34 protein-coding genes and 1 pseudogene are annotated in these 46641 nt (G+C 75.0%); 20 read left to right on the top strand and 15 right to left on the bottom strand.

Features of this window, described 5'->3' with window-relative positions; genetic code table 11:
• Positions 1 to 49 precede the first annotated feature (49 nt).
• Positions 50 to 1699: a hypothetical protein gene (locus ACFCY7_RS21370; RefSeq protein WP_376487379.1), complete on the bottom strand. Its 1650-nt coding sequence runs from the start codon at positions 1697 to 1699 to the stop codon at positions 50 to 52.
• A gap of 37 nt (positions 1700 to 1736) precedes the next feature.
• On the bottom strand, positions 1737 to 1931 hold the full coding sequence (locus ACFCY7_RS21365) for a hypothetical protein (RefSeq protein WP_015032212.1): 195 nt from the start codon (positions 1929 to 1931) through the stop codon (positions 1737 to 1739).
• A gap of 344 nt (positions 1932 to 2275) precedes the next feature.
• Here ACFCY7_RS21365 and ACFCY7_RS21360 point away from each other — a divergent pair, with 344 nt between their 5' ends.
• The 6 genes and pseudogenes from ACFCY7_RS21360 to ACFCY7_RS21335 all read left to right on the top strand — a co-directional run bounded on the left by ACFCY7_RS21360 (position 2276) and on the right by ACFCY7_RS21335 (position 11709).
• Entirely contained in the window at positions 2276 to 2668 is a 393-nt protein-coding gene (locus tag ACFCY7_RS21360) for an ankyrin repeat domain-containing protein (protein WP_376487377.1), read from the top strand.
• Positions 2669 to 2923: 255 nt separating this feature from the next.
• Positions 2924 to 4339 carry a HEAT repeat domain-containing protein gene (locus ACFCY7_RS21355; RefSeq protein WP_376487375.1) on the top strand — a complete coding sequence of 472 codons (1416 nt, stop codon included), beginning with the start codon at positions 2924 to 2926 and terminating at the stop codon, positions 4337 to 4339.
• 236 nt (positions 4340 to 4575) lie between these two features.
• The gene (locus ACFCY7_RS21350) at positions 4576 to 5697 is read left to right on the top strand and encodes a glycosyltransferase family 4 protein (RefSeq protein ID WP_376487374.1); all 1122 of its coding nucleotides are present in this window, start codon (positions 4576 to 4578) and stop codon (positions 5695 to 5697) included.
• Positions 5694 to 6932: a glycosyltransferase gene (locus ACFCY7_RS21345; protein ID WP_376487373.1), complete on the top strand. Its 1239-nt coding sequence runs from the start codon at positions 5694 to 5696 to the stop codon at positions 6930 to 6932. The genes ACFCY7_RS21350 and ACFCY7_RS21345 overlap by 4 nt, the downstream gene beginning before the upstream one ends.
• A 389-nt stretch (positions 6933 to 7321) precedes the next feature.
• Positions 7322 to 8098: pseudogene (locus ACFCY7_RS21340) on the top strand (SGNH/GDSL hydrolase family protein); the annotation flags it as partial.
• A gap of 11 nt (positions 8099 to 8109) precedes the next feature.
• Positions 8110 to 11709 carry a hydantoinase B/oxoprolinase family protein gene (locus ACFCY7_RS21335; protein WP_376487371.1) on the top strand — a complete coding sequence of 1200 codons (3600 nt, stop codon included), beginning with the start codon at positions 8110 to 8112 and terminating at the stop codon, positions 11707 to 11709.
• Between the two features lie 43 nt (positions 11710 to 11752).
• On the opposite strand, the gene ACFCY7_RS21330 is transcribed toward ACFCY7_RS21335, so the two are convergent.
• Genes ACFCY7_RS21330 through ACFCY7_RS21320 form a run of 3 tightly spaced genes read right to left on the bottom strand, consistent with a single transcriptional unit; the run spans position 11753 to position 14063 of the window.
• On the bottom strand, positions 11753 to 12616 hold the full coding sequence (locus ACFCY7_RS21330) for a biotin-dependent carboxyltransferase family protein (RefSeq protein WP_376487370.1): 864 nt from the start codon (positions 12614 to 12616) through the stop codon (positions 11753 to 11755).
• Entirely contained in the window at positions 12613 to 13302 is a 690-nt protein-coding gene (gene pxpB / locus ACFCY7_RS21325; RefSeq protein ID WP_376487368.1) for a 5-oxoprolinase subunit PxpB, read from the bottom strand. The genes ACFCY7_RS21330 and pxpB overlap by 4 nt, the downstream gene beginning before the upstream one ends.
• The gene (locus ACFCY7_RS21320) at positions 13299 to 14063 is read right to left on the bottom strand and encodes a LamB/YcsF family protein (RefSeq protein WP_376487366.1); all 765 of its coding nucleotides are present in this window, start codon (positions 14061 to 14063) and stop codon (positions 13299 to 13301) included. Before ACFCY7_RS21320 ends, pxpB begins: the two co-directional genes overlap by 4 nt.
• Before the next feature lie 145 nt (positions 14064 to 14208).
• On the opposite strand from ACFCY7_RS21320, the gene ACFCY7_RS21315 reads away from it, so the two are divergent.
• The 5 genes from ACFCY7_RS21315 (at position 14209) to ACFCY7_RS21295 (ending at position 22979) form a co-directional block, all read left to right on the top strand.
• A complete protein-coding gene (locus tag ACFCY7_RS21315) occupies positions 14209 to 14928 on the top strand; it encodes a GntR family transcriptional regulator (RefSeq protein WP_376487364.1) in 720 nt (239 codons plus the stop codon).
• Between the two features lie 166 nt (positions 14929 to 15094).
• On the top strand, positions 15095 to 16639 hold the full coding sequence (locus tag ACFCY7_RS21310; RefSeq protein WP_376487362.1) for a hypothetical protein: 1545 nt from the start codon (positions 15095 to 15097) through the stop codon (positions 16637 to 16639).
• Entirely contained in the window at positions 16636 to 17304 is a 669-nt protein-coding gene (locus tag ACFCY7_RS21305) for a hypothetical protein (protein WP_376487361.1), read from the top strand. Before ACFCY7_RS21310 ends, ACFCY7_RS21305 begins: the two co-directional genes overlap by 4 nt.
• Positions 17301 to 18215: a hypothetical protein gene (locus tag ACFCY7_RS21300; protein ID WP_376487360.1), complete on the top strand. Its 915-nt coding sequence runs from the start codon at positions 17301 to 17303 to the stop codon at positions 18213 to 18215. The genes ACFCY7_RS21305 and ACFCY7_RS21300 overlap by 4 nt, the downstream gene beginning before the upstream one ends.
• 66 nt (positions 18216 to 18281) lie before the next feature.
• Positions 18282 to 22979 carry a hypothetical protein gene (locus ACFCY7_RS21295; RefSeq protein ID WP_376487358.1) on the top strand — a complete coding sequence of 1566 codons (4698 nt, stop codon included), beginning with the start codon at positions 18282 to 18284 and terminating at the stop codon, positions 22977 to 22979.
• A 114-nt stretch (positions 22980 to 23093) separates the two neighbouring features.
• Here the strand turns inward: ACFCY7_RS21295 and ACFCY7_RS21290 are convergent, their stop codons facing one another.
• Positions 23094 to 23462 (bottom strand): hypothetical protein, encoded by a 369-nt coding sequence (locus ACFCY7_RS21290; RefSeq protein ID WP_376487356.1) that lies wholly within the window; start codon positions 23460 to 23462, stop codon positions 23094 to 23096.
• Positions 23463 to 23899: 437 nt separating this feature from the next.
• Between ACFCY7_RS21290 and ACFCY7_RS21285 the strand changes: the two genes are divergently transcribed.
• Genes ACFCY7_RS21285 through ACFCY7_RS21270 form a run of 4 tightly spaced genes read left to right on the top strand, consistent with a single transcriptional unit; the run spans position 23900 to position 28256 of the window.
• The gene (locus ACFCY7_RS21285; protein WP_376487355.1) at positions 23900 to 26788 is read left to right on the top strand and encodes a nitrate- and nitrite sensing domain-containing protein; all 2889 of its coding nucleotides are present in this window, start codon (positions 23900 to 23902) and stop codon (positions 26786 to 26788) included.
• The gene (locus ACFCY7_RS21280; protein ID WP_367827815.1) at positions 26785 to 27234 is read left to right on the top strand and encodes a roadblock/LC7 domain-containing protein; all 450 of its coding nucleotides are present in this window, start codon (positions 26785 to 26787) and stop codon (positions 27232 to 27234) included. Before ACFCY7_RS21285 ends, ACFCY7_RS21280 begins: the two co-directional genes overlap by 4 nt.
• Before the next feature lie 10 nt (positions 27235 to 27244).
• Complete coding sequence (locus ACFCY7_RS21275) at positions 27245 to 27670, top strand: DUF742 domain-containing protein (protein ID WP_367827814.1); 426 nt, start codon at positions 27245 to 27247, stop codon at positions 27668 to 27670.
• Positions 27651 to 28256 carry an ATP/GTP-binding protein gene (locus ACFCY7_RS21270; protein ID WP_376487352.1) on the top strand — a complete coding sequence of 202 codons (606 nt, stop codon included), beginning with the start codon at positions 27651 to 27653 and terminating at the stop codon, positions 28254 to 28256. Before ACFCY7_RS21275 ends, ACFCY7_RS21270 begins: the two co-directional genes overlap by 20 nt.
• Before the next feature lie 144 nt (positions 28257 to 28400).
• Here the strand turns inward: ACFCY7_RS21270 and ACFCY7_RS21265 are convergent, their stop codons facing one another.
• From ACFCY7_RS21265 to ACFCY7_RS21255, 3 genes are all read right to left on the bottom strand, one after another.
• The gene (locus tag ACFCY7_RS21265) at positions 28401 to 29558 is read right to left on the bottom strand and encodes a lipid-transfer protein (RefSeq protein WP_376487381.1); all 1158 of its coding nucleotides are present in this window, start codon (positions 29556 to 29558) and stop codon (positions 28401 to 28403) included.
• Positions 29559 to 29584: 26 nt separating this feature from the next.
• Positions 29585 to 30055: a Zn-ribbon domain-containing OB-fold protein gene (locus tag ACFCY7_RS21260; RefSeq protein ID WP_376487351.1), complete on the bottom strand. Its 471-nt coding sequence runs from the start codon at positions 30053 to 30055 to the stop codon at positions 29585 to 29587.
• An 82-nt stretch (positions 30056 to 30137) separates the two neighbouring features.
• Complete coding sequence (locus tag ACFCY7_RS21255; protein ID WP_376487349.1) at positions 30138 to 30959, bottom strand: M15 family metallopeptidase; 822 nt, start codon at positions 30957 to 30959, stop codon at positions 30138 to 30140.
• On the opposite strand from ACFCY7_RS21255, the gene ACFCY7_RS21250 reads away from it, so the two are divergent.
• Positions 30958 to 31518, top strand: a complete 561-nt coding sequence (locus ACFCY7_RS21250) for an NUDIX domain-containing protein (RefSeq protein ID WP_376487348.1) — start codon at positions 30958 to 30960, stop codon at positions 31516 to 31518. The genes ACFCY7_RS21255 and ACFCY7_RS21250 overlap by 2 nt on opposite strands.
• Before the next feature lie 120 nt (positions 31519 to 31638).
• Here the strand turns inward: ACFCY7_RS21250 and ACFCY7_RS21245 are convergent, their stop codons facing one another.
• Positions 31639 to 34062 (bottom strand): glycoside hydrolase family 31 protein, encoded by a 2424-nt coding sequence (locus ACFCY7_RS21245; RefSeq protein WP_376487346.1) that lies wholly within the window; start codon positions 34060 to 34062, stop codon positions 31639 to 31641.
• 214 nt (positions 34063 to 34276) lie between these two features.
• On the opposite strand from ACFCY7_RS21245, the gene ACFCY7_RS21240 reads away from it, so the two are divergent.
• Positions 34277 to 36247, top strand: coding sequence for an acetoacetate--CoA ligase (locus ACFCY7_RS21240; RefSeq protein ID WP_376487344.1), 1971 nt, complete (start codon positions 34277 to 34279; stop codon positions 36245 to 36247).
• Between the two features lie 177 nt (positions 36248 to 36424).
• Here the strand turns inward: ACFCY7_RS21240 and ACFCY7_RS21235 are convergent, their stop codons facing one another.
• Together ACFCY7_RS21235 and ACFCY7_RS21230 are read right to left on the bottom strand one after the other, a co-directional pair.
• Positions 36425 to 37531: a CU044_5270 family protein gene (locus ACFCY7_RS21235; protein WP_376487342.1), complete on the bottom strand. Its 1107-nt coding sequence runs from the start codon at positions 37529 to 37531 to the stop codon at positions 36425 to 36427.
• Positions 37528 to 38430 carry an RNA polymerase sigma factor gene (locus ACFCY7_RS21230; protein WP_376487340.1) on the bottom strand — a complete coding sequence of 301 codons (903 nt, stop codon included), beginning with the start codon at positions 38428 to 38430 and terminating at the stop codon, positions 37528 to 37530. Before ACFCY7_RS21230 ends, ACFCY7_RS21235 begins: the two co-directional genes overlap by 4 nt.
• A 121-nt stretch (positions 38431 to 38551) precedes the next feature.
• On the opposite strand from ACFCY7_RS21230, the gene ACFCY7_RS21225 reads away from it, so the two are divergent.
• Positions 38552 to 40198 carry a serine protease gene (locus ACFCY7_RS21225; RefSeq protein ID WP_376487339.1) on the top strand — a complete coding sequence of 549 codons (1647 nt, stop codon included), beginning with the start codon at positions 38552 to 38554 and terminating at the stop codon, positions 40196 to 40198.
• A gap of 84 nt (positions 40199 to 40282) precedes the next feature.
• Here ACFCY7_RS21225 and ACFCY7_RS21220 read toward each other — a convergent pair whose 3' ends face one another.
• Positions 40283 to 41602, bottom strand: coding sequence for an aminotransferase class I/II-fold pyridoxal phosphate-dependent enzyme (locus ACFCY7_RS21220; RefSeq protein WP_376487338.1), 1320 nt, complete (start codon positions 41600 to 41602; stop codon positions 40283 to 40285).
• A gap of 45 nt (positions 41603 to 41647) precedes the next feature.
• Here ACFCY7_RS21220 and ACFCY7_RS21215 point away from each other — a divergent pair, with 45 nt between their 5' ends.
• Positions 41648 to 42934 carry an MFS transporter gene (locus tag ACFCY7_RS21215; protein WP_376487336.1) on the top strand — a complete coding sequence of 429 codons (1287 nt, stop codon included), beginning with the start codon at positions 41648 to 41650 and terminating at the stop codon, positions 42932 to 42934.
• A gap of 23 nt (positions 42935 to 42957) precedes the next feature.
• The gene (locus tag ACFCY7_RS21210) at positions 42958 to 43848 is read left to right on the top strand and encodes a hypothetical protein (RefSeq protein ID WP_376487335.1); all 891 of its coding nucleotides are present in this window, start codon (positions 42958 to 42960) and stop codon (positions 43846 to 43848) included.
• Positions 43849 to 43923: 75 nt separating this feature from the next.
• Here ACFCY7_RS21210 and ptsP read toward each other — a convergent pair whose 3' ends face one another.
• Both ptsP and ACFCY7_RS21200 read right to left on the bottom strand, forming a co-directional pair.
• Positions 43924 to 45594 (bottom strand): phosphoenolpyruvate--protein phosphotransferase, encoded by a 1671-nt coding sequence (ptsP, locus tag ACFCY7_RS21205; RefSeq protein ID WP_376487333.1) that lies wholly within the window; start codon positions 45592 to 45594, stop codon positions 43924 to 43926.
• A gap of 80 nt (positions 45595 to 45674) precedes the next feature.
• Positions 45675 to 46124, bottom strand: a complete 450-nt coding sequence (locus tag ACFCY7_RS21200) for a PTS glucose transporter subunit IIA (RefSeq protein ID WP_376487332.1) — start codon at positions 46122 to 46124, stop codon at positions 45675 to 45677.
• Positions 46125 to 46641: the final 517 nt, after the last annotated feature.

Genomic DNA, 46641 nt, shown 5'->3' with positions numbered 1-46641 from the left:
GTACGGACCTTGGGGTCCGTACCGGCCTCTCCTCCGTCGTGCGGGCCGCTCAGCCCTCGGCGGGGACGGGGGCGTGCAGCGGTGCCGGGCCCGGGTCCGGCTGGACCCGCGGCGCGGGGGCGGGATCGGCCGCGGCGAGCAGTGCCGGTTCCGGTTCGGGGGTGGTGCCGGGGACCGCCTCGACGACCGCGGCCGTGCGGCGCTCCGGGAGCAGGTCGAGGACCGCCTTGCGGTGCGCCTCACTGGTGGCGTCGTCGTACGGGTCGGGCGTCGCCGGCACCTGGAGGCGCAGGACCGGACCGGCGCCGAGGTGCGCGTAGCCCCGGCCGGGCGGGACCTCGGGCGTGGGCGTGGTGTGGGGCGCGGCGCCGAGGACCGCGGCGATCTGCTCCGGGGAGGCGGGGCCGAGGACGATCCGGGCCCTGGTGTGGGTCCGCACCGCCTCGCCCAGGGTCTCCGTGCAGTCGAACTGCTCGGCGACCACCACCGTGACCTGCGCCGCGCGCCCGTGCCGGAGCGGCACCTGGAGCAGCTCCTGCGGGTCGGGGCGGCCGTCGGCGGCGGCCAGGTGGCCGAGGACGCTCGGCCGGTCGAACAGGATCCACAGCGGTCGCCGGGTGTCCTCCGGCGCCGGGTGGCCCGCCTGCCGGGCCCGGTTGGCGGCGATCAGCCGCCGCTCGGTCTCGTGTGCCGCCCACTCCAGGCTGGCCAGGGAGCCGGCGAGGCCGCACTCGACGGCGAGGACCCCGTCGCGGCCGGTGAGGCAGGCGTACTCGCCGGTGCCGGCGCCCTCGATGATCAGCACGTCCCCGTGGGGGAGGGCCTGGAGCGCGATCGAGCGCAGCAGGGAGGTGGTGCCGCTGCCGGGCTGGCCCACCACGAGCAGGTGCGGCTCGGTGGAGCGGGGGCCGGTGCGCCAGACGACGGCGGGCGCGTCCTCCGTGCCGTCGGCGGCGACCACGGGCACGGTCCGCTGCACGGCGTCGGCGTCGGTGAAGCCGAGGACGGTCTCGCCGGGCACGGTGACGAACCGCTGGGCGGCGATGGTGGTCGGCAGGGCGGGCAGCACGCTCATGACGAGCAGGTTGCCCTCCTCGTCCCAGTCGAAGCGGTACTCGCGGCCGCGCCCCGACTTGGCGTGCAGCAGCTGCTCGATGCGGGCGCGTGCGGCGGGCTCGCCGTCGGTGAAGTACGGCGGGTAGGCGATCCGCAGCCGGCTGATCCGCCCGTCGTCGTCGAAGGCGTACTCCCCGAAGGCGCCGCTCCATTCGCCGCCGTGGGAGAAGAGCGGGGAGGGGTCGTCGGGGACGGAGAAGTACGGCACGAGGGCCTCGTACAGGCCCTTCAGCCGGGCGATCTCCGCGTCGTCGGGCCCGGTCTTGACGACCGGGCGTTCGCGCCCCTTCCACGCGGCCGCGCCCATGAGCGTCACGAGCGCGAGGAGCGGCCCGTACGGCATGAGGGCGACGACCAGGACGCAGGCCGCGACCAGGAGCAGCGTGGGACCACGCCGCTCCTTGGGGGTCGCGGCCCACTTGGCGCGCGCGGTCGCGGCCAGCTTCCGCAGACCACGGGAGACCGTGATCAGCGGATGGAGCACGTCGGTGGCGCTGTCGGCGGCCGTGCGCGCGATCTCTCGACTGCGAGCGATCTGTGCGCTGCCGCTGCTCAGAATGCGGGGGAGTGGTCGCCGGGCCACGAAGTGCTCCTGAAGTGGTGGAAGGGACGGAAGGGCGTCAGAACTTGATCCCGCCCAGGAGGCCGGCGAGGCTCTGCCCGCCCGCCGTGATGCTCGGTGCGATGGCGGTGCCCGCGAGGTAGAAGCCGAACAGCGCGCTGACGAGGGCGTGCGAGGCCTTCATCCCGTCCTTCTTGAAGAACAGGAAGCAGATGATGCCGAGCAGGACCACGCCTGAGATGGACAGGATCATTGGGTGTTCTCCTGGTTGAGGGGACAGTCACCATGAGTCCTTCCAAGTTCACAGCAAGTATCTATGTGACTAAAGGTGCATACGGGTGAAAAACTGTTGTTTTCACTTGACCGGCGGACGTCGCGAGCTTCCCCGGGTGGCGAAATGCCCGCGGTGCGTTAGAGCGCGTCCCGGCGATCCGGCCGGGGGCGGGCTGCGGTGATCTTTGCCGTGGACGGGCGCGGTCATGTCACCGAACGGGCAGTACCCTGTCGATTCACTCGTACGGCGGCGGTTGTCGTGCGCAGGTCGGAACAGTGGTCCACGCGGCCGCGTCAACACAGCAGGAGAGGCGGTCCCACCCGATGAGCGAGACTCCGGACCCCGAGGTCATCGAGCTGGCGTCCAAGGTCTTCGACCTCGCGCGCACGGGTGACGCCGCCGCTCTCGCCGCCTACGTGGACGCGGGCGTTCCGGCCAACCTCACCAACGACAAGGGCGACTCCCTCGTCATGCTCGCCGCCTACCACGGCCACGCCGCCGCGGTCTCCGCCCTCCTGGAGCGCGGCGCCGACGCCGACCGCGCCAACGACCGCGGCCAGACCCCGCTCGCCGGAGCCGTCTTCAAGGGCGAGGACGCGGTGATCCGAGCGCTCCTCGCCGGCGGGGCAAATCCGGAAGCCGGGACTCCGTCCGCCGTCGACACCGCCCGCATGTTCGGCAAGGCCGAACTCCTCGAGCTCTTCGGATCCCGGTGAACGGGTACTGAACCCCAGGTGAGAGCGGCATCGTAAATGTGGTCGCGGCGGCGAAATGGGTGGGTCATCATGACGTCGGGCCCGGCAAATCGGGCCACCGACGAGAGGCAGAGGAAGATGGTCACTGGCAAGCGCAGGACGACGGGCGGCCCGACATGTTGCCGCACGGCCTAGGCGTACAGAGATGTACCGCCTGACCCGGGTCATCCCGGTATCCCCCGGTCGTGTCGACAGCTTGATGTGAGGCGTCTTCCCATGTTCGATCCAGTCATAGCGCCGAGCGGCACCCTGCTCGGCCTGCTGCAGCGGGGCCGCGGCGACGGCACCCTGCACGCGCTCGCCGCGCCACGCGCCGAGGCCCTCGCGGCCCTCAACCACTGCGTTCTCGACGACCCCCGCCACGACTGGCAGGTCGAGAACCGCTCCCTGTACTACGCCCGCCTCTACCTGGACCTCCACGGAGGTCTCGACGAGATCCAGGCGCACCTCTTCGGCGCCGAGGACCACCTCGACACCGAGGAGTCCCGGACCGGGCTCGCGCTCGCCGTCCTCGGACACCTCGCCTCCTACGGACGCCAGGACGCCCTGCTCCTGCTCCGGCGCTACGCCGCGACCGGAACCAACTGGGCCTGGGCCCTGGACGAGCTGGCCCTGCGCGACGACGACACCGGACTCCGCGCGCTCGCCCTGCCCGTAATGGCCCGCTTCCCGGCCGGCCCGGAGGGCGACGCCGAACTGGCCGCCACCGTGCGCGACGCCTACGAGCCGCGCCCGTGGCGCCTGTGGGCCGAGGACCCGCGCGACGCCGTCGGCGCCCGCGTCAGGGCCGCCCGGGAACAGGGCTCCTTCGACCGCTGGCAGCGCCAGATGAGCCCGTCCGGACCCCGCCCCGGCTGGAGCGTCCGCGCCGTCCTCGACTGGGCACAGGAGGGATACGAGCGCGGTGCCGTCCTCGACGGCCCCGCCGCCCGCTGCCTCGCCGCCGTCGCCGGACCCGAGGACCGGCCGGAACTCCTCGCCGCCGCCCGCGACGGCGCCGTGGGAGCGAGGGGCGCCGCCCTGCACCACCTCGCCGCGTCACGGGACCCCGCCGTCCTCGACCTCGTCGAGGCCGCCGCCGACGGAGACTCCTCCGCCGTCGCCGAGGCCGCCGTCGCCGCCTACCGGCGCATGTGCGGAGAGGACGCCGTCGCCCGCGCCCGCGCGTGGGTCCGGCGCACCGACGCCCTCGGCGTCGCCGCCGCCGAGGTCCTCGCCTGCCGCGGCACCGCCCAGGACGCCACCCTCGTCCTCGGCGCGCTGCGCGGCACCGTACGCTCCGCGGGGCCCGACGCCCCCGAGCTCGCCGTCCTCGTCGACGGGGCCGGCCGCCTCGGGATCGCCTGCGCGGCCCCCGTGCTGCGCCACGTCTACCGCGAGACCGCCTCCTCCCAGCTGCGCGGCCGCACGGCCCGCGCCCTCGCCGCCACCGACCCCACCTTCGCGACCGGCTTCGCCGTCGAATGCCTCTGGGACTGCGAGGAGACCACCCGCGAGGTCGCGGCCCTGCACGCCGAGACCGGTGACGTCCGCGTCGCCGAGCGATTGCGCCGCCTCGCCGCGGACCCGGCCGAGGAGGCCGAGGTGCAGACCGCGGTGCGCAACCGGATAGGGCCCGACCTCCAGGTCTGACCCGGCCCGGTCAGCGACAGGTCCGACCCACCCCTCCCGGCCCGACCTGCGCGACCCCGACACCCGCCACCCGGCCCCGGGGCGGCGCGGCCCGCGGCGGAGAACCCGCCGCCCGAGGCCCCGCCCCGGGCGGCCGGCGGCCCCTTCCGGCCCCGGCGGGAAACGCTCACGGGACGTTCCCTCCCCGTCCAGATCGACGTCGGCGGGTACACGCCAAGTGCGACGACAACACCCGTATGCGTGTCGTCATCGTCACCGAATCCTTCCCTCCCGACGTCAACGGTGTGGCGCACTGCGCCCTGCAGACCGCGCGCCACCTCGCCCGGCGGGGCCACGCCCCGCTCGTCATCGCCCCCGCCGTCGCCGACCCGGCGGCGGACGCCGACGCACCCTGCGCCGTCGTCCGGGTGCCCTCCCTGCCCCTTCCCGGCTACCCCCAGGTGCGCGTCGCCCTGCCCAGCCGCCGGGTCGCGGCCGCCATCGCCGCGCACCGCGCCGACATCGTCCACCTCGCCGGACCCTTCGTCCTCGGGGCGCGCGGCATGACCGCCGCCGCCCGGCTCGGCATCCCCGCCGTCGCCGTCTACCAGACCGACCTCGCCGGCTACGCGCGCACGTACGTGGGGACGGGCGAGGCCACCGCCTGGCGGCGCCTCCGCGCCGTGCACGGCGCCGCCGACCGGACCCTCGCCCCGTCGTCCGCCGCCGCGCGCGACCTGGCGGACCACGGCGTCGGCCGCGTCCGACTCTGGGGACGGGGGGTCGACACCGACCGCTTCCGACCGGAACTCCGCGACGAGGCCCTGCGCCGCGAACTCGCCCCCGGCGGGGAACTCCTCGTCGGCTACGTGGGCCGCCTCGCCCCCGAGAAGCGGGTGGACCTGCTCGCCGGCGCCTGCGCGCTGCCCGGCGTACGGGTCGTGGTCGTCGGCGACGGCCCGAGCGGAACGGCCCTCCGCACCGCGCTGCCCGGCGCCCGGTTCCTGGGCCGCCGCACCGGCGACGACCTCGCCCGGATCTTCGCCTCGCTCGACGTGTTCGCCCACACCGGTCCCTACGAGACCTTCTGCCAGACCGTCCAGGAGGCCATGGCGAGCGGGGTCCCGGTGATCGCCCCCGCCGCCGGCGGGCCGCTGGACCTCGTCGACCACGGGCGGACCGGGCTCCTCGTACCGCCCCGAGACCCGGACGCGCTGCGGGACGCCGTCGCCTCCCTCGCCGCCGCACCGGAGAGACGCGCCGACTACGGCCGCAGCGGCCGGGCCGCCGTCGAGGGCCGCACCTGGGAAGCCCTCGGCGACGAGCTGATAGGGCACTACCGGGAGGTCCTGCGCGAGCGGACGGCGGTGGCGGCGTGAACGGACTCCGCACCGACGGCGGCGCACGTGCCGAGGGCTCGGGCGCCGCCGTCCGGGACACCGGCTCCGCACCGGGCGGCGGGCTCCGGATCGTGCGCCTCGCCAACTTCGTGACCCCCACGTCGGGCGGCCTGCGCACCGCCCTCGACCGACTCGGCCGCGGATACCTGGAGGCCGGACACGAACCGGTCCTCGTCGTCCCCGGCGACGCCGCGGGCGACCACCTCACCGAACAGGGCCGGGTCGTCACCCTGCCCGGGCCCGTCCTGCCCGGCACCGGCGGCTACCGGGTCCTCGCCGACCGGCGCCGGGTGCGCCGGCTCCTCGACGAACTCGCCCCCGACCGGATCGAGGTCTCGGACCGCACGACCCTCCGCTGGACGGGGGAGTGGGCGCGACGCGCCCGCGTACCGGCGGTCATGGTCTCCCACGAGACCGCGGACGGGGTCCTGCGCACCTGGGGCGTGCCGCCCGCCGTCGCGGCCCGCGCGGCGGACCGGCTCAACCGCCGCACGGCCTGGGCCTTCGCGCGGATCGTCTGCACGACGGAGTGGGCGGAGCGCGAGTTCGTACGGATCGGGGCCCGCAACGTCGTACGGGCCCCCCTCGGCGTGGACCTGCAGCGCTGCCGGCCCGGCCGCCGCAGCACCGCGCTGCGCGCCCGGTACGCGGACGGGCAGCGCGTGGTGCTCCTGCTGTGCTCGCGCCTCTCCGTCGAGAAGCGGCCCGGCACCGCCCTGGACGCCCTGGAGGCGCTTCGGGGCGCGGGCATCGCCGCGACGCTCGTGGTCGCCGGCGACGGGCCGCTGCGGGGCGTCCTGGAGCGACGGGCCCGCGAGCGGCGCCTCCCGGTGCGGTTCCTCGGGCACGTCGCCGACCGGGAGGCCCTGGCCGACCTCCAGGCGGCCGCCGACGTGTGCCTGGCGCCGGGGCCCGCGGAAACGTTCGGCCTCTCCGCCCTCGAAGCCCTCGCCTGCGGCACCCCCGTCGTCGCCAGCGCCTCCTCCGCGCTGCCCGAGGTCGTCGGCACCGCCGGCGCCTCCGCGGCCGACACCCCGGCCGCCTTCGCCACCGCCGTCCGGGGCGTCCTCGCCATCCCGGAGACCGACCGTCGGCGGGCCGCACGCGCGCGTGCGGAAGGCTTCTCCTGGGACCGTTCCGTCGCCGCCTTCCTCCAGGCCCACGACGCCCTACCCGCCCCCGGCCCCCGCCGCCCCGAGGAGCCCCGCCGATGACCGGGAGCACCCCGGGCCGCGGTCCGGGGGAGGGGCTCGTCGGGGGCGGGACGACAGCCGGGACAGTGGATCCCGAGCCGGGGCCTGGGGTCGGGCCTGGGCCTGGGCCTGGCTCCGCGTCGGGGCCGGGGCTTGCCGCTGGGCCCGGGGCCTGTTCGGGGCTCGCCTCTGTGCCCGGGGCCGGGTCGGCACTGGCCTCCGCGTCCGGGCCCGCGCTTGCCTCCGCGCAGGGGCCCGCGCTTGGCTCCGCCTCCGACCCCTCCTCCGGCCCCGCCTCCTCCTCCGGCCCCTCCGCCTCCGAGCCGGGCCCGGTCCCCGTCCCCCGGCAGCCCCCCGGCCCCCACGGGCCGCTCCGGTTCGCGGTCCTGGGCGACTCGCTCAGCGAGGGGATCGGCGACCGGGTGGACGGGGCGTGGCGGGGATGGGCGGCGCTGCTCGCCGAGGGGCTCGCGGTGGAGGGGCGGCGGACGGAGCTCCTGAACCTCGCCGCCGGAGGGGCCCTCAGCGCGGACGTCGAGGGCGACCAGGCCACCCGCGCCCTCGCCTTCCGGCCGCACCTCGCCTCCGTCGTGGTCGGCGTGAACGACACGCTGCGCCACACGTTCGACATCGGGCTCCTCGCCCGCCGCCTCGACCGGGTCTGCGCCGACCTCGACGCCGCCGGAGCCGTACTCCTTACCGCCTGCCTCCCCGACCCCGGACGGATGCTCGGCCTGCCGCCGCCCCTGGCACGGCCGCTGGCCCGCCGGCAGCGCTCCGTCAACGCCGTCGTCCACGCGCTCTCCGCCCGGTACGGAGCCGTCCACCTGCACCTCGCCGACCCGGTCTGGACCGACGACCGCAGCCTGTGGAGCGCCGACCGGCTGCACCCCGGTGAGCGGGGCCACCGTGCCGTCGCGGCGGAGTTCCACGGGCTCCTCGCCGACCGGGGGCTCGCGCACGGCGTGCCGCCCGCGCGGGAACCGGCCGAGCCGCCCCCGACCCGGGCCGAGACCCTGTGCTGGCTCGCCACTGCGGGCACCGGCTGGGTCCTGCGGCGCAGCCGCGACCTGCTGCCGCAGCTCGTCCTGCTCGCCGCCGCCGAACTGCGCCACTGGGCCGACGGCACCGGCGGCGCGCCCCTCGACGCGCGCGCGGAGGCCGACCTCGCCGCCGCCCTCGCGGCCACAATGGGGAGATGGACGGGCGCTGGGAGTTCTGGATCGACCGGGGCGGTACCTTCACCGACGTCGTCGGGCGGCGGCCCGACGGCCGGCTCGTCACCCGCAAGCTGCTCTCCCACGACCCCGCGCGGCGCCAGGACGCCGCCGTCGCGGGCATCCGCCTCCTGCTCGGCCTGGGACCCGACGAACCCGTGCCCGCCGACCGGGTCGCCGTCGTGAAGATGGGCACCACGGTCGCCACCAACGCCCTCCTGGAGCGGCGCGGCGAACCGACGGTCCTGCTCGTCACCGAGGGCTTCCGCGACGCCCTCCGCATCGCCTACCAGAACCGGCCCCGGCTCTTCGACCGCCGCATCGTGCTGCCCGAGCCGGTCCACGCGCGCGTGATCGAGGTCCCCGAGCGGATCGACGCCCACGGCGGGGTCGTCCGCGCCCTGGACGAGCCGGCCGTCGCCGAGGCCCTCGCCGCCGCCCACCGCGACGGCTTCCGCTCCGCCGCCGTGGTGCTCCTGCACGGCTACCGCCACCCCGAGCACGAGACCCGCGTCGCGGCGGCCGCCCGCGCCACCGGCTTCGCGCAGGTCAGCTGCTCGCACGAGGTCAGCCCGCTCATCAAGCTGATCCCGCGCGGGGACACCACCGTCGTCGACGCCTACCTCTCCCCGACCCTGCGCCGGTACGTCGACGAGGTGGCCCGCGAACTCGCCGGCATCCGCCTCATGTTCATGCAGTCCAACGGCGGTCTGCGCGAGGCGGCCCACTTCCGGGGCAAGGACGCCGTCCTGTCCGGTCCCGCCGGCGGCGTCGTCGGCATGGTCCGCACCTCGGCGGCGGCGGGACACGACCGGGTCATCGGCTTCGACATGGGCGGCACCTCCACCGACGTGTCGCACTACGCCGGGACCTTCGAGCGCGAACTCGGCACCCAGGTCGCCGGGGTGAGGATGCGCTCCCCGATGATGAGCATCCACACCGTCGCGGCGGGTGGCGGCTCCGTCCTGCACTACGACGGACGGCGCTTCCGGGTGGGCCCCGACTCGGCGGGCGCCGTCCCGGGCCCCGCCTGCTACCGCCGCGGCGGCCCGCTCACCGTCACCGACGCCAACGTCATGCTGGGCCGCGTCCAACCCGCCCACTTCCCCGCCGTGTTCGGCGACACCGGGGACCGCCCCCTGGACGCGGCGGTCGTGCGGCGGCGGTTCACGGACCTCGCCGCGGACATCGGCGACGGCCGCACCCCCGAGGAGGTCGCGGCCGGCTTCCTGGAGATCGCCGTCCTCAGCATGGCCAACGCGGTCAAGAAGATCTCCGTCCAGCGAGGCCACGACGTCACCCGGTACGCCCTCACCAGCTTCGGCGGCGCCGGCGGCCAGCACGCCTGCGCCGTCGCCGACGCCCTGGGCATCGACACCGTTCTCGTCCCGCCGCTCGCCGGAGTGCTCTCCGCGTACGGCATCGGTCTCGCCGACGCCACCGCGATGCGGGAGCGGTCCGTCGAGGCGGCGCTCGACGATCCCGGGACCCACGCGCGCGTGACGGCGCTCTGCGGCGAACTCGCCGACCGGACCCGGGAGGAGCTGCGTTCCGACGGACTGCCCGACGAGGCGATCAGCACCCGCGCGCGCGTCCTCCTGCGGTACGCGGGCACGGACGCGGCCCTCTCCGTGGACCTCGCCCCCGCCGAAGCGATGAAAACCGCGTTCACAGCGGTCCACCGGGCGCGGTACGCCTTCACCCTGGACCGGGAACTCGTCGTCGAGGCCGTCTCCGTGGAGGCCGTCGGCACCGCCGGTCCGCACGGCCCGGTGCTCGTCGACCCGACGGAACGCACCGGCCCGCCGGAGCCCGGCACCACCGTGCGGATGCACAGCGGAGGCACCGCCCACGACGCCCCGCTCCACCGGCGCGACGACCTGCGGCCGGGCGACGCGGTGGACGGCCCCGCGATGATCGCCGAGGCCGACGCCACGACCGTCGTCGACACCGGCTGGCGGGCCACCGCGACCGACGGGGGCCACCTCCTCCTGCACCGCGTCGCCGCCCGCCCCGCGCGCGTGGCCGCCGGCACGGACGTCGACCCCGTCCTCCTGGAGGTCTTCGACAACCTCTTCATGGCCATCGCCGAGCAGATGGGCGTCCGCCTGGAGAACACGGCCCAGTCGGTCAACATCAAGGAACGCCTCGACTTCTCCTGCGCCCTCTTCGACGCCGAGGGCAACCTCATCGCCAACGCGCCCCACATCCCCGTCCACCTCGGCTCGATGGGCGAGTCCATCAAGGAGGTCCTGCGGCGCCGCGGGGACGACCTGCGCCCCGGCGACGTGTACGCCGTCAACGATCCGTACCACGGCGGCACCCACCTGCCCGACGTCACCGTCGTCACCCCCGTCTTCGACGACACCGGCGACGAACTCCGGTTCGTGGTCGCCTCCCGGGGCCACCACGCAGAGATCGGCGGCATCACACCCGGCTCCATGCCCGCCTTCAGTCGGACCGTCGACGAGGAGGGCGTCCTCTTCGACAACTGGCTGCTCGTCCGGGACGGCCGGCTGCGCGAGGCCGAGACCCGGGCCCTGCTCACCGGCGCCCGCCACCCTTCCCGCGATCCCGACACCAACATCGCCGACCTCCGCGCCCAGATCGCCGCCAACGAGAAGGGCATCGAGGAACTGCGCCGAGCGGTGGACGAGTTCGGGCTCGACGTCGTCCGGGCCTACATGCGCCACGTCCGCGCCAACGCCGAGGAGTCCGTGCGCCGCATCGTCGCCCGCCTCCGCGACGGCGCGTACCGCTACGAGACCGACGGCGGTGCGGTCATCGCGGTCGCCGTCCGCGTCGACCGCGAACGGCGCTCCGCCGTCCTCGACTTCACCGGCACCTCGCCGCAGCTGCCCGGGAACGCCAACGCCCCCACCGCCGTCGTCATGGCCGCCGTCCTGTACGTCTTCCGCACCCTCGTCGACGAGGACATCCCGCTCAACAGCGGCTGCCTGGAGCCCCTGGAGATCCGCGTCCCGCCCGGCTCGATGCTCGCGCCCGTCCACCCGGCCGCCACCGTCGCCGGGAACGTCGAGACGTCCCAGGCCGTCACGGGCGCCCTGTACGCGGCCCTCGGCGTCCAGGCCGAGGGCTCCGGCACCATGAACAACGTCACCTTCGGCAACGCGCGCGTCCAGTACTACGAGACGGTCGCGAGCGGCTCCGGCGCCGGGGACGGTTTCGACGGCGCCGACGCCGTCCAGACCCACATGACCAACTCCCGGCTCACCGACCCCGAGGTCCTGGAGTGGCGCCACCCCGTCCGGGTCGACTCCTTCGCGGTACGGGAGGACAGCGGCGGGCGCGGCCGCTGGCACGGCGGCCACGGCGTGGAGCGGCGCCTCCGCTTCCTCGAACCGATGACGGTGGCCCTCCTCACCGGCCACCGCAGGGTCCCCCCGTACGGCATGGCCGGAGGGGAGCCGGGCGCCCTCGGCGAGAACCTCGTGGAGCGCGCCGACGGCACGGTCGAGCACCTCGGCGGGGCCGCCACCACCGAGGTGGGCACCGGCGACGTCCTGGTCCTGCGCACCCCGGGCGGCGGGGGCTACGGCCCGCCGGCGACGGACGGGTGAGGCCTCACGGCCGCACGCGCGACCGGAAGGCCCGTCACACCGCTCACCGCACCGGCACGAACCGCACGGCCGTCCCCGGCACCGCCTGCGCCGCCGCGTCCAGATCGGCCTCCCGGACCACCCCGACCACCGGGTAGCCGCCGGTGGTCGGATGATCCGCGAGGAAGACCACCGGGTGCCCGTCCGGCGGAACCTGGACCGCGCCGAGGACCATGCCCTCGCTCGCCAGCTCTCCCGGCACGGCCCGTTCCAGGGCCGCCCCTTCGAGCCGCAGTCCGATCCGGTTGCTCGCCGGGGACACCCGGTACGCGCGCGTGGCGAGGGCGCGGAGGGCGGCGGCCGTGAACCAGTCGTCGCGGGGCCCGAGCCGGACGCGCAGGACGAGCTCGTCCGGGGGGCCCGGCCAGGGCGGCGCGTCGACCCGCCCCCGTACGGCGGTCTCCGCGCCCAGCGGCAGGACCGTCCCCTCGGCCAGCGGCTCGGGGCCGAGCCCGGACAGGAGGTCGGTGGAGCGGCTGCCGAGGACCGGTTCGACGCCGATCCCGCCGCCGAACGCCACGTACGAGCGCAGTCCGCGTACGGCGGCGCCGATCTCCAGGACGGCACCGGCCGCCACCCGGACCCCGGTTCCCCAGGCCGCCGGGCGCCCGTCCACCCGCACCGGGCACGGCGCACCGCCGACCGCGACCGTCACGGCGCACCGGGGCCGCAGCGCGCAGCCGTCGACGGTGGTCTCCAGGACCGCCGCCGACTCCGCGTTGCCGACGAGCCGGTTGACGAGCCGTGCGGCCGCCGGGGCGAGCGCACCGGACCGCGGCACGCCGAGGTGCGCGTAGCCGGCGCGCCCCAGGTCCTGCACGGTGGTCAGGGCTCCGGCCCGGACCACGGCGACGGCACGGTCGCTCATCGAGCGCCCTCCGCCGCCACGCGCGCGGTGGCCCCGGCCGCGTCTCGGGCGGCCGGGGCGTCCACCGCCGTGAACCGGACCCGGGTGCCGGGCGCGAGGAGCGCGGCCGGCTCCCGGGAGGCGTCCCAGAGCACGGCGTCCGTGGTGCCGATCAACTGCCAGCCGCCGGGGGAGGAGCGCGGGTACACGCCGGTGTAGGGCCCGGCGAGGGCGACCGAGCCGGCCGGGACGGCCGTACGGGGAGTGGCCCGCCGCGGCACCTCGTACCGCTCGTCGAGCCCCGTCAGATAGCCGAAGCCCGGCGCGAACCCGCAGAAGGCGACCCGGAACTCGGCCGCCGTGTGGATCCGCACCGCCTCCTCGGCGGACACCCCCCACAGCGCGGCGACCTCCGCGAGGTCGGGCCCGTCGTAGCGGACCGGCAGCTCCACCGTCCGGCCCGCGCGCGCGTGGAGCGGCCCCACCTCCCAGCCGGGCAGCTCGGCGGCGAGCCGGTCGGGGTCCGCGACCCCGTCGAGCAGTACGGTCCGCGCGGCCGGCACGATCTCGCGTACGGCGGGCAGCGCACCGGCCGCCCGCCGACGCAGCAGCTCGGCGTGGAACGCTTCCGTCCGCTCGCCGCTGCCCAGCTCCACCAGGAGTGCCCGCTCGCCCACCCGCAGGACCCGGGGTGCCACGCCGGTCACGCGAAGGCCTCCACCCGTACGCCGGACCGCTCCAGGCGGTCCCGGACCCGCCGGGCGAGGCCGACCGCGCCGGGGGTGTCGCCGTGCAGGCACAGCGACCGGGCCCGGACGGCGACGGAGGCGCCGCAGTGCGCCGTCACGACCCCGAACCGGGCCATGGACACCGATCGCTCCACCACCTCGGCCGGGTCGGTGACGACGGCCCCGTCCTGCCCGCGCGGCAGCAGGGACCCGTCCGCCCGGTAGGCCCGGTCGCCGAACGCCTCGGGCACGACCGGCAGCCCGGCCGCCGTCGCGGCCTCGTGGAGCCGCGACCCCGGCAGGCCCAGGACGGGCAGCGTCCGGTCCGCGAGGAGCACGCCCTCGACGACCGCCGCCGCCTGCGGCTCGTCGTGGACCACCCGGTTGTACAGGGCGCCGTGCGGCTTCACGTACGCGACGCGCGACCCCGCGGCCCGCGCGAACACCTCCAGGGCGCCGATCTGGTACGCCACTTCGGCGGCCAGTTCCGCGGCCGGCACGTCCATCGACCGCCGCCCGAAGCCGGCCAGGTCCCGGTAGGACACCTGCGCCCCGATCCGCACCCCCCGCTCCGCCGCGAGCTCGCACACCCGCCGCATGGTGGCCGCGTCCCCGGCGTGGAAGCCGCAGGCCACGTTGGCGCTGGTGACGACGGACAGGAGCTGTTCGTCGTCGGTCAGCGTCCAGCGGCCGAAGCCCTCGCCGAGGTCGGCGTTGAGGTCGATCGAGGACGAGTCCATGTCCCGTGTCCTTTCCCGTGCCGGTGGAGGAGGTCCGGTGGCGGTCAAAATAAAGGATCGTTCAACAATCCAACAAGAGGCATGTTGTCGCCTCCCCGCATCTGGGGTTGACTCGGCCGCGGACGCGAGGAAGGGAAGGGACGCCGTGGACGCGAACGCGACCGTCGAGGCCGGGGGACTGGCGGACGACCGCGCGCTGCTCGGGCGCACGAGCACGGCGCAGCGGGTCGCGGACATCCTGCGGACACGGATCGCGGAGGGCTACTTCCCGCCCGGCACGCGACTCTCCGAGGACGGCATCGGCGGCGCCCTCGGTGTGTCCCGCAACACACTCCGCGAAGCCTTCCGGCTGCTCACCCACGAGCGCCTGCTCGTCCACGAACTCAACCGGGGCGTCTTCGTCCGGGTGCTCGCCGTCGGTGACGTGGACGACATCTACCGCACCCGCAGGCTCGTCGAGTGCGCCGTCGTACGGGGCCTCGGACACCCCCCGTACCCCCTCGACGGCCTCGTCGGCGCCGTCTCCGAGGGCGGGGCCGCGGCCCGCGCCGGCGACTGGAACGGCGTCTCCACGGCCAACATCCACTTCCACCGGGAGCTCGTCGCCCTCGCGGGCAGCGCCCGCACCGACGAGCTGATGCGGAGCGTCCTCGCCGAGCTCCGCCTCGCCTTCCACGTGGTCGACGACCCGCGCGCCCTCCACGAGCCCTACCTCGTACGCAACCGCGAGATCCTGGACGCCCTGCGGGCCGGCGAGCGGACCACCGCCGAACGGCTCCTCGCCCGCTACCTCGACGAATCCCGCACCCGCGTCACGGCCGCGTACGCCCGCGCCGTCGACGCCCCGACGGGCCCGGCCGACTGACCTCCGGGCACCCAGGGAGCCCGCGACGGGCGCTCAGGGAGTCCGCGACGGGGCCCGCGCCACCCCGCCCGCGGGCCTCCCGCGGCCCGCCCGTCCGCCCTCCCGGAGCCCGGTCGCATCTGCGCCGTTTCGACCGTTGTCAGTTCGAGGACCTAATCTGTCCACCGTGACTTCGCCTGCCTCGACGGACCTCGCTCCGCCCCAGCTCAGCGCGGGGCCGCGGCCCGCGCAGGGCCCGGCCGCCGACGAAGGGCTCGCGCGGCGCCTCCGCGCGCTCGCGTGCACCGCCCCGCTGCACGACCTCGACGCGCGCAAGGCCAACCTGGCCGGCGAGTACACGGTCTACGCGATGGCCGAGGTGGCCCTCGCCGCGATCGACCTCATCACGCTGAACATGGACTTCGACACCGGCGCCGACCACGAGCAGATCGTCGCCCGCCTGCTGCCCCGCGTCGCCGCCCAGGCCCCCGACCGCCCCGCCGCCGAACACGAGCGAGTGGCCCGCTGGGTCCTGGAGAACCTCATCAACGTCGGCAGCGTCGACCGCGGCTTCCGCGCGGTCTACGGCACCTTCGGGACCGACGGGGTCTACGTCCGCAGGGACTACGACTTCAAGCTCATCGAAGAGGTCCCCGGGTACGGCGGCGGCGTCTACCTCCGCACCACCGACGAAGCGGTCAACGTCCTCGTCGGCGCCCTCGACACCGACGTCACCAGCGCCCAGATCGCCGCCGAGGTGAAGCTGGAGGTCCTCATCAACCGGGGCCGCCTCGCCGACGCCCAGCTCGCCGCCGAGCAGGCGCGCTACCGGACCGTGCAGTACGCCGAGGTCCTCCGCAAGACCCTGGAGGCCACCCGGCGCAACGTCCGCGCCGTGGACTGGCTCAACACCGTCCCCGACATGATCGCCGAGGCGCTCGACCACGTGGCCGACCGCTACCGCCACGAGAACGCGATCCTCACCAACATCCGCCGGGCCCGCGACGAGGCCGAGGCCACCTCCGACGCCAAGACGGCCGAGCACAAGCGGCGCGCCGCCGAGCTCGTCGACATAGTGAAGGACTGCATCCGGCGCCACACCCAGCTCCAGTCGCGGCTCCTGGAGGCCGGCCCCCTCTTCCGGGCCGAGCAGGACCGGCAGGCCTTCGCCGCCCCGGCCATGTACACCGGACTCGACCTGTACGGGCAGCTCGTCGCCCCCGTACTGCCGCTCCCCGTCGAGCAGGCCACCCGGGTCACCGACGCCTTCTTCGCCCGCGGCACCGGACTGCGCACCCCCGCCTCCGTCCGCCTCGGCGATCTCGTCGACCTGCTGCTCACCCCGCCCGTGGAGCGCGAGCACCTCGGCGCGGAGATGCCCGAGCCCGACCTCATCGCCACCCCCGACGACTCCCGCTTCAGCGAGGAGCAGCTCGCGAGCGCCCAGCGCCTGCTCGACCTGGAGCACGACGCCCCGCGCCGCCTCTCCGGCCTGCTCGCCGACGCCCGCCGCCTCGACCCCGACCTGCCGTACCTCGTCGCCCTCCTCGCCGTCCACGCGGCGAGCCCCCCGGTCGGCACCGCCTACCGGCAGGGCGAGGAGCGCCTCCTCTTCGCCGTCGACGACGGCACCCCCCTCGACGACCCCGAGTTCGGCGGCGCCGACCTCATCGTCGGTACGGCCCTGCTCGACGCGGCGGGCATGGCCGCCGACCGCACGGAGGCCACGTGACCCTCGTCCCGCAGGCACCCGTGCCCGCCCCCGACACCACCCTCCCCGCCATACCCGCGCAGGCTTCCGCCGCGGAACCGGTACCCGCTGCGGAACCCGTACCCGCCGCGGAACCGGCACCCGCTGTCGCACCGGCCCCTGATCAGGAGCCGACCGCTGCCGTCGTACCGGAGCCGGCCGCCGACCCCGTACGGGAGCCGGCCGCCGACCCCGTACAAGAACCGGACCAGGACCCGGACTTGGACCCGGACTTGGACCCGGAACAGGAACCGGACCAGGAGGCCGACCGGACCGACGCGGCCGAGCCGTCCGCCGGTCCGCGCCTGCGTGCCGTGCTCGTGCACCCGCCGACCGGTGTGCGCGGCGACGGCGAGGCCGCGCCCCCGCAGGAGTCCGGCGCGGGGGACGAGCCCGCCACGGCCGGCGGCGCACGGCCGCGGTTCGGGACCGTGCCGATGCCGGCCCGCGCCGCGCAGGCGCGGCGCCGGGACCTGCCGTCCGTACGGGCCGTGCGGCTGACGGACGAGCCGCCCGCGCCCGTCGACCGCCCGGCCTCCACGGCCGCCGCCGTCACCCCCGTCCCGCTGCCACTGCCGCGACCCGGCACCGGCACCGGCACCGGAGCCGTACCGACCGAGAGCCGTACCGAGGAGCCCCAGCCGTGAGCGAAACCCACGTCGAGCACGCCGACGCGTGGAGCGAGCAGGAGCCCCCGCAGCCCGCGGCCCCCTCCACCGGCGGCGTCAGCGCGTCCGCCGTCACCCCCGCGGACGCCGCCGACGCGGCCCGGCTCGTCTCCTTCGGGCTCCAGCCGAAGCTGCTCCCGGCCCGTGACGCCGAATACACCGAGCTGCTCCGCCGCTACCGCGAGGACCCCGGCTTCGCGCGCCTCGCCGACGCCGTCGCCACCGGCCTCGGCCTCATCGTCCTCGAGGTCTCCCCGCGCGCGGGGATGGCCGTCACCGCCGGCGAGGACTCCGTCTTCGCCGTCCGCATGGGCGACTACGCCCGCCGCGCCTCCACGGACTCCGCCGACCGGTTCCTGCACGGCCTGGCCCACCTCGCCGTCGCCGCGATGGCGTTCCCCCGCCCGGAGGACCTCGCCGACGACGCGTACATCGGCCGCCTCACCGTCAACGGCGTCGACGCCTTCGTGCGCCAGGCCTGCCTGCGCCTGGAGCAGCGCGCCGAGGAGCAGGGCGAGAACACCGACCCGGCGTCCGACGCCCCCGGCCTGGAGGCGGCCTGGCGGATCTACGCCCGGCGCAGCGCCACCGGCGCCACCAAGGACGCCCGCAGACTCGCCGGATCCACCACCGGCATCGTCGGCAAGGCGGCCGCGTTCCTCACCGACTCCGGCTTCCTGCAGCGCACCGGCGACGAGGGCGGCGGCTCCTACCGCACCACGGCCCGCTACCAGCTCCAGGTCCGCGACATGGCCGGCTCGGCCGCCATGGCCGAGCTCCTGGAACTCGGCGTCGTCCCCGTCAGCGACGGATCCGCGACGCTCCTCCCGCCGCCCGAGGGCGACGACCTGGAACTCGCCGCCGACGCGGGCCTGCCGTTCCATGCGTGACCGCCCCGCGTGACCTCCCCGCGCAACCGACCTTCCTGAGCACGACGAGCACGAGAGTCCCTCGCCATGTACGAGCTGTCCCGGGTCCGCCTCTACTCCATCGGCCCCGCCGGTGCGCGCTACGCCGACACCGTCCTGGACCTGCGCGGGGTCGGCGCACCCGTACCCCACCCCGCCCCCACCCAGGCGGAGTTCTTCGAGGAGGAGCCGGTCGGCCCGCCGCGCCGCCCGGCCCCCGCGGGCGTGCTGTTCCTGGAGAACGGCGGCGGCAAGTCCGTCCTCCTCAAGCTGATCTTCTCGGTCATGCTCCCGGGCCACCGCAACACCCTGGGCGGCGCCAGCTCCGGCGTGCTGCGCAAGTTCCTCCTCGCCGACGACTGCGGACACGTCGCCCTGGAGTGGCAGCACACCCTCACGGGCGAACTCGTCGTCGTCGGCAAGGCCAGCGAGTGGCGCGGACGCCAGGTCTCCAACGACCCGCGGAAGTTCGCCGAGGCCTGGTACTCGTTCCGGCCCGGCCCCGGACTCAGCCTGGACAACCTCCCGGTCGCCGAGGCGACCTCGGTCCGGCCGCCCGTCGAGGGCGCCTCCGGCGCGACCGGCCGCCGCCGCACCATGAAGGGCTTCCGCGACGCCCTCACCGAGGCCGGCAAGGCGTACCCGCACCTGGAGGTGGTCTGGGAGGAGATCCACGACCGCTGGAACGAGCACCTCGGCGACCTCGGACTCGACCCCGAGCTCTTCCGCTACCAGCGCGAGATGAACGCCGACGAGGGCGAGGCCGCCGGCCTCTTCGCGGTCAAGAAGGACTCCGACTTCACCGACCTGCTGCTGCGCGCCGTCACCGACACCCGCGACACCGACGGTCTCGCCGACCTCGTCGGCGGCTTCGGCAACAAGCTGGGCCGACGCGCCGAACTGACCGCCGAGCGCGACTTCACGGCCGGCTCCGTGGACCTCCTCGGCCGGATCGTCGACGCCGCCGGAACCCGGTCCCACGCGCGCGACGTCCACGCGGGCGCCGAGCGGCGCACCCGCACCCTCGCCCGCAGGCTCTCCGCCCGCGCCGCCGAGGAACGCGGCCGCGGGGCCGAGCTGGCCCAGCAGGTCACCTCCGCCGCGCACGCCGTCGACGACGCCGAGACCGCCCGCGGCCGCAGCGCCCTCATCGCCGCCGAACTCGCCTACCGGCACGCCTCCCTGGCCCTGACCGCCGGCGAGAAGGGCGCGGCCTCCCAGCGCCGCGAACTCACCGACGCCCGCACCCTGCACTCCGCCTGGCAGGCCGCCGAGGCGGTCCTCCGCCACCGTGCCGCCGGCGACCGCTCCGCGCGCGTGGCCGCCGCCATCCGCGAGGCCGAGCGGGACGCCGCCCCCGCCCTCGCGGCCCGGGCCGAGGCCGCCGCCGATCTCGTACGGGCCCTGGCCACCGCCGCCGAGGAGGGCGAGCGTCGCGCGGCCGAGGAGGAGGAGCGCTCCACCGCCCTCCAGGAGGTCGGCGAGACCGCCCACCGCGACGCCACCGCCGCCGCCACCGAGGCCCAGCGGGCCCGCAGCGAGGCCGGCCACCTCCGCCAGCGGCTCGCCGAGGTCGAGCAGGAGACCGCCGAGGCCGTACGGGCCGGCTGGCTCGACGACTCCGCGCCCGACGCCGACCCGGCCCGCGCCGCGCTCGCCGCGAGCGACGCGGAGAAGACCACGGTCGCCGCCTGGGACACGGCCCGCGAGGCCGCCCGCACGGCGGCCGACCGGGCCCGCGAGGCCGCCGGCGCCGAATCCCGCGCCGAACTCGCCGCCGCCCGCGCCGCCGACGCGGCCGAGGCCGCCGGGAACGCCTACGACGCCGAGCGTCGCGCCGCCGAGTCCCTCGCCGCGGAGGAGCGCTTCGCCGACCTCCTGAGCCTCCCGGCCGGCGACCTCCCTGCCCGCCCGGCCGCGGGTTCGCCGCTCCCGGGCCAGCGCGCGACCGGACCCGCCGGCCCGGCCGGCCCGGCCGAGGGATCCGCGCCGGACGACGGAACCCCCCAGGGACCGCTCACCGTCACCGAGTTCGACCGGTACGCCGACGAACTCCGCACCATGCTCGACCAGGCCGTCGCCTCCGCCGAGCGCCAGCTCTTCGACCTGCGCACCGCCGCGGCCGACGACTCCCGCATCCTCGGCGCCCTCGGCGACGGCGGCCTGCTGCCGCCCGGGCCCGACGTCCTCGCCACCGTCGAGTTCCTCGGCGAGCACGGCATCCCCGCCCTCCCCGGCTGGCGCTACCTCGCCCAGGCCGTGGACCCCGCCGACCACGCCCGCGTCCTCGCCGCCCGCCCCGAACTCGTCGACGGCGTCGTGATCACCGACCCCGTCTCGTACGGGCGCGCCCGCGAGGTCCTCGGCACCGCCGCCCTGCTGCCCCGCTCCGCCGTGGCCGTCGGCACCGCCGCCGCCCTGCTCGCCCCCGTGCCCGCGCGGGAGTCGGCCGAGGACACCGGCGTCTTCCTCGTCCCGCCGAACCCGGCCATGCACGACGAGCACGCGGCCGACGAGGAGCGCCACGCCCTGCGCGCCCGCGCCGCCGCCCGCGACGAGGAGATCCGCTCCCTCGCCGCCCGCCTCGCCGGCGACCGCTCCCTGGCCGCCCGCATCGGAGCCTGGCGCGCCGACTGCCCGCCGGGCATGCTCGCCGAACTCGCGGCCGTCGCCGCGACCGCGCGCGAGACCGCCGAGGCCGCCGCCGCCACCCTCGACGAGGCCCGTACGGCACGGGCGGAGGCCGATGAGGCCGCCACCGACGCGGCCCAGGTCAGGGACGAGCGCCAGGAGGCCGCCCAGCGCGCCCGCCGGGTCGCCGACGCCCTCGCGGGCCTGGCGTTCCGCCTGCGGGAGCGCTCCGCCTGGCAGGCCAAGCTCCGTGAACTCGCCGACGACGCGACCGAGTCCGAGGCCCGGGCCCAGACCTGCCTGGAGCGCGCCAGGGCCGCCGACGAGGACCGTCGCGCCACCCAGCGCGCCGCCGACGACGCCCACCGCACCGCCCGCGCCCTGCGTGCCGAGCGCGCCGAGATCGCCGGCGCCCCCGACACCCTCCCCGAGGAGGACCCGGCCGCGCCCCGTACCGCGCTCCCCACCCTCCGCGAGGCGTACCGGGCCGCGTCCCAGCTGTACGAGAAGGTCGGCGTCGGCGCCGACCTGCGCGCCGAGCAGGCCCGCGCCGAGAGCGACGAGTCCGCCGCCCTCGCCGAGCTCGACCGCCTCACCAACAAGGTCCGCACCCGCGCCGAGCAGCTCCTGGAGTCCACCGACGGCGCCGACGGCCCGTCCCGCCAGGCCGCGGCCGCGCGCGCCGAGGCCCTGGTCCAGATGCTGGAGACCCGCGCCTCGGAGGCGAGCGAGAAGCTCGGCCGGCTGCGCGGCGAGGCCGAGCGCCTGGCCCCCGAGGACGGCGAGGCGCACACCGAGCTGCCCGAGGAGCTGGTCCCCGCCGACGCCGAGCGGGCGCAGGCCCTGCTCCGTACCGCGACCGCCGAACTGGCCTCCCGCACCATCGCCCTGGAGTCGGCCCGCGCCGCCCACTCCGGCCTGCTCCGGGACCACCGGACCGCCGAGGACGCGGCGGGCGGCTTCGACGAGACCGCCGCTCTCCTGCGGGACCTGCTCCGCGACCACGCGGACGAGGAGCGGGAGGAGCCCGAGCCGTTCCGCGGCACCCTGGAGGAGGCCCGTACGGTGGCGGCCGAGGCGCGCCGCTCGCTGCGCGGCCTCACCACCGAGCTGTCCGCCGCCGACGCGGCCGTCCGCGAGGCGAGCGACATCCTGGTCCGGCACGCCAACTCCACCCGCTTCGAGCAGGTCCGCACCCCGGCACGCCAGCAGATCCGCGAACTGCCCGCGTCCGCGCTGCCCGAGCACGCCGCCAAGTGGGCCGAGGCGTTCGCCCCGCGGCTGCGGGTCCTCACCGACGAGCTGGAGCAGCTGGAGCGCAACCGCGACTCGATCGTGGACCGGCTCCGCGGCCTCGTGGAGTCCTCCCTCGCGACCCTCCGCTCCGCCCAGCGGCTCTCCCGGCTCCCCGAGGGCCTCGGCGAGTGGTCCGGCCAGGAGTTCCTGAGGATCCGCTTCGAGGAGCCCGACCAGGCCACCCTCGCGGAGCGGCTCGGCGAGGTCGTCGACGAGGCCACCCGCGCCGCCGTCAAGAAGAACTCCGACCTGCGCCGCGACGGCATGTCCCTGCTGCTCAGGGGCGTCCAGGCGGCCCTCGAACCCAAGGGCGTCTCCGTCGAGATCCTCAAGCCGGACGCGGTGCTCCGCGCCGAGCGGGTGCCCGTCGGGCAGATGGGCGACGTCTTCTCCGGCGGTCAGCTGCTCACCGCGGCCATCGCCCTGTACTGCACGATGGCGGCGCTCCGCTCCAACGACCGGGGCCGCGACAAGCACCGGCACGCGGGCACGCTCTTCCTCGACAACCCGATCGGCCGTGCCAACGCCACGTACCTGCTGGAACTCCAGCGGGCCGTGTCGGACGCGCTCGGCGTCCAGCTCCTGTACACGACCGGCCTGTTCGACACGACCGCGCTGGCCGAGTTCCCGCTGGTCATCCGGCTCCGCAACGATGCCGACCTCCGGGCGGGACTGAAGTACATCAGCGTGGAGGAGCACCTGCGCCCCGGCCTGCCGCAGCCCCGCACGGAGGGGGAGGCCATCCACGGCGAGATCACCGCGACCCGGATGTTCCGCCGCCACCAGTCCGACGACCCCGCCCCGGTCGCCGCGTCCTGACGGGAAGCGGACGGGCCGACGGGAGGCACGAACGAACGGCCCGGCTCGCCCCGGAAACGAACGAACGGCCCGGCCCCCCTCGGGGGACCGGGCCGTTCGTCGTCGTCCGTGGGATCAGGCGGCCTCGGACAGCCGTGCCGTCTCCGACCGGTTCTCCTCGCGCCGCTCACGGCGTGCCTGGCGCGCCGTGCTGCTCGGCTCCGACACCACTCCGTTGCGCTGGCGCCACACCTGACGGGTGATCCAGACGTCGAGGACACTCCACGTGGCCACGACCGTCGACGCCACCGAACTGATGGTCATCGGGAACGCCAGCCAGGCCCCGGCGACCGTGCAGTAGAACGCCACCACGGCCTGGACGAGCGTCACCGAGGTGATCATCACGGCCCGTACGGCGGCGTTCCGGACCGGATCCGGCATCCGCTGCCGGCCCTTCGTGTCCTCCACCCACAACTGACGCGCGGACCGCGCCTCGTGTTCCATTGTTCCGTCACTCCCCACCGCTGAAAGACCTCAGGGTTGGCTGCCCGTTGTGAGCGCCTTTACGCGGACAGAACCCTCCCCGTACCTATTGACGCACGACAGAGGGAAAAGGTTTCGCCCGCCCCCGGGCGAATGCCACCGGAGTTCGACCGGAACGAACAGTTCCAGCCATCCCCGCCGGTGGGAGAAATGGCACGCCATCAGGTGTCCTACGCCACAGTGGCCGATCCCAACTCCCCGAATACCAGGACAAGTCATGATCAACGCTCACTCGACAGGCTGAAAATCGCGCGGACACGCCTTCGAGATGGCCGTGATGCAGTAGTAGGCTCGCGCCGCCGTTTGTTTGAAACCGAAGGTTGACGCCGCGTGTTGACGCCGGACGTCACGAACGTGAAGGACCTCCGTGGCGCACGGGGGCCGAGCAGGGGGAGGCCATGCGCTTTCGCGGGAAGTCCATCCGCCGGAAGATCGTGGCGTTGCTCCTCGTACCGCTCATCTCCCTGACCGGCCTGTGGGGTTTCGCCACGGTCCTCACCGGCCGCGAGGCCGACCAACTCCTCGACGTGGGCTACATCGTCGAGAAGGTCGGCTACCCCCTGGAGGACACCGCACGGGTCATCCAGATCGAACGCCGCCAGTCGCTGATCTACCTCGCCGACCCCCGGGGCTCCGACGCCCTCGGCTCCCTCCGCGAGACCCGCCGGGCCACCGACCGGCAGATCGCCCGCATCCGAGCCAACGCCGCCGACCCCGGCGTACGCGACGAGATGCGGCCCGTCACCGCCCAGCGCCTCAACTCCCTCCTCGAAGCGCTCGACGGCCTCGCCTCGCTGCGCCGCTCCGTCGAGAAGCGCAGCATCGGCCGCATGCAGACCCTCGACTTCTACAACCGGCTCGTCGACCCCTGCTACAGCTTCCTCATCACCCTGCACGCCCTCGAGAACGTCGAGATGGACAAGCAGGGCCGCGCCCTCGTCGGCGTGACCCGCGCCCGCGAACTGCTCTCCCGCGAGGACGCCCTCGTCCTGTCCGCGCTCGTCGCCGACCGCGTCACCGCGCAGGAGATCCGCGCGATATCCGACCTGGTCGCCAACCGCGAGCAGTTCTACGCGGTCAACCTCGAACTCCTGCCCGCCTCCGAGCGGGAGCGCTTCGAGAAGTACTGGCGCAGCCCCGACACCCAGCCGCTGCGCACCGCCGAGAACGCGATCATCGCCGAGGGCGCCACCGACAGCCCGCGCGCCATCACGGCCGCGCGCTGGCAGGACCAGGCGAGCCCCGTCCTCGACGACCTCGCCCGCGAGAACACCGCCGCGGGCGACCGCTACCAGGACCGCGTCCAGCCCGCCGCCTACAGCGTCCTCCTCAAGGTCGGCGTGGCCGGCGTCCTCGGCTTCCTCGCGCTGCTCGCCTCCATCGTCATCTCCGTCCGCGTCGGCCGCGAACTCGTCCGCGACCTGCGGCGCCTCCAGAAGGAGGCCCAGGAGGTCTCCGGCGTGCGCCTGCCCAGCGTGATGAGGCGGCTCGCCGCCGGCGAGCAGGTCGACGTCGGCACCGAAGTGCCCCACCTGCGGTACGGGGACGACGAGGTCGGCCAGGTCGGCCAGGCCCTCAACACCCTCCAGCGCGCCGCCGTCGAAGCCGCGGTCAAGCAGGCCGACATGCGCCGCGGCGTCTCCGAGGTCTTCGTCAACCTCGCCCGCCGCAACCAGGTCCTGCTGCACCGCCAGCTGACCCTCCTCGACACGATGGAGCGGCGCACCGAGGACACCGACGAGCTGGCCGACCTGTTCCGCCTCGACCACCTCACCACCCGCATGCGCCGGCACGCCGAAGGCCTCGTCATCCTTTCCGGCGCCGCCCCCTCCCGTCAGTGGCGCAAGCCCGTCCAGCTCATGGACGTGGTCCGCGCCGCCGTCGCCGAGGTCGAGGACTACGAGCGCATCGAGGTGCGCCGACTGCCCCGCCTCGGCGTGGGCGGACCGGCCGTCGCGGACCTCACGCACCTCATCGCCGAACTCCTGGAGAACGCCACCGTGTTCTCGCCCCCGCACACCGCCGTGCAGGTGCTCGGCGAGCGGGTCGCGAACGGCTTCACCCTGGAGATCCACGACCGCGGCCTCGGCATGAACCCGGACGCCCTCCTCGACGCCAACCTGCGGCTGGCCGAGACCCCCGAGTTCGAACTCTCGGACACCGACCGCCTCGGCCTCTTCGTGGTCAGCCGGCTCGCCCAGCGCCAGAACGTCCGGGTCTCGCTCCAGACCTCCCCGTACGGGGGCACCACCGCGGTCGTCTTCATCCCGGCCGCGCTGCTCACCGACGCCCCCGAGACCCAGGGCGCCGGATTCCGGCTGGACCGCAAGTCCCTGGAGCGCGTGGACCGGCCCGAGGACGCGTCCCCCGACAGCGGCACGCTGCCGCTCCGCCGGCCGGCCCTCGCCAGGGTGCCGGACACGGCCGAGGTGCCCGGCCCGCTGGACGGCCCGGTCGAGTTGGAAGCCCCGCTCGGCAGCGACGACTTCGACGTGCTCATCGACCGGTCCGCGGACCTCCTCGACACCGAGAGCGAGCGCGGCGGCCTGTTCCGGCCCCGGGACCGGCGCCGCGGCGGACTCGCGTCGGCGAGCGAGCAGCACCAGCAGGCCCCGGACCAGACGACCCGCCGCGGCGAGGACGACGAGCCCGCCGACGGCGCCGTCGCCGGCCCCGTACCGCTGCCCCGCCGCCGGACCCCCACGCTCGTCGTGGACCACGGCCGCCGGGTCGACGAGCCGGACCGCGCCGGCGGGCCCGACCGCGCCCACCCGCTTCCGGAGCGCGCCCATCCGCTCCCCGGCCGGGCGCACCCCGACCCGGGCCGGGCGACCGAACGCCCCGGCGCCTCCCGACCGCACGCCCACGGCGGCGGTCAGGACGCCGCGACCGGCTCCGCGCGCGCCACCGGCCCCACCCTCGTCCCCGTACCCCCGCAAGGCCCCGTACCGCCGGCGGGCCTCCTGCCGGACGGGCTCGTCCCGGACGGCCTCGTGCCGCCGGAGAGCCACGACCCGTTCGGCGGGCTGCCCCGCCGGGTGCGTCAGGCGAGCCTCGCGCCGCAGCTGCGCGAGGGCGACCGCCCGGCCGACCGCGGGACGGGAGTGCGTGCCGGATCGCGTACGACCGCCGGCGACGAGCGACCCGAGTCCTTCGAGCGTGACGCCGAGGAGGTACGCGCGCGCATGGCCGCCATGCAGCGAGGCTGGCAGCGCGGGCGGCGGCACGACGCCGGCCAGGACGACCCGACAGCACCAGGAACGACACCCGAGGGGGACGGTCGATGACCGCACCGAACGCCGCAGCACACAGCACCACCTCCGGCCACGGACACGGAAACGGCGAGCTGAACTGGCTCCTCGACGAGCTCGTCCAGCGCGTCGGCTCCATCCGGAAGGCCCTGGTGCTCTCCAGCGACGGTCTCCCCACCGGCGCCTCCCAGGAGCTCACCCGGGAGGACGGCGAGCACCTGGCCGCGGTGGCCTCCGGCTTCCACAGCCTGGCCAAGGGCGTCGGCCGCCACTTCGAGGCGGGCAAGGTCCGCCAGACGGTCGTCGAGCTCGAGGACGCCTTCCTGTTCGTCACGGCGGCCGGCGACGGCAGCTGCCTGGCCGTGCTCGCGGACGCCGACTCCGACGTCGGCCAGGTCGCCTACGAGATGACGCTGATGGTGAAGCGGGTCGGGGCCCACCTCACGACGGCCCCCCGGACCGGCCTGCCCTCGGGAGGGTGAGTGGGACGGCATGAGTGACGCAGCCGAGCGGAACCAGCTGAAGCAGGGCCGGACCCCCGGCCACCACCACTGGTTCGACGACGACGCCGGGCCCGTGGTCCGTCCGTACGCGATGACCCGCGGCCGGACGAGCGCCGCCACCCGCCACCGGCTCGACCTGATCGCGGTGGTGGTGCCCGAGCCCGCCGCGGACGACCCGGGCCGGGACCAGACGCTCTCCCCGGAACACGTGGAGATCGTCGAACGCTGCTCCGAGCAGCCCCAGTCGATCGCCGAGCTCGCCGCCGGCCTCGACCTCCCCGTCGGGGTGGTCCGGGTCCTCGTAGGCGACCTCGTCGAGGACGAACTCGTCCATGTGACCCGCCCCGTTCCGCCGGCCGAGCTGCCGGACGTGAGCATTCTTCGCGAGGTGATCAATGGCCTTCGGGCGCTCTAGCCGCAAGAAGTCCTTCGTCGAACCGGTGACCCTGAAGATCCTGGTCGCGGGCGGGTTCGGGGTGGGCAAGACGACGCTGGTCGGCGCCGTCAGCGAGATCCGGCCGCTGCGGACCGAGGAGATCCTCAGCGAGGCGGGGCGTCCCGTCGACGACCTGCACGGCGTCGAGACCAAGACGACCACCACGGTCGCCATGGACTTCGGGCGGATCACCCTCCGCGAGGACCTCGTCCTGTACCTCTTCGGCACTCCGGGCCAGGACCGCTTCTGGTTCCTGTGGGACGAGCTGGCGCAGGGCGCGCTCGGCGCGGTCGTCCTGGCGGACACCCGCCGACTGGAGGACAGCTTCGCGGCCATCGACTACTTCGAGCGGCGCGGCATCCCGTTCACGGTGGCCGTCAACTGCTTCGAGGGCGCGCGGCGGTTCCCCGCCGAGAGCGTGCGGGGCGCGCTCGACCTGGACCCCGAGGTCGAGCTCCTGATGTGCGACGCGCGCGACCGCGAGTCGGTGAAGAACGTCCTCGTGGCCGTCGTCGAGCACGCCCTCGTCCTCGCCGACCGGACCCACGCGGCGGCGACGACCTGACGGGAGGCCCCCACCGGGGCCTCCTCCGCGACGAGCACCGGGCGCGCGCCCTCGGCGCACCGCCACCGCGGACCCGCGCCCGGCGCGGCCACCGCGGACCCGCGACCGTCTGCGCCCGGCGCGGCCACCGCCCGCCGCGCGCCCTCAGCGCACCGCCACCACCGCCGAGCCGTGCCCGAACAGGCCCTGGTTGGCGGTGATGCCGACCCGTGCCCCGGGCACCTGGCGGTCGCCCGCCGCGCCCCGGAGCTGCCAGGTCAGTTCGCAGACCTGGGCGATGGCCTGGGCGGGCACGGCCTCCCCGAACGAGGCGAGGCCGCCGCTGGTGTTGACGGGCAGCCGCCCGCCGAGCGCCGTGGCGCCCTCCCGGAGCAGCTTGGCGCCCTCGCCGGCCGCGCAGAGCCCGATGTCCTCGTACCACTCCAGTTCCAGGGCGGTGGACAGGTCGTACACCTCGGCGAGGGACAGGTCGTCGGGCCCGATCCCCGCCTCCTCGTACGCGGCGCGGGCGATCGACGCGCGGAAGGTGTGCGCGGCGGGGGAGACGGCCACCGCCGAGTCGGTCGCGATGTCGGGGAGGTCGAGCACCGCCTTGGGGTAGGTGGGGGAGACCGTGGACACCGCCCGCACCCGGACCGGGTCGGGGTGCCCGTGGCGCCGCGCGAACTCCATGCTGGAGAGCACCAGCGCGGCGCCGCCGTCGGAGGTCGCGCAGATGTCGAGGAGCCGCAGCGGGTCGGCGACGACGGCGGAGGCCGCGACCTCCTCGGCGGTCACCGCCTTCCGGTACCGGGCGAGCGGGTTGAGTGCCCCCGCCGCCGCGTTCTTCACCTTCACCCGGGCGAAGTCCTCGGCGGTGTCGCCGTACAGGTCCATGCGGCGGCGCGCGTAGAGCGCGAAGTACGCGGGGTTGGTCGCCCCGAGGATCCGGAACCGCAGCCAGTCCGGGTCGTCCGGGCGTTCGCCGCCCGCCGGGGCGAAGAACCCCTTGGGCGTCGAGTCCGCGCCGACGACCAGGACCACGTCCGCCAGCCCGGCGAGGATCTGCGCCCGCGCGGTCCCGATGGCCTGGGCGCCCGAGGCGCAGGCGGCGTACACGCTGGTGACGCGGGCCCCCTGCCATCCGAGCGCCTGGGCGAAGGTCGCCCCGGCCACGTAGCCCGGGTATCCGCACCGCACGGTGTCGGCGCCGACGACCGAGCCGATGTCGGACCACTCCAGACCGGCGTCGGCGAGCGCGGTGCGGGCGGCGGCCGTCCCGTACGAGACGAAGCTCCGGCCCCATTTGCCCCACGGGTGCATTCCGGCCCCGAGCACGGCGATGTCGTTCACGACCGCTCCTCCCGTCGCTCCTGTGCCACGGGCCGCCAGTTCCAGGTGGTCCAGACGTGCCGGTCGTCCTCGTTCAGGACCCCCGGCACCACCTCGACCTCCGTACCGACGGCGAGATCGGCCGTCGACACGCCGGGCGCGGCCTGCCCGAGCACCACCATCGCCTCGGCCGCCAGCTCGACCGCGACGAGGGTGTACGGCTCCCAGGGCGCCTCCGGGTCGGAGACGTAGGGGGCGGGCGGGCGGTAGCGGCCGTCGGTGTACGACCAGACCCGGCCGCGCGGCGAGAGCGGTACCTCCGCGAGCTCGCCGCCGGGGCAGCCCGGGTTGCGGCACCAGCCGTCCTCGCGCGGGAAGAAGACCGACGCACAGGCCGAGCAGCGGGTGCCGAGCAGCCGGAACTCCGCCTCCGGCACGGTGTCGTCGGTGAACCAGCCGTCCACCACCGGTCTGCGCGTCCGTGCCATCGAGGCCTCCCCGTACCACCGACCACCACTGATCTGACGAACCGTCAGGAGTGTGGCACGGGGCGGCCCCGACGCGGAAGACTCAGTGCCCGGCCACCGACCGCCTCGCCACCGGGAAGTCGAAGAACGTCGACGGGAACGGCTCCGGCTTGAACGTGAAGTGCCACCACTCCTCCGGCAGGTTCACGAAGCCCTGCTCGGCCAGCACCCCCTTGAGGAGCTGCCGGTTGGCCCGCTGGACCCCCTGGATCCGCGGGTCGTCGGTGTGCGACCGGGTGTCGAAGCAGTCGTACCCGGTCCCCATGTCCACGGAGTCGTCCGGAAACCGCTCCTCCCGGGGCGCGTAGCACTCCACCAGCCGCTCGCCCGGCACGTACGCGCGTGTGGGCACCGCCGGCAGCCGCACGACCGTCAGGTCCACCGTCGAACCCCGGCTGTGCCCCGACTTCTCCGCGATGTAACCGTCCGCGAACAGCCGGGACTTGTCGACCAGCGGATAGAACTCCCCCTTCATCCGCTCGTCCGCCAGGTCCTTCGCCCAGCGCACGAAGTGGTCGACGGCCCGCTGCGGCCGGTAGCAGTCGTACACCTTCAGCGAGTAGCCCCGGGCCAGCAGCCGCACCTGCGCGCGGTGCAGCGCCTCGGCCGCCGGCCGGGTCAGGATGCACAGCGGCTGCCGGTAGCCGTCGACCGGCTCGCCCACGAAGTTGTGCGTCGTCGTGTAGCGCATTTCCTGGATGATCGTCCGGTCCACCGAGCCCAGTGCCACGAACTCCCGTGGCGCCTTCGGCTCCGGCGCGGCGGACGCCGGGGGAGCGGGGGCCGCGACGGCGCCCGCGAGGGCGAGCAGCCCGGCCGAGGCCGTGACGGCGAGGGTGCGTAAAGCGGATGCGAGTCCTGTCATGCGCACCGTCTACCAGTTCCGGCAGCGCCGGGAAAGGCCGATCGCGTACGGTCGGGCCGTGAAGGACTCCCACTGCTCCTCCTGCGGCGCGGCCCACACCGCCGACGCCGGCTGGCCCCGCACCTGCCCGGCCTGCGGCGACACCGCCTACCGCAACCCGCTGCCCGTCGCCGTCGCCCTCCTCCCCGTCACCGACGGAGCGGGGACCGGCCTCGTCGTCATCACGCGCACCATCGAGCCCATGCGCGGCGGTACGGCCCTCCCCGGCGGCTTCATCGACCACGCCGAGGACTGGCGCGCCGCCGTCGCCCGCGAACTGCGCGAGGAGACCGGCATCACGGCCTCCGCCGCCGACGTCCGCCTGGCCGACGCCCTCAGCTCCCCCGCCGGCCACCTCCTCCTCTTCGGCCTCCTCCCGCCCCGCCCGGCCGCCGCCCTCCCGCCCTCCGTCCCCACCGACGAGACCAGCGGCCACCACGTGCTCCACTCACCGCAGGAGCTCGCCTTCCCCCTCCACACGGAGGCGGTACGCAGATGGTTCGCGGGCCGCTACGAGTGACCGCCGGCCGACGGCCCTGCCCGGGCGGCCGCCGGCCCACCACGGGCAGCCGCCGGCTCACCCCGGGCGGCCCCCGGCCCCCGGCCGAGGCCCTGGCACGTCCCAGGGCTCGAGCACGTCTCAGGTCCGGACCGCCGGCGCCCCCGCCCCACCCCGGCGCGTCCTCCAGCCGTCGAGACCCCTGACGCGCACCGGGAGCCCCGCCTCCTCCGCCCCGTCGTCCGTCACTCGCTCGACGACCACCCGGCCGTCGACGAGGCGCGACTGGTACCGCTCGATCTCGGCCGGCTCCCAGCCGTCCCCCGTGTCCCGTACGACGAGCCCGCCGCCGGTCCGCCCCGCGGCGGGCGCCCACACCTCCAGGGCGAGGCCGCCGTCCTCGCCGCGCACCGCGAGCACCGCCCCCGCGCGGGCCAGCACCGGCACCCGGGACAGCGGGGCGTCGAGCAGCACCTGCCCGGGCCCCTCGTGCACCTGCCCCGTCGCCGTGTCGTACCAGTGCCCGCGCGGCAGCCGAACCGCCCGCCGGTCGGCCCCCCGCGTCAGGACCGGCGCCACCAGCAGCGAGTCGCCGAGCAGGAAGGCGTCCTCGCAGTCCCGCAGCAGCCGGTCCTCCGGCGTCCCCCACCACAGCGGCCGCACGTACGGCGCACCCGTCATCCGCGCGAGCCGGGCGAGCGTCTCGAAGTACGGCCGCAGCCGCTCCCGTTCGGCCAGCGCCACGCGCGCGTGCTCCAGGACCTCGGGCCCGAACTCCCACGGCTCGCGCCGCCCCGCGTCGATCGCCGCGTGCGTGCGGAACAGCGGCAGCCACGCCCCCAGCTGGTACCAGCGCAGGAACAGCTCCGGCGACGGGCTCCCGTCGAAACCGCCCACGTCGGGCCCCGAGTACGGCACCCCGCACAGTCCGAGCCCCAGGACCAGGGAGAGCGAGGCCCGCAGCCCCGGCCACCCCGTCGACACGTCGCCCGACCAGGTGCCCCCGAACCGCTGCATGCCGGCCCAGCCCGAACGCGAGAAGAGGAACGGCCGCTCATCGGGCCGCAGTGCGCGCAGCCCCTCGTACCCGGCGCGGGCCATCGCGAGCCCGTACACGTTGTGCGCCTCCCGGTGGTCACCGCCCCGCCCGTCCAGGGCGTGCCGCGCCGAACGGGGCAGCGTCGGGTCACCGAAGGGCATGAACGACACGGGCTCGTTCATGTCGTGCCAGACGCCCGAGAACCCCTGCCGCAGCCGCTCCTCGTACAGCCCGCCCCACCACTCCCGTACCGCCGGATCGGTGAAGTCCGGATACGCGCACGTGCCCGGCCACACCTCGCCGTGGACCTCCCTGCCCCGCCCGTCCCGCACGAACGCCCCGGCCGCCCGCCCCTCCTCGTACACCGCGTTCCCCGGCTCGGCCGGCACCGCCGGGTCCACGATCGACACCAGCCGCACGCCCTGCTCCCGCAGCTCCGCCGCGAGCCCGGGCAGATCGGGGAACCGCTCCCGGTCCACCGTGAACACCCGGTGCCCGTCGTAGTGATCGATGTCCAGATGCACGGCGGACAGCGGAAGACCCCGCTCCCGGTACCCGGCGACCACCCGCCGCACCTCGCCCGCGCTGCCGAACCCCCAGCGCGCGTGCTGCGGGCCGAGCGCCCAGGACGGCGGCAGCGCGGGCGCGCCCGTCAGCGCCGCCCAGCCGTGCAGCACGCGCGCGGGGGTGCCGACCACCACCCAGCAGCGCAGCGGCCCGCCGGCCATCCGCACCTCGACGCTCCCCGGCCGGTCGTGGCCCGAGCCGTCCCCCTCCTCGCCCTCGGCCAGCGTGACCCGGCCCTCCCAGGAGTTGTCGTGGAACGCCAGGTGCGTGCCGGCGTCCGAGACCACGAACTGCACCGGCATCGTGATGTACAGCGGATCGTCGCCCGGCCCGAAGCGCCCCTTGGGGTCCGTGTTCCACAGCCGGTACGAGCCGTCCCGCAGCCGCGGCCCCGCCGACCGCCCGCCGAGCCCGAAGAACCGCGCGTCCGCCGGCACCTCACTGCGCTGCACCCACCGCGCGTCCGCCCCTTCGGGCCGCTCGCCCTCCCCGCCGGCCACCGGCTCCCACCAGCGCGGCGGCAGGTCCCGCCGCAGCATCACCCCACCGGGCGTGCGGATCTCCACCGCCCCGTGCCGGGACACCGCGACCGTCACCCGCTCGGACACGATCCGCCACCCGCCGTCCGTGTCCGGCTCCAGCGAGGCCCGCGGATCGGGCTCCGGCGCCCCGGCGGCGACGGCGTACGAGGGCAGGGGCCCGGCCCCGTCCCAACCCCAGAACACGGTGCCGCCCGCCGACACGCAGATCCGCAGCGAGGACCGGGCGAACCGGACGGTTCCCCCGCCCGGCCCCGCCTCCGCCTCCACCGCGAGCCCCGGCACGCGCGCCCGCTCCGCCCCCCGCGGCGGCAACCCCCACGCGTCCGCACGGTGCCGCCGCCACGCGGCCCGTACCGTCCGCAACCCCTGTACCGAACCGAACACCTTGATCGAACGCACCAGTCCACGACCGTCCATGACGATCACCCTGCCACCCACCTGGGGCGATACAAGCTTCGTTCAACTTCCGTTCACCCATGGTGGGAGCACATATTCAACTGGCCGACCATGGGCGGCCAGCCCTGGTGCGAAAGACGATCACATGGCATCGTCCTGTCAGCCGCGTCACGCGCACACCCCAGCACGTGCGCCCGACACACGCCGACCCCGCGTACAGCCAGGGAGCCACCCGATGACATCAGCCCAGACCGATCCGCTCTGGCAGCCGGACGACGAACGCATCGCCTCGGCTGCCGTCACCCGCTTCCAGTCCTGGGCGGCCGAACACCACGGCGCCCCGGCCGAGGGCGGCTACCCGGCGCTCCACCGCTGGTCGGTCGACGAGCTCGAAGCCTTCTGGCGGGCGATCGCCGAATGGTTCGACATCCGCTTCGCCACCCCGTACGAGCGGGTCCTCGGCGACCGCGCGATGCCCGGTGCCGAATGGTTCCCCGGAGCCACCCTCAACTACGCCGAGCACGCCCTGCGCGCCGCGGACGAGCGCCCCCACGACACCGCGCTGCTCCATGTGGACGAGACACACGACCCCGCGCCGACCACCTGGGCCGAGCTCCGCCGCCAGGTCGCCTCCCTCGCCGCCGAGCTGCGCGCCCTCGACGTACGCCCGGGCGACCGCGTCAGCGGCTACCTGCCCAACGTCCCGCAGTCCGTCGTGGCCCTGCTCGCCACCGCCGCCGTCGGCGCCGTGTGGACGTCCTGCGCCCCGGACTTCGGCGCCCGCAGCGTCCTCGACCGCTTCCAGCAGGTCGAGCCGGTCGTCCTCTTCACCGTCGACGGCTACCGCTACGGCGGCAAGGAGCACGACCGCCGCGACACCGTCGCCGAACTGCGGGCCGAGCTCCCCACCCTCCGGGCCGTCGTCCACATCCCGCTCCTGGGCACCCCGGCCCCCGAGGGGACCCTCGCCTGGGACGACCTCGTCGCCGCCGACGTCGAGCCGGTCTACGAGCAGGTGCCGTTCGCGCACCCCCTGTGGGTCCTGTACTCCTCCGGCACCACCGGCCTGCCCAAGGCGATCGTCCAGTCCCAGGGCGGCATCCTCGTCGAGCACGTCAAGCAGCTGGGCCTGCACTGCGACCTCGGCCCCGACGACGTGTTCTTCTGGTACACCTCCACCGGCTGGATGATGTGGAACTTCCTCGTCTCCGGCCTCCTCACCGGCACCACCGTCGTCCTCTACGACGGCAGCCCCGGCTACCCCGACACCGCCGCCCAGTGGCGCGTCGCCGAACGCACCCGCGCCACCTTCTACGGCACCTCCGCCGCCTACGTGATGGCCTGCGCCAAGGCGGACGTCCACCCGGGCCGCGACTTCGACCTCTCGGCCGTGAAGTGCGTCGCCACCACCGGCTCGCCGCTGCCCCCCGACGGCTTCCGCTGGCTCCACGACGAAGTCCGCGACAACCTCTGGATCGCCTCCGTCAGCGGCGGCACGGACGTCTGCTCCTGCTTCGCCGGCGCCGTCCCCACCCTCCCGGTCCACATCGGCGAGCTCCAGGCCGCCGGCCTCGGCACCGACCTCCAGTCCTGGGACCCGTCCGGCAAGCCCCTCATCGGCGAGGTCGGCGAACTGGTCGTCACCAACCCCATGCCGTCCATGCCGATCCACTTCTGGAACGACCCCGACGGCAGCCGCTACCGCGACAGCTACTTCGAGATGTTCCCGGGCGTCTGGCGCCACGGCGACTGGATCACGATCACCGACCACGGCTCGGTCGTCATCCACGGCCGCTCCGACTCCACCCTCAACCGGCAGGGCGTCCGGATGGGGAGCGCCGATATCTACGAGGCCGTCGAACGCCTCCCGGAGATCCGCGAGTCCCTCGTCATCGGCCTGGAGGAGCCGGACGGCGGCTACTGGATGCCGCTCTTCGTCCACCTCGTCGACGGCGCCACCCTCGACGACGAGCTGATCGGCCGCATCAAGCGCACGATCCGCACCGAACTCTCCCCGCGCCACGTCCCCGACGAGATCATCGAGGTCCCCGGCGTCCCCCACACCCTCACGGGCAAGCGCATCGAGGTCCCGGTCAAGCGCCTCCTCCAGGGCACCCCCCTGGCCAAGGCCGTCAACGCCGGCTCCGTCGACGACCTCGGCCTCCTCCACTTCTACGAGTCCCTCGCGGCCAACCGCCGGGGCTAGGTCCAGTCCGGAAGGTCCCGCCCGGCTCGGACCTTCCGGCAGATCGGGGTCCGACAGGCCCTGGCCGCTCCCGCCCACGACCAGGGGCCCGCCGATCCGACCGGATCAGCGGGCCCCCGGCCGTACGGGCCGACCCTTCCGGCCGACCCGCCCGGCCCTTCGGGTCAACTCCTCACGTCAACCCCTCACGCCAACTCCCTCGGGCAGCTCTCCGGTGGCCTCGGCGGCAGCCTTGACCAGCACCGCCGAGACCCCGAGCACCGTCCCCGCGCGCCCGGCCGACGTGTCCTCCGTGAGCACGGTCCGCTCCCCGAGGAACGCGGACGTCCTCCGGTCGAAGATCCACTGGGTCTGCTCGCCGCGGGCGGTACGGGCCACGGCGACGCCCTCGCGCCCGGCCGCGTCCCGCGCGGACGGCAGCACGGTCACGCCGGGGATCCGCGCCGCCGCCCCGTACAGCGCGGCGGTGACCTTCGGCGGGGCCCAGGTCTCCGCGAGCAGGGTCCCGATCGCGGTGAACGCACGCTGATCGGCGTCGCCGCCACCCGCGCGCGTGCCGTCCTGGACGAGCCGCAGCAGCACGTCCGGATCGGTGGGGAGGGCCGCCACGTACGCGTGCGTCGGGTTCGTCACCGAGGGCGGCGCCGTCGCGAGGGCGGTCTTCCGGGGAGTGGCCCCGCGGTGGTCGAGCTCGTACACGGGCAGCTCCGCGCCGAGCGGGGAGTCGGCGGCCCCGGGCTCGCGCAGCAGTCCGGGCCGGCTGCCGTCGGCGGAGAGCCACACCTCACGCCGGTGCGCCGGCGGCAGCGCGGCGCGCCCGCCGTCCGCACCGCGCCCCGCGTAGGCGACGAGGCTGCGGATGTACACGTAACCGCCGGGCCCGGCGTCCGGCGCGGGCGCCGCCGCCGCGGCGAGCGCCGCTCCGGACAGGACCCGCACGGCGTCGGGAGACGCCGACTCCCCGGCCGACACCCGTCCGGGGGAGGACCCGGCCGGCGCCTCGCCCGGCGCGAGCACGACGACACCCGCGATCACCGCACAGGCGACCGCCGGCGCGGCGATCCAGCCGCGCCCGAGCCCGCGCCGTTGACGGGCGGCGCGGACCGGCCGGGTACCCGCGCCGTCCCCGCCCTCCAGGGCGGTCCGCAGGACGGCGTACCTGAGGTCCCGCTCCCGCTCCGCCGTCAGGTCGGGCACCGGCGGCGGGGGCAGCAACTCCGTGAGCTCGGAACGCAGAAGGTCGTCCGCGTCGGCGTGCGTCGTGCGGGGCGTGAAGGCGTTCATGCCTGGTTCTCCGTGGTCGGTCGGGGCGCGAGGGCCGGTCGGACGGTCGAGCGGACGGCGACGGACCCGACGAAGGGTGCGGTACCGGATCCGGGCGTCGGCCCGGGTACATCGAGGTGGCCGGGCCCGGATCCGGGCAGGCCCCCGGGCACTGCCCCGGGTACGTCGAGCAGGTCGGGCCCGGGGCCGGGCAACACCCCGACGCTTGCGGAAGGCTCGCGCTCGGATGCGGTTCCTTCGGGGACTGCCGCGGCGCGGACCACGCCGCCCGGCCCCGAGGCGGGACCGCCGACCGTGGCGCCGCGCGCGGCCGGCCGCCTGCCCGAGCGCACCGCGACGGCCGCAGACCGCTCCCGCCGCCGCGCCGCGCGCAATTCCGCTTCGGCGAGCTTCCGGAGCCGCTCGCGGGCCCGGGACAGCCGGGACCGCACGGTTCCGACGGGGACGCCGAGCGCCTCCCCGGCGGCCGCGTAGTCGAGGCCGGCCCACACCACGAGGGTGAAGACCTCCCGCTCACGCCGCCGGAGCCGACCGAGCGCGACGCGGGCCGCCCGTACCTGCTCCCCGTCCGTCATCCGCGCGAGGACGTCGTCGGCGAAGTCCGGCAGGACGCCCCGCTCCGGGAGCCTGGCCAGCGCCGCGTCCCGCCGGCGCGCCTCCCGCGCGGCCCCGCGCATGATGTTGGTGGCGATGCCGAGCAGCCAGGGACGCAGGCTCCCGCCGTCGGCGTGCACCCGGTCGCGGCAGCGCCAGGCCTCCAGGAACGCGGCGGAGACGACGTCCTCCGCGGCCGCCCGGTCCCCGCACACCCGGTAGGCGTAGTGGTACAGCACGCGAGCGTGCTCGTCGTACGCCTCGCCGAGCGCCGAGGGGTCCCCGGCGCGGAAACGATCTCTCATAGGTGATTCCACATCTGGCACTGGGCGCCGGTTCGTCCGGGTTCCCGTGACCTGGGCCACACACCGTGCCGATGTGGCCCAGGTCACGGGAACGCCCGGCCCGCCGTGAGCAGTGCTGAGCATGAACGATCACTGGAACGCACTCCGTACGACCCCGACCCGGACCCCGGCCACGAGCTCCGGCCGCACGACCCCCGGCGCGAGCCGCCGCACGGTCCTGCGCACCCTGGCCGTCGCCACCGTCCTCGCCGGAACGACCCTCTCCGCACTGCCCCCGAACGCCGTGGCGGCGACCGGGACCCCCGAGACGTACACCCTGACGATCCGGCACCTCGACCGCACCGGCGCCGCCACCGGCGGCTACCTCACCCACGTCACCGGCATCTCGGGCCCCGGAGCCGCCGAGGAGGCCGCGCCCTACGACGCGTCCGGCACGGTCACCGTCCGCCTGCCCAAGGGCCGCTACCTGCTCGACTCCACGCTGAACGGCCCCGCCCCGGCCACCGGCACCGACTGGGTCGTCCAGCCCCGCCTGGACCTGACCGGCGACACGACCGTGACCGTCGACGCCCGTACGACCGCGCCGGTGGACGTCCGCCCGCCGGACCAGGCCGCCCGCTACCTGAACAGCATCGGCGTCGTCGAGGTCACCCACGAGGGCACGACCCGCTCCGCGAACGTCATGGTGGCGCGCGACGGACTGCGCGTGGCGCACCTCGGCCCCGCCGCCGAGTCCGGCTCGGTCAAGGAATGGTTCGACACCTACTGGTCCGGCGCGAGCGCCGACTACGCACTCGGCTACACCTTCACCTCCGGCCGCGCCCTGACCGGCCTCGTCAAGCGCCCCGCCACCGCCGACCTGGCCACCGTCAAGATCCGCGGAGCCGCCCCCGACGGATCGACCGACAGCGGGTTCGTCTCGATCCAGCCCAGCGCCGGCCCCACGATCGGCCTGGCCTCCCCCCTCAAGCCGCTCGACACGGCGACCGTCCTCGTGACCCCCGAGCGCGGCCGATGGGACGTCACCTACTCCGGCCCCGCCGGGCCCGAGACGCCGCCCAACCGCTACTCCGCCGACGGGATCGCCGTACGCGCCGGCGCCACCACCACCCACACCTTCGGCAACGCCGTCTTCGGCCCCGCCCTCGCCGGCACGCCCGGCGCCCGACCGGCGGGGGTCCGCGACGGCGACACCCTCGCGCTCGACATCCCCCTGCTCGCCGACGGCGACGGCCACGCCCCGAGCGCTCCCCGCTTCCACGGCGCCACCACCACGCTCCACCGCGACGGCGTCCTGATCGGCACCCGGCAGGGCGACCCCGGCCAGGCGCGGTTCACCACCACGCCCGGCCGCGCCGCGTACCGGCTCACCGCCACGGCGACCCACGGCAGCGGCCCGAGCGCCGGCGGCCGCGTCACCGCGTCCTGGACCTTCGCCTCGGCCGCCACCTCCGGCGCCACCGAACTCCCGCTCAGCACCGTCCGCTTCGCCCCGGAGCTCGCCCTCGACGGCACCGCCCCGGCCGGCACCCTCGTCCGCGTCCCGGTCGCCGTCGAAGGCGCGGCCGCCACGACCGGCGTGCGTTCCCTGACCGTGTCGATGTCGACCGACCTCGGCGCCACCTGGACCCGCGTCCCCGTCCTCGACGGCCAGGTGGGCTTCCGCACCCCCGCCGCCGGCCGGACCGTCTCGCTCCGCGCCGAACTCACCGACACGAACGGCAACACGCTCACCCAGACCCTGCGCAACGCCTACCGCACCCGCTGAACCGCACCGCGCCCTGACGCGCGCGGACGCTCCGGGGAAGGAACGGACCTTCCCCGGAGCATCCGCGCGTCACCGGCGGGCACGTCACCCGCCGTACGTCGCCTGCGCGTCCCCGAGCACCTCCGCGAAGTCCGCCGCGAGGCGCACCGCGTCCGCCGGTGCGAGCGTCGCCGTCGTGATCCGTACCGCGGGCGGCGCCGCGATCCGGAACCGCGCGCCCGCCGCGACCCACCAGCCCTGCGTCCGCAGCCCGTTCACCACCGCCGACTCGTCCCGCACGGGGACCCACACGTTCAGCCCGCTGGCGCCGACGGCCCGGATCCCGTGCGCGCCGAGCGCGCCGATCAGCGCCGCCCGCCGCTCCCCGTACGCCGTCTCGCCCGCCGCCACCAGCTCGCGTACGGCCGGGTCGGCGAACAGGCCGGCCACCGTCTCCTGGAGCACGTGGCTGACCCAGCCCGACGTCATCAGCATCCGTCCGTCGTGGCGCGCCGTCGTGACCGCGTCGCACGCGACCCCGGCCCACCGCAGGTCGATGCCCAGGTGCTTCGACACGGTCCGCACCTGCGCCCACCGGTCGAGCCCCGCCGCCGCGAGCGTGTGGGCCGCGGCCCCGCCGACCTCCGCGTTGTGGTCGTCCTCGACGACGAGCACCTCGGGGAACTCCCTCAGCACCGCCACCAGTTCGTCCCTCCGCGACCGCGTGAAGAACGCCCCGGTCGGGCACTGGCCCCGCGGGCTGCACACCACCGCGCGCACCCCTGCCCGCAGCGCCGTCCGCAGCGCGTCCGGTACGAGCCCCTCGGCGTCGACCGCCACCGGGACGATCCGCAGCCCGAGCGCGGGCACCAGGTCGAGCAGGTGGTGGAAACCGGGATCCTCCATGGCCACCGCGTCACCGGGCCGCAGCTCCGTCGACAGGAGTCGCGCGATGCAGTCGAGCGCGCCGTGCGCGAACGTCACGTGCTCCGCGGGCACCCCGTCCCGCTCGAACCACTTCCGGGTCAGGTCCTCCAGGACGGGCAGGCGCGGCGCCGCGCGATGGGACCCGTACACGGGGGAGACGACCGACGGCGGCCGCAGTACGGGCAGGAAGGCGGGATCCGGATGGCCGCCGGCCAGGTCCACGAGACCGCCGGGCACGCGCGGCGGACGCCGGGACGCCACCGACGGCACCTCCGCCACCACCGTCCCGCCCCGGCCGCGGGTGACGATCAGCCCCCGCTGCCGCAGCTCCTTGTAGGCCGTCGCCACCGTCCCCGGACTCACCCCCAGCATGTCGGCGAGCCGTCGCACGGGAGGCAGGGCGTCCCCCGGCGCGAGCCCCCCTTCGGCCACGCCCCGCTCGACGGACGCGGCGATCCCCTTGGCTGTCGTGCCCTCGATCGCATATTGTGCTGCCACGTAACTGATTATGTATCAATACAAAAGAATGCGCAAGGGGGACCCATGAGCCGCACCACCCACCCGCCCCGCCCACCCTTCAGGGACCGCATCCCCGGAGGCCGCGACGGACGCCGCATGCTCGTCATCGGCTTCATCGACAAGTGCGGCAGCGGACTCTGGTCCACGGCCATGGCGCTCTACTTCACCTACGTCACCGGCCTCGGCCTCGCCCAGGTCGGCCTCCTCGTCGCCCTCTCCGGCGCCGCCGGCATCGCCGGCGCACCCCTCGGCGGCCGACTCGCCGACCGCTTCCCCCTCGTCCGCGTCATCATCTGCACCCAACTGCTGCGCGCCGCGGCCCTCCTCTCCCTCCTCACCACCGACGACTACCTCCTCCTCGTCCTCCTCTCCGCCGCCGGCGCCCTCCCCGACCGCGCCACCAACGTCCTCACCAAGCTGTACGCGGCCCGGGTCGCCGGCCCCGACCGCGTCCGCTACCAGGCCATCAACCGCACCACCTCCAACATCGGCTGGACCCTCGGCGGGCTCGGCGCCGCGGCCGCCCTCGCCGTCGGCTCCACCACCGCCTTCCAGCTCCTGCTCGTCGGAGACGCCCTCTCCTACCTGGTGATGGCCGCCCTCACCCTCCGCTGCGCCGAACCGCCCTCCCCGACCCCCTCCCGCGTCGCCGCCGCCTCCACCGACGCGCCCCCCACCGCCAAGCGCTCCAACCCCTGGCGCGACCGGGGCTTCCTCGCCTTCACCGCGGGGGAGTCCGTCTTCTTCCTCCACGACTCGATCCTCCAGGTCGCCCTCCCGCTCTGGATCGTCCACGCCACCGACGCCCCCGTCGGCCTCGCACCCCTCCTGATGGTCCTCAACAGCGCCCTCGTCGTGGTCTTCCAGGTCCCGCTCTCCCGCTACGGCGGCACCACCGCCGCGGCCCGCCGCCTCTTCACCCCGCTCGCGGTCCTCTTCGCCGCCGGCACCCTCTGCCTCGCCGTCTCCCCGCTCGGCGGCCCCACCCTCGCCGTCACCGCCCTGGTCGCCGCCGCCGTCGTCCTCACCTTCGCCGAGATGATCCACACCATCGCGTCCTGGGAGATCTCCATCGCCCTCGCACCCGACGACGCGCAGGGCGCCTACCTCGGCGTCCACGGCCTCGCCCAGTCCACCCAGCGCTTCGCCGGCCCCCTCGTCGTGACCGGCCTCATCTCCGCCGGCCCCCTCGCCTGGCCCTTCCTCGGCGCCGCCCTCGTCGCCACCTGCGCCGCACAGCACCGCCTGGTCGGCCGACGCCTCACCGAACCGTCACTGTCAGTGGCGAAGGTTACGGTGAGTGAGCACTGATCGGACCGTCACCAGGGGGAGACATGACCCGGACCGGCACCACCACGACCCACCTCCGCCGCGCCCTGCGCCGCGAGGTCCCCAGCACCGTCGGCCTCCTCGCCGACGAGCACGACTTCACGGCCATGCGCCGCTACCGCACCTTCGCCTTCGACGACCACTCCACCTACCTCCAGCAGGTCGAGGCCCTCCTCAAGACCCTCGCCGGCCAGGGCGGCCACACCACCGTCACCCTCTTCGACCCCGAGGAGTACGCGGCCTGGTGCACCGAGACCGCCCTCGACCCCGACCACCCCACCAGCCGCAGCCGCTTCACCGCCCACCTCGCCGCCACCGGCGCCCGCGTCACCTATACGGGGCAGCCCCTCACCACCCTCCTCCCCGAGCTCGTCGCCGCCGCCGTCCGCCACGCCACCTGGCAGTACGCCACCACCGTCCTCGCCACCGCGGGCCCCTGCGCCGACTGCGGCGAGGACATCGGCCGCGCCGCCTTCGAGCGGGCCGACCGCCTGCTCGGACGACTCCTGGAAGCCGCCGGACCCGGCATCCACCACCTCGTCTGCAGCGTCCCCGCCGCCGACGACCAACTCCTCGCCGTCCTCCACGCCCACGGCACCACCCGACCGGACGACTCCACCGCCACCGAGTTCACCGCCGTCCTCGCCGCCGGCATCGCCCTCGCCGCACCCGCGGGACTCGTCCTCCGCACCGCCACCCCCGACGCCCCCGACCACCTCCACGGCTGGCGCCTCACGGACGGCACCCTCACCCCACTCACCGAAGCCGAGGTCTTCACCGCCTACTGCACCGACGCCCGCACCGGCGAACCCCTCTCCCCGGAACCGGGAGTCGCCTACCGCGCAGGCTTCCCCCTCACCCCCGACCCCGACGACGACCACCCCTTCCACCACTGAGCCCGCACACGCCGAAGGGGCCTCCCGTCACCCACATGACGGAAAGCCCCTTCGCTCCATGCCGGACGCCCGGGATCACTCCCCGGACAGCACCGCCTGCGCGGCGATCCGCGCGTCGTGCGCCGTGTCCGCCGCACGCGCCGCGGCCGCGGCCCGCTCGCACTGGGCCAGCGTGTACTTGGCCAGCGTCGCCCGCACGTACGGGATCGACGCCGCACCCATGGACAGGGAGGTGACCCCCAGACCCGTCAGCACACAGGCGAGCAGCGGATCCGAGGCGGCCTCGCCACAGACACCGCAGCTCTTGCCCTCGGCCTTCGCCGCCTCGGCGGACAGCGCCACCAGGTCGAGCAGCGCCGGCTGCCACGGGTCCTGCAGCCGGGACACCGCACCGACCTGACGGTCGGCCGCGAAGGTGTACTGCGCCAGGTCGTTGGTGCCCAGCGACAGGAACTCGACCTCTTGCAGGATCGAGCGCGCCCGCAGCGCGGCCGAGGGAATCTCGACCATCGCACCGAACTTCGCCCGCAGCCCCGCCTCACGGCACGCGTCGGCGAACGCCTTCGCGTCCGTACGGTCGGCCACCATCGGCGCCATGACCTCGAGGTACACCGGCAGCCCCTCGGCCGCCTTCGCCAGCGCGGTCAGCTGCGTCCGCAGCACGTCCGGGTGGTCGAGCAGCGACCGCAGACCCCGCACACCGAGCGCCGGGTTCGGCTCGTCCGCCGGCGTCAGGAAGTCCAGCGGCTTGTCCGCACCCGCGTCGAGCACCCGCACGACCACACGGCCCTCGGGGAACGCCTCGAGCACCTTGCGGTAGGCCTCGATCTGCTTCTCCTCGGACGGCGCCTTCTTGCTGTCGTCCAGGAAGAGGAACTCCGTACGGAACAGACCGACACCCTCGGCACCGGCCTCCACCGCCGCCGGCACGTCCGCCGGACCACCGACGTTGGCCAGCAGCGGCACCTTGTGCCCGTCCGACGTCGCACCCGGACCGCTGGACGTCGCCAGCGCGGCCTTCCGTGCGGCGGCGGCCTCGGTCAGCTCCGCCTTCTTCTCCTCGCTCGGGTCCACGAACAGCTCACCCGTGGAACCGTCGACCGCGATGAGCGTGCCCTCGGCCAGCTCACCCGCACCGGGCAGCGCCACGATGGCCGGCACGCCGAGCGCCCGCGCCAGAATCGCGCTGTGGCTGGTCGGCCCGCCCTCCTCCGTCACGAACCCGAGCACCAGCGTCGGGTCGAGCAGCGCGGTGTCGGCGGGAGCCAGGTCCCGCGCGATCAGCACGTACGGCTCGTCGCTGTCCGGCACACCCGGCATCGGCACGCCCAGCAGCCGCGCGACGATCCGGTTCCGCACGTCGTCGAGGTCGGCGACCCGCCCGGCCATGTACTCACCGGCACCCGCCAGCAGCTCGCGATAGTGCGAGAAGGCGTCGTAGATACCGCGCTCGGCCGTGCTGCCGACCGCGATCCGGCGGTCGACGTCGGCGATGAGCTCCGGGTCCTGGGCGATCATCGCCTGGGCCTCCAGCACCGCCTGGGCCTCGCCACCGGCCAGGTTGCCCCGGGCATTGAGGTCCGCGGCCACAGCCTCCACGGCCTGACGGGCGCGCCCCTGTTCGCGCTCCGCCTCATCGGCCGGAATCTGCTTGGCCGGCGGCTCAAGGACCGCCGTGCCCATGTGCCGGACCTCGCCGATCGCCACCCCGTGGCTGACGCCGACGCCTCGCAGCGTTGTCTCCATCTCACCCGTCTCCGATTGAGCGACGGCCCCGGCCGCCGCGTTGAATGTCGAACTCGCGGTCGTCACCAGGACGAACCGGCTCAGTTCCAGCCGAAGAGCTGGTCGCCGGGCTTCACGTCGGCGTCTTCGACGACATCGACGAGCGAGTCCGCAGTGGCCTCCAGGGCCACGATCGGGCAGATGGGGGACTTGCCGGCGGCCTCGACCGCGGCCGGGTTCCAGCGCACGACGGCCTGTCCGCGCGTCACGGTGTCACCCTTGTTCACGAGGAGCTCGAAGCCCTCCCCGTTGAGCTGGACGGTGTCGATGCCCAGATGGATCAGCACACCGTGTCCCTGATCGTCGACGACGACGAAGGCGTGCGGGTGCATGGAGACGATCACCCCGTCAATAGGGGACACCGCCTCCGAAGGCTCGCGCACGGGATCGATGGCGGTACCCGGACCGACCATCGCACCGGAGAAGACCGGGTCGGGAACTGCGGAGAGACCGATGGCGCGTCCAACAAGCGGCGACGTCACGGTTGTCATGGGAAGCCTCCCAGGGGCGGAGATTGTGTGGCGCCGTCACTACCTGTCCTGGACGGCGTACTGTTCTGAAGCGTAAGTCATAAGAAGTCCCGGTTCCGCCCGAGACGTACCAGTTGGGCGGAGCTAGGGACCACCAGCGACGATTTGCCTCTACTGACGGTGGGATGTACTGTCGTACTCCTGCCTGACCCCAACGCGGCCTTGAGTCGCGGGTCGGCAGCACCTATCAAGCCAGATCCTAACCCCAGTGGTCTACACCTCTGCATGCTCGCGGAGGACGTGGTCAGCGGGACCGAGAAAGCCTGGTAATGTTTGACCCCGCCGGGAACGGGAAAAGCGAAAGCCAATTCCAATCCCAGCAGCCCGCTCCAGCGGGTGGCAGAAACGGAAATCGGATCTGCTAAGCTGGAAACACGAAATACCGAAGGAAGCGCCCGGAGGGCCTGGAAACAGGAACGAAGGAAGCGTCCGCACCTTGAGAACTCAACAGCGTGCCAAAAATCAACGCCAGATTAGT

Origin of the sequence: Streptomyces sp. NPDC056361 (assembly GCF_042262805.1) — a bacterium.
Classification (GTDB): Bacteria; Actinomycetota; Actinomycetes; order Streptomycetales; family Streptomycetaceae; genus Streptomyces.
Note: the sequence above shows the minus strand (reverse complement) of the source record. Positions and strands in the feature narration are given on the sequence as shown.

Bases quoted from the DNA above. Each gene is read 5' to 3' on its own strand.
- ACFCY7_RS21365 (WP_015032212.1), bottom strand. From the start codon at position 1,931: ATGATCCTGTCCATCTCAGGCGTGGTCCTGCTCGGCATCATCTGCTTC.
- ACFCY7_RS21360 (WP_376487377.1), top strand. From the start codon at position 2,276: ATGAGCGAGACTCCGGACCCCGAGGTCATCGAGCTGGCGTCCAAGGTC.
- ACFCY7_RS21355 (WP_376487375.1), top strand. From the start codon at position 2,924: ATGTTCGATCCAGTCATAGCGCCGAGCGGCACCCTGCTCGGCCTGCTG.
- ACFCY7_RS21350 (WP_376487374.1), top strand. From the start codon at position 4,576: ATGCGTGTCGTCATCGTCACCGAATCCTTCCCTCCCGACGTCAACGGT.
- ACFCY7_RS21335 (WP_376487371.1), top strand. From the start codon at position 8,110: ATGGACGGGCGCTGGGAGTTCTGGATCGACCGGGGCGGTACCTTCACC.
- ACFCY7_RS21330 (WP_376487370.1), bottom strand. From the start codon at position 12,616: ATGAGCGACCGTGCCGTCGCCGTGGTCCGGGCCGGAGCCCTGACCACC.
- ACFCY7_RS21320 (WP_376487366.1), bottom strand. From the start codon at position 14,063: ATGGACTCGTCCTCGATCGACCTCAACGCCGACCTCGGCGAGGGCTTC.
- ACFCY7_RS21295 (WP_376487358.1), top strand. From the start codon at position 18,282: ATGTACGAGCTGTCCCGGGTCCGCCTCTACTCCATCGGCCCCGCCGGT.
- ACFCY7_RS21290 (WP_376487356.1), bottom strand. From the start codon at position 23,462: ATGGAACACGAGGCGCGGTCCGCGCGTCAGTTGTGGGTGGAGGACACG.
- ACFCY7_RS21285 (WP_376487355.1), top strand. From the start codon at position 23,900: ATGCGCTTTCGCGGGAAGTCCATCCGCCGGAAGATCGTGGCGTTGCTC.
- ACFCY7_RS21280 (WP_367827815.1), top strand. From the start codon at position 26,785: ATGACCGCACCGAACGCCGCAGCACACAGCACCACCTCCGGCCACGGA.
- ACFCY7_RS21275 (WP_367827814.1), top strand. From the start codon at position 27,245: ATGAGTGACGCAGCCGAGCGGAACCAGCTGAAGCAGGGCCGGACCCCC.
- ACFCY7_RS21270 (WP_376487352.1), top strand. From the start codon at position 27,651: ATGGCCTTCGGGCGCTCTAGCCGCAAGAAGTCCTTCGTCGAACCGGTG.
- ACFCY7_RS21265 (WP_376487381.1), bottom strand. From the start codon at position 29,558: ATGCACCCGTGGGGCAAATGGGGCCGGAGCTTCGTCTCGTACGGGACG.
- ACFCY7_RS21260 (WP_376487351.1), bottom strand. From the start codon at position 30,055: ATGGCACGGACGCGCAGACCGGTGGTGGACGGCTGGTTCACCGACGAC.
- ACFCY7_RS21250 (WP_376487348.1), top strand. From the start codon at position 30,958: ATGCGCACCGTCTACCAGTTCCGGCAGCGCCGGGAAAGGCCGATCGCG.
- ACFCY7_RS21255 (WP_376487349.1), bottom strand. From the start codon at position 30,959: ATGACAGGACTCGCATCCGCTTTACGCACCCTCGCCGTCACGGCCTCG.
- ACFCY7_RS21245 (WP_376487346.1), bottom strand. From the start codon at position 34,062: ATGGACGGTCGTGGACTGGTGCGTTCGATCAAGGTGTTCGGTTCGGTA.
- ACFCY7_RS21240 (WP_376487344.1), top strand. From the start codon at position 34,277: ATGACATCAGCCCAGACCGATCCGCTCTGGCAGCCGGACGACGAACGC.
- ACFCY7_RS21235 (WP_376487342.1), bottom strand. From the start codon at position 37,531: ATGAACGCCTTCACGCCCCGCACGACGCACGCCGACGCGGACGACCTT.
- ACFCY7_RS21230 (WP_376487340.1), bottom strand. From the start codon at position 38,430: ATGAGAGATCGTTTCCGCGCCGGGGACCCCTCGGCGCTCGGCGAGGCG.
- ACFCY7_RS21225 (WP_376487339.1), top strand. From the start codon at position 38,552: ATGAACGATCACTGGAACGCACTCCGTACGACCCCGACCCGGACCCCG.
- ACFCY7_RS21215 (WP_376487336.1), top strand. From the start codon at position 41,648: ATGAGCCGCACCACCCACCCGCCCCGCCCACCCTTCAGGGACCGCATC.
- ACFCY7_RS21210 (WP_376487335.1), top strand. From the start codon at position 42,958: ATGACCCGGACCGGCACCACCACGACCCACCTCCGCCGCGCCCTGCGC.
- ptsP (WP_376487333.1), bottom strand. From the start codon at position 45,594: ATGGAGACAACGCTGCGAGGCGTCGGCGTCAGCCACGGGGTGGCGATC.
- ACFCY7_RS21200 (WP_376487332.1), bottom strand. From the start codon at position 46,124: ATGACAACCGTGACGTCGCCGCTTGTTGGACGCGCCATCGGTCTCTCC.